General features: G+C 40.6%; 49 protein-coding genes (1 of these 49 running past the window's edge). 25 read left to right on the forward strand and 24 right to left on the reverse strand.

Annotated features, from left to right (window positions below; all coding sequences use genetic code 11):
• Positions 1 to 179: 179 nt before the first annotated feature.
• From ACOVQQ_RS04950 to mvaD, 3 genes are read right to left on the reverse strand one after another with little or no spacing between them, the layout of a single operon-like run.
• Positions 180 to 1,091 carry a geranylgeranylglycerol-phosphate geranylgeranyltransferase gene (locus ACOVQQ_RS04950; RefSeq protein WP_421817211.1) on the reverse strand — a complete coding sequence of 304 codons (912 nt, stop codon included), beginning with the start codon at positions 1,089 to 1,091 and terminating at the stop codon, positions 180 to 182.
• A gap of 6 nt (positions 1,092 to 1,097) precedes the next feature.
• A complete protein-coding gene (locus ACOVQQ_RS04955; RefSeq protein WP_421817212.1) occupies positions 1,098 to 2,036 on the reverse strand; it encodes a mevalonate kinase family protein in 939 nt (312 codons plus the stop codon).
• A 15-nt stretch (positions 2,037 to 2,051) separates the two neighbouring features.
• A complete protein-coding gene (gene mvaD, locus ACOVQQ_RS04960) occupies positions 2,052 to 3,128 on the reverse strand; it encodes a diphosphomevalonate decarboxylase (RefSeq protein ID WP_421817213.1) in 1,077 nt (358 codons plus the stop codon).
• 56 nt (positions 3,129 to 3,184) lie between these two features.
• Between mvaD and ACOVQQ_RS04965 the strand changes: the two genes are divergently transcribed.
• The 17 genes from ACOVQQ_RS04965 (at position 3,185) to ACOVQQ_RS05045 (ending at position 17,559) form a co-directional block, all read left to right on the forward strand.
• Positions 3,185 to 3,670 (forward strand): TspO/MBR family protein, encoded by a 486-nt coding sequence (locus ACOVQQ_RS04965; RefSeq protein WP_421817214.1) that lies wholly within the window; start codon positions 3,185 to 3,187, stop codon positions 3,668 to 3,670.
• 120 nt (positions 3,671 to 3,790) lie between these two features.
• Positions 3,791 to 4,156, forward strand: coding sequence for an NADH-quinone oxidoreductase subunit A (locus ACOVQQ_RS04970; RefSeq protein ID WP_298148375.1), 366 nt, complete (start codon positions 3,791 to 3,793; stop codon positions 4,154 to 4,156).
• 25 nt (positions 4,157 to 4,181) lie between these two features.
• On the forward strand, positions 4,182 to 4,733 hold the full coding sequence (locus ACOVQQ_RS04975) for an NADH-quinone oxidoreductase subunit B (RefSeq protein ID WP_094487063.1): 552 nt from the start codon (positions 4,182 to 4,184) through the stop codon (positions 4,731 to 4,733).
• A 1-nt stretch (position 4,734) separates the two neighbouring features.
• Entirely contained in the window at positions 4,735 to 5,256 is a 522-nt protein-coding gene (locus tag ACOVQQ_RS04980; protein ID WP_421817215.1) for an NADH-quinone oxidoreductase subunit C, read from the forward strand.
• Between the two features lie 15 nt (positions 5,257 to 5,271).
• Positions 5,272 to 6,507 (forward strand): NADH-quinone oxidoreductase subunit D, encoded by a 1,236-nt coding sequence (locus ACOVQQ_RS04985; RefSeq protein WP_421817216.1) that lies wholly within the window; start codon positions 5,272 to 5,274, stop codon positions 6,505 to 6,507.
• A 7-nt stretch (positions 6,508 to 6,514) separates the two neighbouring features.
• Entirely contained in the window at positions 6,515 to 7,045 is a 531-nt protein-coding gene (gene nuoE, locus ACOVQQ_RS04990) for a complex I 24 kDa subunit family protein (protein ID WP_298148362.1), read from the forward strand.
• On the forward strand, positions 7,045 to 7,338 hold the full coding sequence (locus tag ACOVQQ_RS04995; RefSeq protein ID WP_421817217.1) for a nucleotidyltransferase family protein: 294 nt from the start codon (positions 7,045 to 7,047) through the stop codon (positions 7,336 to 7,338). Before nuoE ends, ACOVQQ_RS04995 begins: the two co-directional genes overlap by 1 nt.
• On the forward strand, positions 7,328 to 7,690 hold the full coding sequence (locus tag ACOVQQ_RS05000; protein ID WP_421817218.1) for a DUF86 domain-containing protein: 363 nt from the start codon (positions 7,328 to 7,330) through the stop codon (positions 7,688 to 7,690). Before ACOVQQ_RS04995 ends, ACOVQQ_RS05000 begins: the two co-directional genes overlap by 11 nt.
• A 1-nt stretch (position 7,691) precedes the next feature.
• Positions 7,692 to 9,059 carry an NADH-quinone oxidoreductase subunit NuoF gene (nuoF, locus tag ACOVQQ_RS05005; protein WP_094487059.1) on the forward strand — a complete coding sequence of 456 codons (1,368 nt, stop codon included), beginning with the start codon at positions 7,692 to 7,694 and terminating at the stop codon, positions 9,057 to 9,059.
• A 31-nt stretch (positions 9,060 to 9,090) separates the two neighbouring features.
• Positions 9,091 to 10,134 (forward strand): 2Fe-2S iron-sulfur cluster-binding protein, encoded by a 1,044-nt coding sequence (locus ACOVQQ_RS05010; protein ID WP_421817219.1) that lies wholly within the window; start codon positions 9,091 to 9,093, stop codon positions 10,132 to 10,134.
• A 3-nt stretch (positions 10,135 to 10,137) separates the two neighbouring features.
• Positions 10,138 to 11,190 (forward strand): NADH-quinone oxidoreductase subunit NuoH, encoded by a 1,053-nt coding sequence (nuoH, locus tag ACOVQQ_RS05015; RefSeq protein WP_298148358.1) that lies wholly within the window; start codon positions 10,138 to 10,140, stop codon positions 11,188 to 11,190.
• A 260-nt stretch (positions 11,191 to 11,450) separates the two neighbouring features.
• Positions 11,451 to 11,996: a NuoI/complex I 23 kDa subunit family protein gene (locus ACOVQQ_RS05020; RefSeq protein WP_094487054.1), complete on the forward strand. Its 546-nt coding sequence runs from the start codon at positions 11,451 to 11,453 to the stop codon at positions 11,994 to 11,996.
• Positions 11,996 to 12,517, forward strand: a complete 522-nt coding sequence (locus ACOVQQ_RS05025) for an NADH-quinone oxidoreductase subunit J (RefSeq protein WP_298148357.1) — start codon at positions 11,996 to 11,998, stop codon at positions 12,515 to 12,517. Before ACOVQQ_RS05020 ends, ACOVQQ_RS05025 begins: the two co-directional genes overlap by 1 nt.
• Positions 12,517 to 12,837 (forward strand): NADH-quinone oxidoreductase subunit NuoK, encoded by a 321-nt coding sequence (gene nuoK / locus ACOVQQ_RS05030; protein ID WP_094487052.1) that lies wholly within the window; start codon positions 12,517 to 12,519, stop codon positions 12,835 to 12,837. The genes ACOVQQ_RS05025 and nuoK overlap by 1 nt, the downstream gene beginning before the upstream one ends.
• A 3-nt stretch (positions 12,838 to 12,840) precedes the next feature.
• Positions 12,841 to 14,727 carry an NADH-quinone oxidoreductase subunit L gene (nuoL, locus tag ACOVQQ_RS05035; protein WP_421817220.1) on the forward strand — a complete coding sequence of 629 codons (1,887 nt, stop codon included), beginning with the start codon at positions 12,841 to 12,843 and terminating at the stop codon, positions 14,725 to 14,727.
• Between the two features lie 9 nt (positions 14,728 to 14,736).
• Complete coding sequence (locus tag ACOVQQ_RS05040) at positions 14,737 to 16,179, forward strand: complex I subunit 4 family protein (protein WP_421817221.1); 1,443 nt, start codon at positions 14,737 to 14,739, stop codon at positions 16,177 to 16,179.
• A gap of 9 nt (positions 16,180 to 16,188) precedes the next feature.
• A complete protein-coding gene (locus ACOVQQ_RS05045) occupies positions 16,189 to 17,559 on the forward strand; it encodes an NADH-quinone oxidoreductase subunit N (RefSeq protein ID WP_421817222.1) in 1,371 nt (456 codons plus the stop codon).
• Here the strand turns inward: ACOVQQ_RS05045 and ACOVQQ_RS05050 are convergent.
• The 9 genes from ACOVQQ_RS05050 to ACOVQQ_RS05090 form a co-directional block, all read right to left on the reverse strand.
• Positions 17,548 to 18,759, reverse strand: a complete 1,212-nt coding sequence (locus ACOVQQ_RS05050) for an NAD(P)/FAD-dependent oxidoreductase (RefSeq protein ID WP_421817223.1) — start codon at positions 18,757 to 18,759, stop codon at positions 17,548 to 17,550. The genes ACOVQQ_RS05045 and ACOVQQ_RS05050 overlap by 12 nt on opposite strands.
• Positions 18,749 to 19,426 (reverse strand): glycerophosphodiester phosphodiesterase, encoded by a 678-nt coding sequence (locus ACOVQQ_RS05055; protein ID WP_421817224.1) that lies wholly within the window; start codon positions 19,424 to 19,426, stop codon positions 18,749 to 18,751. The genes ACOVQQ_RS05050 and ACOVQQ_RS05055 overlap by 11 nt, the downstream gene beginning before the upstream one ends.
• Before the next feature lie 9 nt (positions 19,427 to 19,435).
• A complete protein-coding gene (locus ACOVQQ_RS05060; RefSeq protein WP_421817225.1) occupies positions 19,436 to 21,094 on the reverse strand; it encodes an alpha-amylase family glycosyl hydrolase in 1,659 nt (552 codons plus the stop codon).
• Positions 21,091 to 23,448, reverse strand: a complete 2,358-nt coding sequence (locus tag ACOVQQ_RS05065) for a TIM-barrel domain-containing protein (protein ID WP_421817226.1) — start codon at positions 23,446 to 23,448, stop codon at positions 21,091 to 21,093. Before ACOVQQ_RS05065 ends, ACOVQQ_RS05060 begins: the two co-directional genes overlap by 4 nt.
• Before the next feature lie 2 nt (positions 23,449 to 23,450).
• Entirely contained in the window at positions 23,451 to 25,280 is a 1,830-nt protein-coding gene (locus ACOVQQ_RS05070) for a glycoside hydrolase family 13 protein (RefSeq protein ID WP_421817227.1), read from the reverse strand.
• A gap of 171 nt (positions 25,281 to 25,451) precedes the next feature.
• Positions 25,452 to 27,752, reverse strand: coding sequence for a glycoside hydrolase family 65 protein (locus tag ACOVQQ_RS05075; RefSeq protein ID WP_421817228.1), 2,301 nt, complete (start codon positions 27,750 to 27,752; stop codon positions 25,452 to 25,454).
• Positions 27,753 to 27,794: 42 nt separating this feature from the next.
• A complete protein-coding gene (gene pgmB / locus ACOVQQ_RS05080; protein ID WP_421817229.1) occupies positions 27,795 to 28,460 on the reverse strand; it encodes a beta-phosphoglucomutase in 666 nt (221 codons plus the stop codon).
• Entirely contained in the window at positions 28,453 to 30,006 is a 1,554-nt protein-coding gene (locus tag ACOVQQ_RS05085) for an MFS transporter (RefSeq protein ID WP_421817230.1), read from the reverse strand. Before ACOVQQ_RS05085 ends, pgmB begins: the two co-directional genes overlap by 8 nt.
• 152 nt (positions 30,007 to 30,158) lie before the next feature.
• Positions 30,159 to 31,187, reverse strand: coding sequence for a LacI family DNA-binding transcriptional regulator (locus ACOVQQ_RS05090; RefSeq protein ID WP_421817231.1), 1,029 nt, complete (start codon positions 31,185 to 31,187; stop codon positions 30,159 to 30,161).
• A gap of 226 nt (positions 31,188 to 31,413) precedes the next feature.
• Here ACOVQQ_RS05090 and ACOVQQ_RS05095 point away from each other — a divergent pair, with 226 nt between their 5' ends.
• From ACOVQQ_RS05095 to ACOVQQ_RS05115, 5 genes are all read left to right on the forward strand, one after another.
• Positions 31,414 to 34,467 (forward strand): SusC/RagA family TonB-linked outer membrane protein, encoded by a 3,054-nt coding sequence (locus ACOVQQ_RS05095; RefSeq protein WP_421817232.1) that lies wholly within the window; start codon positions 31,414 to 31,416, stop codon positions 34,465 to 34,467.
• Positions 34,468 to 34,481: 14 nt separating this feature from the next.
• Positions 34,482 to 36,071: a RagB/SusD family nutrient uptake outer membrane protein gene (locus tag ACOVQQ_RS05100; RefSeq protein ID WP_421817233.1), complete on the forward strand. Its 1,590-nt coding sequence runs from the start codon at positions 34,482 to 34,484 to the stop codon at positions 36,069 to 36,071.
• Between the two features lie 24 nt (positions 36,072 to 36,095).
• On the forward strand, positions 36,096 to 37,154 hold the full coding sequence (locus ACOVQQ_RS05105) for a SusE domain-containing protein (protein ID WP_421817234.1): 1,059 nt from the start codon (positions 36,096 to 36,098) through the stop codon (positions 37,152 to 37,154).
• Positions 37,155 to 37,230: 76 nt separating this feature from the next.
• A complete protein-coding gene (locus ACOVQQ_RS05110; protein ID WP_421817235.1) occupies positions 37,231 to 40,119 on the forward strand; it encodes an alpha-amylase family glycosyl hydrolase in 2,889 nt (962 codons plus the stop codon).
• A gap of 80 nt (positions 40,120 to 40,199) precedes the next feature.
• On the forward strand, positions 40,200 to 42,980 hold the full coding sequence (locus ACOVQQ_RS05115) for an AsmA family protein (RefSeq protein ID WP_421817236.1): 2,781 nt from the start codon (positions 40,200 to 40,202) through the stop codon (positions 42,978 to 42,980).
• 431 nt (positions 42,981 to 43,411) lie between these two features.
• Here ACOVQQ_RS05115 and ACOVQQ_RS05120 read toward each other — a convergent pair whose 3' ends face one another.
• Both ACOVQQ_RS05120 and ACOVQQ_RS05125 read right to left on the reverse strand, forming a co-directional pair.
• A complete protein-coding gene (locus ACOVQQ_RS05120; protein ID WP_094487033.1) occupies positions 43,412 to 43,804 on the reverse strand; it encodes an ExbD/TolR family protein in 393 nt (130 codons plus the stop codon).
• The gene (locus ACOVQQ_RS05125; RefSeq protein ID WP_421817237.1) at positions 43,794 to 44,516 is read right to left on the reverse strand and encodes a MotA/TolQ/ExbB proton channel family protein; all 723 of its coding nucleotides are present in this window, start codon (positions 44,514 to 44,516) and stop codon (positions 43,794 to 43,796) included. Before ACOVQQ_RS05125 ends, ACOVQQ_RS05120 begins: the two co-directional genes overlap by 11 nt.
• Before the next feature lie 313 nt (positions 44,517 to 44,829).
• On the opposite strand from ACOVQQ_RS05125, the gene ACOVQQ_RS05130 reads away from it, so the two are divergent.
• Positions 44,830 to 45,948 carry a Fic family protein gene (locus ACOVQQ_RS05130; RefSeq protein WP_421817238.1) on the forward strand — a complete coding sequence of 373 codons (1,119 nt, stop codon included), beginning with the start codon at positions 44,830 to 44,832 and terminating at the stop codon, positions 45,946 to 45,948.
• 31 nt (positions 45,949 to 45,979) lie between these two features.
• On the opposite strand, the gene ACOVQQ_RS05135 is transcribed toward ACOVQQ_RS05130, so the two are convergent.
• From ACOVQQ_RS05135 to ACOVQQ_RS05160, 6 genes are all read right to left on the reverse strand, one after another.
• On the reverse strand, positions 45,980 to 48,619 hold the full coding sequence (locus ACOVQQ_RS05135; RefSeq protein ID WP_421817239.1) for a hypothetical protein: 2,640 nt from the start codon (positions 48,617 to 48,619) through the stop codon (positions 45,980 to 45,982).
• A gap of 328 nt (positions 48,620 to 48,947) precedes the next feature.
• Complete coding sequence (locus ACOVQQ_RS05140) at positions 48,948 to 49,790, reverse strand: GLPGLI family protein (RefSeq protein ID WP_421817240.1); 843 nt, start codon at positions 49,788 to 49,790, stop codon at positions 48,948 to 48,950.
• Entirely contained in the window at positions 49,774 to 50,016 is a 243-nt protein-coding gene (locus tag ACOVQQ_RS05145) for a hypothetical protein (RefSeq protein WP_298148335.1), read from the reverse strand. The genes ACOVQQ_RS05140 and ACOVQQ_RS05145 overlap by 17 nt, the downstream gene beginning before the upstream one ends.
• 323 nt (positions 50,017 to 50,339) lie before the next feature.
• Complete coding sequence (locus tag ACOVQQ_RS05150) at positions 50,340 to 50,822, reverse strand: hypothetical protein (RefSeq protein WP_421817241.1); 483 nt, start codon at positions 50,820 to 50,822, stop codon at positions 50,340 to 50,342.
• Positions 50,819 to 51,532 (reverse strand): hypothetical protein, encoded by a 714-nt coding sequence (locus ACOVQQ_RS05155; protein WP_421817242.1) that lies wholly within the window; start codon positions 51,530 to 51,532, stop codon positions 50,819 to 50,821. Before ACOVQQ_RS05155 ends, ACOVQQ_RS05150 begins: the two co-directional genes overlap by 4 nt.
• Before the next feature lie 3 nt (positions 51,533 to 51,535).
• Positions 51,536 to 53,350, reverse strand: a complete 1,815-nt coding sequence (locus ACOVQQ_RS05160) for an AHH domain-containing protein (protein WP_421817243.1) — start codon at positions 53,348 to 53,350, stop codon at positions 51,536 to 51,538.
• A gap of 23 nt (positions 53,351 to 53,373) precedes the next feature.
• On the opposite strand from ACOVQQ_RS05160, the gene ACOVQQ_RS05165 reads away from it, so the two are divergent.
• Complete coding sequence (locus ACOVQQ_RS05165; RefSeq protein WP_421817244.1) at positions 53,374 to 53,664, forward strand: helix-turn-helix domain-containing protein; 291 nt, start codon at positions 53,374 to 53,376, stop codon at positions 53,662 to 53,664.
• A gap of 204 nt (positions 53,665 to 53,868) precedes the next feature.
• Here ACOVQQ_RS05165 and ACOVQQ_RS05170 read toward each other — a convergent pair whose 3' ends face one another.
• Positions 53,869 to 54,732 carry a sigma-70 family RNA polymerase sigma factor gene (locus ACOVQQ_RS05170; protein WP_026707723.1) on the reverse strand — a complete coding sequence of 288 codons (864 nt, stop codon included), beginning with the start codon at positions 54,730 to 54,732 and terminating at the stop codon, positions 53,869 to 53,871.
• Between the two features lie 347 nt (positions 54,733 to 55,079).
• Here ACOVQQ_RS05170 and ACOVQQ_RS05175 point away from each other — a divergent pair, with 347 nt between their 5' ends.
• The gene (locus ACOVQQ_RS05175; protein WP_421817245.1) at positions 55,080 to 55,367 is read left to right on the forward strand and encodes a hypothetical protein; all 288 of its coding nucleotides are present in this window, start codon (positions 55,080 to 55,082) and stop codon (positions 55,365 to 55,367) included.
• Here the strand turns inward: ACOVQQ_RS05175 and accD are convergent.
• From accD to ACOVQQ_RS05190, 3 genes are all read right to left on the reverse strand, one after another.
• The gene (gene accD / locus ACOVQQ_RS05180; RefSeq protein WP_094486187.1) at positions 55,341 to 56,195 is read right to left on the reverse strand and encodes an acetyl-CoA carboxylase, carboxyltransferase subunit beta; all 855 of its coding nucleotides are present in this window, start codon (positions 56,193 to 56,195) and stop codon (positions 55,341 to 55,343) included. The two genes, ACOVQQ_RS05175 and accD, sit on opposite strands and share 27 nt — an antisense overlap.
• Positions 56,196 to 56,213: 18 nt before the next feature.
• Positions 56,214 to 57,284 carry a class II fructose-bisphosphate aldolase gene (fbaA, locus tag ACOVQQ_RS05185; RefSeq protein WP_421817246.1) on the reverse strand — a complete coding sequence of 357 codons (1,071 nt, stop codon included), beginning with the start codon at positions 57,282 to 57,284 and terminating at the stop codon, positions 56,214 to 56,216.
• Positions 57,285 to 57,397: 113 nt separating this feature from the next.
• Positions 57,398 to 57,671, reverse strand: partial view of a carboxypeptidase-like regulatory domain-containing protein gene (locus ACOVQQ_RS05190; protein ID WP_421817247.1) — the end only. The gene runs 2,396 nt beyond the window's last position; the window shows 274 of its 2,670 coding nt (coding positions 2,397–2,670); its start codon lies off the right edge, out of view; it ends in the stop codon at positions 57,398 to 57,400.

A 57,671-nucleotide genomic window follows, 5' to 3' on the forward strand; every position in this document is an offset into this window, starting at 1 on the left:
GTTGTTTTGTGCACGAATGCCGCAGCCCCGATGGCAACGAAAAGCTTTTGCGTTTGGTACGCTGCGAGAAACGCTTTGTGGCGGCGACCAGCGGAAGCCGTGGCAAAGCGATTTTCGAGCGCGCAGCAAACGGAAAACTTGCAGTGAACAGCGGGAATTGCTGCCCAAATAATCGAAATCTACAACAATTTTTTGCCGTGGTACAGTACACCTGGATCGATGAGTACAATGCAGAAAACGCCTGCGACAATTAGTGCTTTAATGCCGTTGTGAACCAATAAATAGCGACTTTTTTCGCTTTTTTTCCAGAGTAATATGTTTAGAACCGTGAGTACGATTAAGGAAACGTATAAGTATAAATCCATGTAGCCAACATCGTAGCGTTCGATTAACAAATACACGGGAATGAGCGTGAGCAGCGAGGCTGTTGTAAATGCTTGTTTGCTTTTAGACTCGCCGTATTCAACTGCAATAGTGTGGTAGTTGTTGGCTAGATCGCCGGTTAGGTTTTCTAAATCTTTTACAATTTCGCGCATGAGGAGCAGCAACCACAAAAAAGTAGCGTGTCCGAAAATCACGGGTTCGAAATTTTTGTAGTAAAGCAAAATAGCGAAGAATGGGAAAATGGCGAGGAGTGTCGACATTAAATTCCCTACCAGTAAGTACTTTTTGACTTTATGCGAGTAAAACCAAATCAGGAAAATATAAACGCTAAAAAACGCTGCCGCGCGCCAGGATACGATAAAGGCAATGGCTACTGCGATGAAATTTAGCGTAAAATACACACGCAATTTGGTGCCTTGGGATACCAAACGATCGAGCAAGGATTTTCGCGGTCGGTTTATTAGATCTTTTTGCGAATCGTAGAAATTATTGATAATATAACCCGAAGCAATTGTGATAGCCGAGGCGAGTACAATGCACAGCAATAGCGGGTCGAGCAGTACATGTAGCGCACGCATATCGCCAGCAAGAATAAAAATAGCCGATAAATACTGCGCAAGGAAGATAATAGGAATATTGTAGCCGCGAACGACCGAAAACAAGCTGACGCATTTCATCAGCAAGCGTTTGTTTTTGCGGCTAAGCATTTGCTTTTAGAAGCGGTACACCACTTCGAGCTTGTAGTTTTTGAGTGCTTCGGCAGCTTTTTCGTAATCTTGGGTAAAGCCTAAGATGTAGCCACCGCCACCAGATCCGCACAACTTCAAGTAGTAATCGTTGGTTTCGATACCGCGTTCCCAGATTTCGTGAAATTGAGAAGGAATCATGGGTTTGAAGTGATTGAAGGCAACTTTAGAAAGTTGTTTGGTATTTTCGAAAAGCGATTTTAAGTCGCCCGCCAAGAAGTTCTCCACGCAGGCATCGGTATATTTGACAAACTGATTTTTCAGCATGTTTCGGAAACCTTTATCTTTTAGGTTTTCCATAAAAATCTGAACCATAGGCGCAGTTTCGCCCACAATTCCGCTATCGAGTAGGAAAACGGCGCCGCTGCCTTCTGGGCGTTGGGTCGGAATTCCGGTTGCTTCGATGTTATCTTTCGAATTGATGAGAATCGGAATGCTGAGGTATGAATTTACGGGATCGAGTCCGGAACTTTTCCCGTGGAAGAACGATTCCATATTTGCGAAAATCTCTTTCAATCGCAACAGTTTCTCACGGGTTAAGTTTTCAAGTACGCTGATTTTAGAAAGCGCGTATTTATCGTAAATGGCAGCTACGAGTGCACCGCTACTTCCAACGCCGTAACCTTGTGGAATCGACGAATCGAAGTGCATGCCCGCTTGTAAATCGCGATCGAGACTTTCGAAATCGAATTGCACCAATTCGGGTTGTTGCTGCGTGAGTTCTTTCAAGTAGTTAGTGAAGCGAATCAAACTTTGGTTAGATGCTTTTGCTTGTTCGGTTGAAGCGCCATCAATTTTCAGCGCACCGTTATAAAAGTTGTAAGGAATGGATAAACCTTTTGAATCTTTGATGATTCCGTATTCTCCGAACAGTAATATCTTAGAGTAAAAAAGTGGTCCTTTCATGTGGTTGATTTTCTGTTAGTTCAACTTTTGCGCTCCGTTGCCAACAGTATCACAAAGGTACTGCTGATTTTGGCAAAATTCAACAAGATTTTCCTTAATAAATTCTAAAATTTCACTTTTAATGCTTTCAGGATAAAGTAAGTGAACATTAGCACCGGCATCGAGTGTGAAACAAACGGGTAATTTACTGCTTTCGCGGAAGCGACGAACTCGCTCAATTATTTGTAACGTATTGGCATGCATCAGGATAAAAGAAGGCGTTGAGGTGAGCATCATGGCATGTAAGGTCAGTGCTTCGCTTTCGGTTATTTCGATGAATTTATCGAGATCGCCTTGTTCTAATGCTTTTGAAATTATTGCCAGATTGCGGTGCGCTTGTTCAAATCGACTTGCGGCAAACGGATGGTTGTTCATCAGTGCGTGTCCGGCTGTGCTAGAAACTACTTTCTGACCGACATCTACCAGCATGATGGTGTCTTGAAAGTTGTGAAAAACCGCGTGTAGATTTTTTGGAAAAGCGATGCCGTACAAATCGGATGCCGCTGGAAAAGTTTCATTTTTTCCCCAAATGACGGGGTTTCCAGATATACTTCGGCAGGCGCTTCCCGAGCCAATTCGAGCTAAAAACGAAGCTTTTTTCAACAAGTGTTCTTCGTTCGGATGGGAACTGAGTTGGCGTTCGATGTCGCAAATGTTCATCGCTAAAGCTGCCAAAGCCGAGGCCGATGAAGCAATGCCCGACGAATGTGGGAATGTATTTTGGGAATCGATTTTAAGTGTTAAACCGTTCAAGAACGCGCAGTAGGGAAAAATCTTGTCGAAAAACGTTTGTAATTTGGGTAAGAAACTCGGTTTACGTTCGCCTTCGAAATAAAAATCAAATGAAAACTGATTTGCGAAGCTTGCTTCTACAGAAGTGATGGTTTTGCAGTCGTTCAGTGTGAAACTAATTGACGGATTTGCTGGGGTTTGATCCGGATTTTTCCCCCAATATTTCACTAAAGCAATATTACTTGGCGCACTAAACGTAGATTTGTGCTGAAAATTTGCGGTAGGAATTAAGTTTGTGATAAAATCTTCGTGAAGCTGCATGAAGTTTTTGCGCAAAGATAATACAAAGCGCGTGTATCAACTTTCATTTTATACGTATGAAGATAGGAAGAGATTTGGCAGTAAAAAGTGCAACTTTGATTGCCACTACATTGGGAATCGGATTTTTAGTCGGGCAGGTAACGCGTCCGGGAATCGAAACTTGGTTTGTTTTTTTAGAAAAACCGTTTTTCAATCCGCCAAACTGGTTGTTTGCGCCAGTTTGGAGTGTTTTGTACGTTTTTATGGCCATAGCTGCTGCTCGAGTATGGAGTAACACAAAATCGGAAGTGGTTGTGATCAGAAAAGCACTTTTATTTTGGTGGATTCAATTGGCCTTGAATACGGCATGGTCGTTTTTGTTTTTCGGATTGAAAAATCCGCTTTTGGCATTAGTTGAGATTGTTTTATTAGAATTGCTGATTTACGAAACCTACCTGCAATTTCGGAAAATCGATGTCGTTTCAGCTAAGTTGTTGATTCCGTATATGATATGGGTTGCTTTTGCGGCAATTTTGAACGCCTCGATTTGGTGGCTGAACTAAAAAGCGGACATATTATTTATAATCATTAAAAATAAACAACTTTAATATTTGTCGAACCTAATAAGGTTGTTAATATCCGCGTTGCCGTTTATCTTTGTGGGCAAAAATTTAAACAAAATGATGCAATCTTCTCAGGTTGATTATGTTCCGATTTTGATGCAGATGTTGTTAGCGGTAGGATTCGTTGCGCTAACCATTGTGGGTTCGAGTTTTCTCGGTCCGCGTCGGATGTCGAAGAACAAAGACAAAAATTTTGAGTGTGGAATTGAGTCTATTGGAAATGCTCGGATTCCGTTTTCTGTCAAGTATTTTCTCGTAGCCATCTTGTTTGTTTTGTTTGATGTGGAAGTAATTTTCTTGTATCCGTGGGCGGTCAATTTCAAGGCTATGGGTATGGAAGGCTTTCTTAAAATGGGCATCTTTATGGCTTTGTTGTTGGTTGGTTTCTTTTATGTAATCAAGAAAAAAGGTTTGGAGTGGGAGTAATCCTTAACGTAACGATGATACAACTATGAGCGATTCAAAAATAATTACCAATGCACCTGCTCCAGAAGGCTTTGCCGGAGAGGGTTTTTTTGCAACTAAACTCGATTCAGTAGTAGGATTAGCGCGTGCTAATTCGCTTTGGCCTTTGCCTTTTGCAACTTCTTGTTGTGGTATAGAATTCATGGCTACCATGGCGTCTCATTACGATGTGGCGCGTTTTGGTTCGGAGCGTATGAGTTTTTCACCACGTCAGGCCGACATGCTTCTGGTAATGGGAACTATCGCAAAAAAAATGGCGCCCATTTTGCGTCAGGTTTACGAACAAATGGCAGAGCCTAAATGGGTTATATCTGTTGGAGCCTGCGCGTGTTCGGGCGGAATTTTCGACACCTACAGCGTACTTCAAGGAATTGATAAAGTAATTCCGGTCGATGTTTACGTGCCAGGTTGTCCGCCGCGTCCGGAACAAATTCTCGACGGTATTATGCGTTTGCAAGATTTAGTGAAAAGCGAGTCGGTACGTCGCCGCAGTTCACCTGAGTACACTGAATTATTAGCCTCATACAACATCCAATAAAATGGGTTTAGAAAACCAATTTATTCACGAAACGCTGCTTGCCAAGTTTGGGGACAGCGTTTCCGACTTTAATCAAATTCACGACATATTAACTTTTGAAGCTGAGCCAGCTGCAATCAAAGAGGTGATTCAGTTTTTGAAAAGTGAACCGTCATTGAACTTTAATTTTTTAACCGATTTGTGCGGCGTGCATTATCCGGAAGCTAGTGAAGACCGGCAGTTTGCAGTGGTATATCATTTGCACAATTGGTTTGAAAACGTTCGTATTCGCATCAAGTGCTTTTTGAGTGGTGCGCAGCCGGAAATTCCTACGGTATCTGATTTGTTTCGAAGTGCAAACTGGCAAGAACGCGAAACCTACGATTTTTACGGTATCCGTTTTATGGGACATCCGCAGCTTAAGCGCATCTTAAATATGGATGAAATGACGGTGTTTCCGCTTCGTAAAGAATATCCATTAGAAGATGGTGGTCGTACCGATAAAGACGACCGTTTCTTTGGAAGAACTACAGATAATTGTTAACCTAAAAGCAGTACCATGTCAGAGTTACTTTTACCACCAGAACAACGTTTTGCTACAATTATCGAAAAGCATAAAAACGACGACGGCAGTGAGCTTTCCATCCTCAATTTAGGACCTACCCACCCAGCAACCCACGGAATATTTCAAAATATTTTGTTAATGGATGGAGAGCGTATTATTGAGGGCGAAGGAACGGTTGGGTACATTCACCGCGCCTTCGAAAAGATTGCCGAAAACCGTCCGTTTTATCAAATTACGCCACTTACCGACCGTATGAACTACTGTTCGTCGCCAATCAACAACATGGGTTGGTGGATGACTTTAGAGAAGGCATTGGGAATTGAAGTTCCGAAGCGTGTTCAATACATGCGCGTAATCGTAATGGAACTCGCTCGTATTGCCGACCACATTATTTGTAATTCGGTTTTAGGAGTTGATACGGGTGCTCTAACGGGTTTCTTGTATGTGTTCCAGTATCGCGAGAAGATTTATGAGATATACGAGGAGATTTGCGGTGCACGTCTTACAACCAATATGGGCCGAATCGGTGGTTTTGAACGCGATTGGTCGCCGAAAGTTTTTGAAAAAATTGAGAAACTTTTGGAAGAGTTTCCACCAATCTGGACCGAGTTTGAAAGCTTACTCACGCGAAACAGAATCTTCATGGATCGTACCATCAACGTGGGTGCGATTTCAGCCGAAGACGCTATGAATTTCGGATTTACAGGTCCGAATTTACGTGCAACCGGAGTTGATTACGACATTCGTGTGATGCAGCCGTATTCTTCTTACGACGATTTTGATTTTGAAATCCCTGTTGGAAAATCAGGCGATACTTACGATCGTTTTTGTGTACGTAACGCCGAAGTTTGGGAAAGTTTGAAAATTATCCGTCAGGCTATCGACAAGATGCCAGAAGGTCCGTATCACGCCGACGTTCCAGATTATTACCTTCCTCCAAAAGATGAAGTATACAATACTATGGAAGGCTTAATCTACCACTTTAAAATTGTAATGGGCGAGGTGCCGGTTCCGGTTACCGAAGTATATCATCCAGTAGAAGGCGGAAACGGAGAACTCGGGTTTTATTTAATTACCGATGGAAGTCGCACACCTTACCGATTACACTTCCGACGTCCGTGTTTTATTTACTACCAAGCCTTTAATTATATGGTGAAAGGTGAAATGTTATCCGATGCGATTGCAACACTTTCAAGCTTAAATGTAATTGCTGGCGAATTAGATGCATAACGAAATTATGGAAAGAAAACAGTACCATCAAGAAATCAATATAACACCTGAACTTCAAGCACGCATCGACGAGTTGATTTCGCGTTATCCAGCGGATAAACGCAAGTCGGCTTTGTTGCCTGTTTTACACGAAGTGCAAGATGCGCACGACAATTGGTTGAGCGTACCGCTTCAAGATAAAGTTGCCGAAATTCTGGGTATTAAGCCTATCGAGGTATACGAAGTTGTGACCTTTTACACCATGTATAATCAGCGTCCGATTGGCAAGTATATGTTCGAGTTTTGTCAAACTTCGCCTTGCTGTTTGAACGGTGTGGAAAACTTAATGGATTATACCTGTAAGAAATTAGGTGTTAATGTGGCAGAGCCAACTGCCGATGGCTTATTTGAAGTACGCGGAGTAGAGTGTTTAGGAGCTTGCGGATACGCACCAATGATGCAGTTGGGCGATTTCTACGTGGAGCATCTCAATGAAGAAAAGATCGATCAGTTGATCGCAGATTGCAAAGAAAATAAGATAACCTTACACGATAAGTAATGCAATTGTCAGCCTCTCAAGTTGAACAAATACGAACTTTCTTCCGGGATAAACCGGTACATAAAGTATATTTGTTCGGATCTTACGCACGAGGCGAGGCAGATGAAAATAGTGATATTGATTTACTTATCGATTGGGATTATGCTAGAATGAAAGGTTTTGATTTTGTGACTTGGTGGGATGAGATCAAGGTAATTTTAAAAAAGGAAGTTGATTTTGTATCTGCGAAGTATGTTTCTCATTTAATTGAGGAGTATATAAATAAAGAAAAGATCTTGATTTATGAAGCCTAGATTATCAGATAGTATAAGGATAGAACACATCCTCGAGGCGATTTGTGATTTAGAGTTTTTTATGAAAGATGTGAGTTTTGAGTTTTTTGAATCAAATAAAGAAAAGCAAGCTGCGGTTGAGCGAAAACTAGAAATAATTGGTGAGGCTGCTAACAAGCTTTCTGAAAGGATTTTTTATCATCCACAGATTTCAACACCATGGCGAAAGATTGTCAATACAAGAAATATTATTATTCATGAATATTTTAAAGTTGACATCGAAATTGTTTATAAAATAGCAAAAGAGGAAATAATTCCACTGAAAAGTGAAATTGAAGAAATACTAAATAATTTAGAGCAATATTTATCATAATATGGCACAAAAAATTTTACTGGATAAGATCAACGTTCCTGGAATTAAGACTTTCGAGGTGTACCGTCGGGAGGGAGGTTATGCTTCCGTAGAAAAGGCACTGAAGAATATGACGCCGGACGAGGTTGTGGAAGAAGTGAAAACGTCTGGTTTACGCGGACGCGGAGGCGCAGGTTTCCCAGCTGGAATGAAGTGGAGCTTTATCGATAAAAAAAGTGGTAAGCCAAGACATTTGGTTTGCAACGCCGACGAGTCGGAGCCGGGAACTTTCAAAGATCGCTTTTTGATGGAGTACATTCCGCATTTGTTAATCGAGGGAATGATTACCTCTTCCTATGCACTTGGCGCGAATTTATCCTACATCTACATCCGTGGTGAGTATATGTGGGTGTACAAAATCTTGGAACGGGCTATTGCCGAAGCCAAAGCTGCAGGATTTCTTGGAAAGAACATCCTAGGTTCGGGATACGACTTAGAGTTACACGTGCACTGTGGTGCCGGCGCGTACATTTGTGGTGAAGAAACGGCATTAATCGAATCGTTAGAAGGCAAGCGTGGAAATCCGCGTATCAAGCCACCGTTTCCAGCGGTATCGGGTCTGTGGGCTAATCCAACCGTGGTAAATAACGTTGAAACGATTGCGGCAGTGCCGTGGATTGTGAACAACAGCGGTGCCGATTACGCTAAAATTGGCATCGGACGCTCTACAGGTACAAAATTAATATCAGCATCAGGAAACATTAAGAATCCAGGTGTTTATGAAATAGAATTAGGTTTGTCGGTTTATGAATTCATGAATTCCGACGAATATTTAGGTGGAATGAGTACCGATCGTCCGTTAAAGGCGTTTGTGCCCGGCGGAAGTTCTGTGCCGATTTTACCCGCGAATTTAATATACAAGACAGCAAACGGTGAAGATCGTTTAATGACTTACGAAAGCTTGAGCGATGGCGGATTTGCTACCGGTTCTATGTTGGGTTCGGGCGGATTTATCGTGTACGACGATCGCGCGTGTATTGTTCGCAATACGTGGAATTTTGCACGTTTTTACCACCATGAAAGCTGCGGACAATGTTCGCCTTGCCGCGAAGGAACAGGTTGGTTGGAGAAAGTACTGTACCGTATTGAAAACGGAATGGGTCGCGAAGAAGACATTGATTTGTTGTGGGATATTCAATCTAAAATCGAAGGAAATACGATTTGTCCGTTAGGTGACGCCGCTGCATGGCCAGTTGCTGCTGCAATTCGTCATTTTAGAGATGAATTTGAATACCATGTTCGTTTCCCTGAAAAAATAAAAAATCGCGACCATTTTGTAGCAGAGCCGTTTGAAAAGGTGAAGCATTTAGTGGCTGGAGTAGGAGTTTAAATACCAATTATTAGAAAGTAGATTTCATACAATGAAAGTAACAATAGACGGGCAACCGATTGAAGTAGAACCGGGAACAACCATCTTGCAAGCCGCAAGAATGTTGGGAGGCGAAAGCGTTCCACCGGCAATGTGCTACTATTCGAAACTAAAAGGAAGCGGCGGAAAATGTCGTTGTTGTTTGGTAGAAGTGAGCAAAGGTTCAGATGCTGACCCACGTCCGATGCCAAAACTTATGGCTTCGTGCGTTACCGGTTGTATGGACGGGATGGAAGTGAACAGCGCCAGTTCGCAACGCGTGCAAGACGCCCGTAAGTCGGTTACCGAATTTTTGTTAATCAACCACCCACTAGATTGTCCGATTTGCGACCAAGCCGGTGAGTGCGACTTGCAAAATCTAAGTTTCAAGCACGGTAAGAGCCAGACGCGCTTTATCGAAGAAAAACGCACGTTCGAACCCGAAGACATCGGACCGAATATCCAATTGCACATGAATCGCTGTATTTTGTGCTACCGTTGTGTGATGGTAGCCGATCAGCTTACTGATAATCGCGTACACGGCGTACTCGATCGCGGTGATCACTCTAATATTTCGACTTGCATCTCAAAAGCAATCGACAATGAGTTTTCTGGAAACATGATCGATGTTTGCCCAGTTGGTGCACTTACCGACAAAACCTTCCGTTTTAAATCGCGCGTTTGGTTTAACAAGCCGTTTAATGCTCACCGCGATTGCGATAAGTGTTGCGGAAAAGTTACCGTTTGGATGTTTGGAAACGAAATTCAGCGTGTAACGGGTCGTAAAGACGAATATCACGAAGTGGAAGAATTTATTTGCAACGAATGTCGTTTTGAGCACAAAAACGTTGCGGATTGGGTGATTGAAGGTCCACGTAAGTTTGAAAAAGATTCGGTTATCAACCAAAATAACTATATACGTCCGTTGGACAAAGTAGTAATTGCTACGGAAAAAAATATTTTGAAAGGTCGCGACCAAGATCGCAAGAAAATCTCGATGACGAGTGTACCTTTGAAGCCGGAAGAGCAAGAAACGTTTTTAAAAGGAAACCTATAGTCTATGGATAGTGCAATCATTATAGAAAAGAGCATTTTCATTGTAGTCATTTTCGCGATTACGATGCTTATGGCTATGTATTCGACTTTAGCGGAACGTAAAGTTGCGGCTTGGTTACAGGATCGTATTGGTCCGAACCGCGCGGGTAAAGGCGGTATTTTACAGCCACTTGCCGACGGTTTGAAATTATTTAGCAAAGAAGAATTTTTACCGGATACGCCAAACAAATTTTTATTTATCGTAGGCCCGGGAATTTCGATGAGCGTGGCATTAATGACCAGCGCCGTGATTCCGTGGGGCGATAAGTTGGAAATGTTTGGAAGAACAGTGATCTTACAAGCAACCGACATCGATGTGGCTTTATTGTACATCTTTGGCGTTTTGTCGGTTGGTGTTTATGGAATTATGATTGGCGGTTGGGCATCGAACAACAAATTCTCGTTGATGAGTGCTATGCGTGCTGCCAGCCAAATGATTTCTTATGAAATTGCAATGGGATTGGCCATTATTGCTTTGTTAATGATGAGTGGTTCGTTGAGCTTACGCGAAATCGTGGCGCAGCAGCCGGGCATGCAGTGGAACGTGTTTTACCAACCGATTGGTTTTGTAATCTTCTTGGTTTGTTCTTTCGCAGAAACCAATCGTACGCCTTTTGATTTAGCGGAATGTGAAGCCGAGTTAATTGGTGGTTATCACACCGAGTATTCGTCGATGCGTATGGGATTCTATCTCTTTGCTGAGTACGCGAGTATGTTTATTTCCTCGACAATTTTGGCGACCCTGTACTTTGGTGGATACAACTATCCAGGTATGGAATGGGTGGTTAACAACTGGGGTGTAAATCCGGCTAATATCTTAGGAATAGTTGTTTTATTTGCGAAAATATGTTTCTTCATCTTCTTCTTTATGTGGGTAAGATGGACGATTCCTCGTTTTCGTTACGATCAGCTGATGCGTTTGGGTTGGAAAATATTGATTCCGTTGGCAATTGTGAACATATTTTTGACGGGCGTATTTGTATTGAAGAGCGAGATTTTAGAGGCGTTAGGATTTTAATCGGAAACGATTGCCCTAGCCCCGATAGGAGCGGCATCCTTTTTTATGGAGCTTCGCGGAATAAAAAAGATACAGCGGATAGCGGGAATAGCTTCAAAAAAACGGAATATTCTTGAGAAGCGAGATGCGAGTCCCGATGGCTATCGGGAGAGAAACGAGAAGCGAGATTTGAAAAGGATTTAGTTCCGAAAGTAAACGGGACACCTTGTTTAAAATACTAAGACAGATAGAGTCTATAAAAACGAAAAAGTAAATTAGAGATGGCAATAGAAACGATTTCATTATCGGGACGCAAAAAAGAGGTGGTGAACAAAAAGATGAATTTTTGGGAAGGCCTTTATTTAGTTGCGATTATTAAGGGATTGTTTATCACAATCAGGCACTTATTTAAGCGAAAAGTTACCATCAAATATCCAGAGCAAGTGCGTGAGCGCAGCGATGTGTATCGGGGTCAGCATCAATTAAAGCGCGATGAATTGGGTCGTGAAAACTGCACGGCTTGTGGTTTATGCGCTTTGTCTTGTCCGGCTGAGGCGATTACGATGACTGCAGCCGAGCGCAAGCCTGAAGAAAAGCATTTGTATCGCGAGGAAAAGTATGCTTCGGTGTACGAAATTAATATGTTGCGTTGCATTTTTTGTGGATTGTGCGAAGAAGCCTGTCCGAAAGACGCAATTTATCTTACAGAATCTAAGCAGTTGGTTCCAGCGATGTACGGTCGTGAAGACTTTATCTTTGGAAAAGACCGTTTGGTAATGCCTTTAACTCAGGCAATGATTAATGCTCAATCTCAAATGACACGTTAATGTCGGCAGTACTACTCACTTTTTACATCTTATCGGCAATCACGCTTGCTACAGCGTTTTTAACGATTTACAGCAGAAATCCGATTCACTCGGCTATTTATTTGGTGATTTGTTTCTTTACGATTGCCGGACACTATCTGCTACTCAACGCACAATTTTTAGCTATCGTTCACATCATCGTGTATTCGGGTGCAATTATGATTCTGCTTTTGTTTACGATCATGTTAATGAACCTGAACAAAGAAGACGAAGTGCACAAACCGCGTATCACTCGCTTAGGCGCTGTGGTGGTTTTTTGCTGCATGTGCCTGATTATGCTTACGATTTTTGTGAATTCGCAACCGGTGGCCGACTTGGTTCCGGCTAGTGGAATTGATTATCAATCGATTAAAGTATTAGGTCAAGTTTTACTTGATGGTGAAGAAGGTTATATGGTGCCGTTTGAATTTGCATCGATATTGCTTCTAGTAGCGATGATTGGAACTGTTTTATTGTCTAAAAAAGAAAAAGTACAACTATAATGCAGGACGTTTTAAATCAAGTTGGAATTAACAATTACATCTTTTTGTCGGTGTTGTTGTTCTGCATCGGAGTTTTCGGTGTGCTCTATCGTCGAAACGCGATTATTGTATTGATGTCTATTGAAATCATGCTCAATGCAGTGAACCTTCTTTTTGTGGCGTTTTCGACGTACCATGAAGATGCACAAGGACAAGTATTTGTATTTTTCTCGATGGCTGTAGCTGCAGCTGAAGTGGCCGTTGGTTTGGCTATTTTGGTTTCTATTTTCAGAAATATCGGGTCGATTGATGTGTCAAATCTTAAAAAGCTTAGAGGATAACTAATGGATTTATCGATTATTTTACTGCTGTTATTAGCTCCGTTAGGTGGCTTTTTAATCAATACTTTTTTAGGGAAACAACTCGGAAAAGGTGCTTCAGGTGCTATCGGAACTTTAGCTATTGTTATTAGTTTCGTTTGTACGTTGTTGCTGTTTTTGGGTTTGGAGCCCGGCGCGAATACGAAAGCCGATTTATTTCACTGGTTGACATTCCAAAACTTTAGTGTTGATTTTTCTTTCCAATTCGATCAATTGAGTTTATTGTGGTTGCTTTTCGTGACGGGTATCGGTTCGCTGATTCACTTGTATTCGATCAGCTACATGCACCACGATAAAGATTTTCATAAGTTTTTCTCGTATTTGAACCTGTTTGTCTTCTTTATGATCGTTTTGGTCAGCGGAAGTAACTTACCTATTTTGTTTATCGGTTGGGAAGGCGTAGGATTGTGCTCGTATTTGCTAATCGGATTTTGGTATAGCAATCAGGCTTACAACGATGCTGCAAAGAAAGCGTTTATCATGAACCGTGTGGGCGATTTAGGCTTACTTATCGGTATCTTCATTTTAGCAACCGTAGCTGGAACGCTCGATTATCAAGGTTTGGAAACATTTTTTCAAACGAAAGGTAGTTTGGTTGATTCTACTTGGTTGGCAGTTGCAGCACTCTGTTTGTTTATTGGTGCCTGTGGAAAGTCGGCACAGTTGCCACTATACACTTGGTTACCCGACGCTATGGCTGGTCCGACGCCAGTTTCTGCATTAATTCACGCAGCAACGATGGTAACGGCGGGTATCTTTATGGTTACGCGACTACATTTCTTATTTGATCTAGTTCCGGCCATTCAGAATGTTATCGCCGTAGTTGGTGTAGCAACAGCACTTTTCGCGGCTACGATTGGCTTAGCGCAGAATGATATTAAGAAAGTACTGGCGTATTCAACAGTTTCGCAATTAGGACTTATGTTCTTAGCCTTGGGAGTTGGAGCGTATGAAGTTGCCGTTTTTCATGTAATCACACATGCGTTTTTTAAGGCGTGTTTGTTCTTGGGTGCAGGTTCGGTAATTCACGCGAATTCCGACGAACAAGACATGCGAAAAATGGGTGGTTTGCGTAAAGTAATGCCAATCACATTCATTACCATGCTTATCTCGAGTTTAGCTATTGCGGGTATTTTTCCACTCTCAGGCTTTTGGTCTAAGGACGAAATTTTATTAGAAGCTTTCCATTACAGCATTCCGTTTTGGGCAGTAGCTTCGTTAGCTTCAATTCTAACAGCTTTTTATATGTTCCGTTTAATGTTCTTGACCTTCTTTGGTGAATTTAGAGGAACAGAACACGCAAAGAATCATTTACATGAAAGTCCTGCTTTAATGACGATACCTCTTGTTATTTTGGCAACTTTAGCTGCCGTTGGCGGATTAATCAGTATTCCAGGATCAAGTTGGTTGATGCACTTTTTAGAGCCTTTGCTTCATGCAGATGGTGCGCCAGAACTTCACGCATTAGATCAAACAGCGTATATCTTGATGGCCGTTGCCTCGGTAGGTGCGCTTGTTGGAATCTTTATCGCGTACAGAAAATACATTTCAAACAAAGAAGTTCCGGGTGAAGACAGCGAAGTAACTGGATTTACGAAAGTACTGGCTGAAAAATACTACGTTGACGAATTATACGACAGCGTTTTTGTAAAACCGATTAATTTATTGGCTCGTTTCTTCAGAGATGTGGTGGAAACGGCTCTAGGTTCGTTGGTATATGGATTCGGAAAAGCTGCTGCAGAAATCAGCAATCAGGGAAGAAAAGTACACAACGGCAGTATCGGATTGTACTTGTTCGTTTTTGTAATCGGATTCTGTCTTATAGTATCGTATTTATTTTTAGCTCAATAATCAGCACGTATGGAAGTTATCTACTTACTTATTTTACTTTTAGTGGGCGCCGGTCTTACCTATTTTTCCGGTGATAAAGCGGCATCTCGTGTTGCATTGTTGATCTCAACAGTAGCGTTCGGATATTCGCTTTATCTGGTTTCGCTGCACAACGGCGGCCAGTTGCCAGAAAATATTCATTTCGATTGGATTTCAAAGCCAAGCATTGGTTTCGATTTACGACTTGATGGTTTAGCACTTCTCATGCTGGTGCTCGCCACAACATTGCTTCCGCTAATTGTAGCGAGCGGCATCGAAACAAAATTCGCAAACGCAAAATCACTTTATGCACTTGTTTTGTTAATGGCATTTGCCATGTGCGGAACCTTTGTGGCTTCAAACGGATTATTATACTACATCTTCTGGGAAGTTGCCTTAATTCCGATTTACTTCATTGCATTAATTTGGGGAAGCGGCGATGCTGAAGAGCGCAAAAAGCAAGTGGTGAAATTCTTTATTTACACATTTGCCGGTTCGCTGTTTATGCTTGTTGGTTTCGTTTACTTGTATGGAAAAGCGGGAAGTTTGTTGCTAACCGATTTATATAATTTAGAACTTTCTTACAACGAACAGCTACTTGTTTTTGGAGGTTTCTTTTTAGCGTATGCGATTAAGATTCCGCTGATTCCGTTTCACACCTGGCAAGCAAACGTTTATCAAAAAGCACCTGCCATGGGAACCATGTTACTCTCGGGTATCATGCTTAAAATGGGATTATATAGTGTGATTCGTTGGCAAATTCCTATTTCGCCCGATGCATCGAAAGAGTTAATGCCTTATTTGGTATGGATCGGAATTGCTGGTGTTATTTATGGTTCTATTGTAGCTTTACGTCAGCGCGACGTGAAAAAACTACTTGCGTACTCATCTCTGGCACACGTAGGTTTAATTGCTGCAGGTTTCTATGGCTTAACTGCCGATGGCATTACTAGCGGTATCATTCAAATGTTTGGCCATGGTTTAGTCGTAGTTGGCGTTTTCTTTGCTGTTGAAGTAATTGAACGTCGTTACCACACGCGCGCCATCAGTGAGCTCGGCGGAATTAGAGCACAAGCCGTTAAGTTTGCTTCTGCTTTCTTGATTGTTACGCTTGCATCGGTTGCGCTTCCTGGTACTGTGAATTTCGTGGGTGAATTCGGATTGTTGTTTTCACTATCTACACAAAACGTTTGGTTTGCCGTTATCGGCGGTTTAACCATTGTATTGGGAGCTTACTATATGTTGAAAATGTATCAGCAAGTTATGTTGGGTGAGGCAAACAAAAAGCCTTTTGCCGATTTAACCATAACGGAGTCGCTTATTTTTGGCGCTCTAGCCGCTGTTATCTTCTTCTTTGGAATTTATCCGCAACCAATAAACGATTTGATTGCACCAGCCGTAAATGAAATTATCGCTCAAATTAGCACAAACTAACCAACCGGAATGAACACTTTAATAGCAATTACAGCACTTGGCGTTATTTGTCTGATATTCGAATTACTGAATCTCAGAAAGATTTTAGTTCCGTTCTCAATCGTAGCATTGTGCGGAATTTTATACCTAAATAGTCTAGATTATAACCAAACAGCTTCGTACTACAATAACATGATTGTAGTAGATAACTTCTCGGTGACTTTTACGGCTTTGTTTATCGTGCTTACAACCTTTTTGGTGGCCTTAGGATATCATTTTTACGACGACGTACCGGAGAAATTAAGCGATTTCGTTGCCATTAAAATTTTCTTGCTTTCAGGAGCCGTCGCTATGGTTAGTTTCGGAAATCTAGCGATGTTTTTCTTAGGAATTGAAGTACTTTCTATTTCTCTGTACATCTTAGCTGCAAGTCGCCGTTTGAATATTAAGTCGAACGAATCGGGAATGAAATATTTCTTAATGGGTTCGTTTGCTTCGGGTATCATTCTTTTTGGAATTTGCTTGATTTACGGTGCCATCGGTTCGTTTGATATGCGTGTGATTATGGAAGCTGCCGTTTCAGCCGACGTTGAAGAATGGTTCTACATCGGTGGAATTTTGCTCGCTATCGGACTCTTGTTCAAAATTGCAGCAGTTCCTTTCCATTTCTGGGCTCCCGATGTTTATGAAGGTGCACCAGCATTAACTACTGCAACAATGAGTACTTTGGCGAAGGTAACCGCTATGGCAACCTTCTTTAAGCTTTTCTTCGCAATGAGTGGTAATTTACCCGAAACGTCGCAAACGGTACTTATTGTGCTTTCTGGCTTGTCGATGACCGTTGGAAACATCATGGCGTTGCGCCAAGCGAATGTAAAACGTATGTTGGCTTTTTCAGGGATATCGCATGCTGGTTTTATGCTAATGACATTAATAGGAACTCAGATTTCTGCAGGAACGCTTCTTTACTACGGTACGGCTTATGCTTTCGCAGGAATCGGTGCATTTAGTGTTATTCTATACGTGTGCAGGCATTTAGAAAACGAAGATATCGTGAACTTTCAAGGTTTAGGAAAATCAAATCCTTTCTTGGCGTTCGTGCTCACCACTTCTTTACTTTCGATGGCGGGTATACCGATCTTTGCAGGCTTCTTTGCTAAATTGATGTTGTTTTCGCAAGTTTTAGAAAGCGGGCATCTGGCTTTAGTAATCGTAGCAGTAGTGAATTCGATTATCGCTGTAGGTTATTATTTCAAGCTGATTTTAGCGATGTACACTAAAGAACCGCAACACGAGAGAACCGGTCGTCCGTTTTATATCTACGCAGTGGCAACAGTTGCTTTGCTATTGAATCTGACGATTGGATTATTTCCGTCTTTAGTAACCGATTTATTGCGTTAATGCCATAGCGGCAAGAAAGCCGCCTGTCCACGCATTTTGAAAGTTAAAACCTCCTGTCACGGCGTCGATATCTAAACATTCGCCCACGATATAGAGGTTTTCTGTTTTTTTGCTGGAAAAATCTTTGAAGTTGATGTCTTTTAAAGAAACGCCTCCTGCGGTTACGAATTCTTCTTTAAACGTACTTTTTCCGTTGATTTGGTACGCATCGGAACGCAGCACCGTTGCCAGTACACGGTAATCTTTTTTGCTTAACTCGGCGATTTTCTTTTGCTGCGGAATGGCAGTTTTTTCCAGCAGAAACAACCAATGCCGGTTCGAAAATCCGAATAAATTGGTATTGACAATCGTTTTTTTGTGGTGTTCTAAAAGTAGGGTTCGCAGCTCACTTTCATAATCGGATGCGCTCGATTCTTCGTTGAGCCAATCGATTTGAATTTGAAAGCGGTACTCCAATTTCGCTAATTCACGGGCAGCAACGGCGCTCAATCTCAAAACTGCCGGCCCGCTAAATCCCCAATGGGTAATTAGTAAATTCCCCGCTTGTTTTAATTTCAGTTGTGGAATCGATACGCTAACATGTTTAGAAATTCCTGCAAGGGCTGTAATTTCTTTTTCAACTACATTGAATGTGAACAACGACGGAATGGGAGCGATGATATTATGACCGAGATTTTGTAAAATATCCCAAACTTTCGTACTCGAGCCTGCGGCAACGACGACTTTCTGTGCATTTATGAGCTGCGTTGTTGTTGTGATTTCAAAGCTTTCGACCGTTTTTTGAATGTCTTTTGCAACAATTCCCGTTTCGATGATGATGCCGAGTTTTCTGCATTCGTTTAGAAAGCAATCGATTATCGTCTGACTTTTATTGCTAATCGGAAACATGCGGCCGTCGGATTCGGTTTTTAACGCAACGCCTCGTGATTCGAACCACTCAATGGTTTGTTTCGGGCCAAATTTTGAAAACGGACCTAACAGTTCTTTTTCGCCACGCGGGTAATTCTTTACCAATTCACGCGGATCCATACAATCGTGCGTTACGTTGCAACGTCCGCCGCCGCTGATACGCACTTTCGAAAGCACCTCTTTTCCGCGTTCTAAAATCACAATTTTTAGTTTTGGATTTTGAGTTGCCGCATTGATGGCCGTAAAGAAACCCGCTGCGCCGCCGCCAATTATTGCAATATCACATTTCATTTAAAAGCGTAAAGTCGTCACTAATAATTCCGTCGATCAATTCGGTTTTTTTCCAAAATCGAAGGGCAGCCCGATCGTTTACCGTGTAGAGCCAGACTGTCAGCTTAGAATCAACGCAGCTTCGAGCGGTTTTTTCTTCCGCGAAAACGTGGTTTAAGACGACAAATTCGGGCTGTAATTCTGCGATATGGGCAATGTCTTGTTCATTTATATGTTCGAACAAACATCCGAATCGATAGCTACTTTGGGCAAATATCGGCCAATTTTCGGGTAAAAAACTCGTAAGTACAATTTGTTCTTTGGGGAATCGTACTTCAGCAAGGGTTTCATCTAAAAATGAAATCAAGGCTGCGGCTGCCGTCGTTTTTAATTCAATATTGTGCAGCAGATATGGAAAACGCTCTAATACGGTTCGCAATTTTGGAATAGTACTGCCGTCGCACATCCGAATTTGTTCTAGTAAGACAGTAGCTGTGTCGGCCACAAGAACGGCTTCTGTACAAGTACGTTTGGTCGAACGGTCGTGCATAATCCAAAATACGCCGTCGCGGTCTGTTCGAACGTCGTATTCAATACCATTGGCGCCAAATTCCGAGCAGTATTCAAAACCTTTTAGGCTATTTTCCAAAAACTGCTTCGGAATTCCGCGATGACCAATTTTTAGCATTTCGATATTTTATAGTGCCTCGAGTAATACAATTTTGAAATTGGAATCAATAACTGCAACACCATTTTTGATAACAGTTGTTTGTCCAGAATACGTGTCGCGCACTTTTGTTCCTTCCGCGAAAGCGCTATCAATCGGAATTTCTTTACTTCCTTCATTCAAATCTAAGCCAACAACAACCACATCTTTGATATTGTTTTTTTGATACGTTCGTTTAAAGAAACAGCCGTTTTTACTGCTAATTTTCTGATGTACTCCCGCGCCAACCGCCGTGTGGTTTTTACGGAAGTTTGCCAGTTTTTTCCAATGTGCGTAAATATCTTGCGTGGCTTTATTTTCTTTCAAATCGTTCCAGTTCATAAACGAACGTAAGGTCGCATCGCCTTGAGTACCCGGAATATCGAGTGGGCGCGCCGTTTCATCTCCGTAATAAATTTGTGCAATTCCTGGACAGAGCAGCAATTTTGTGGCTGATTCGTATGGTTTTTTACGTTGCTTATCAAACGGACCTCCATCGTCGTGCGATGAAACGTAGTTCAATACACTTTTGCCTTTTAGCTGGTTTTGTAAGTAATTGTTGTACTGCGAAAACAGTTCTTCGTAGGGTTTATTGGCATCTCCTTTGAAAGAAAAATTGATGAGATTATCGAATCCGTTAGAGAAATAATCGACTGTTTTGTCGGAAAATTTGAACTGGCGTCCGTCGTGAATGCTGTAATTGTACACTTCGCCAATCATGTAAAACGGATTGTCATCTAAAACTTCTCTCGGATTTTGTTTTTTCCACTGCTCGAAGGCAGCAGAACAGCTGTTTTTTAGCGCCATCCATACATCTTCTTCGGTATGTTTAGCTGTATCTGCACGGTAACCATCGATTCCATATTTCAATACATAATCAGCCAACCATTTTATGATGTAGTATTTCGGTGCGCGTGGATAGCCCGTTTCTTTGAAAAATTTATCCAAAGATGCGATTTCGGATTCGTACCGACCTTCTTTTTTCCATTTCTCAACCAGGGCAGGAGGGAGGGAAACATTGGCTTCAGATTCGGTTTTTACATCCGGAAGATTCTTTACCAACGTACAGCTAATCGTGTTTTCGTATGTCTGATAGACGCATTGTGGACTCGTACGAACCCATTCGTCGGGCCATACCGGATCTTTCGGAGTTACCGGGCCGGTATGATTTACAACTCCGTCGAGAATGATTCGAATGCCTTTGCTGTGGGCAAGTTTAACGAGTTCGGCTAAATCGGCTTCGTTACCAAAATTAGGATCTAATCGCGTCCAATCTTTAGCCCAATATCCGTGAAAACCGTAGCTAAATCCTGTTCCTTCGTCGGTTCCTTCGTGAATTTGCTCTACCAAAGGTGTCATCCAAATGGCGTTGATACCCAAATCTTCGAAATAACCTTCTTTCATTTTCTTGATCACACCTTTTAAATTGCCACCTTCAAATCCGCGTAACTTGCCCGTTTCTTTAGTCCGATCTAAGTAAATGGTTTTACTTGCGTTTCCGTCGTAAAAACGATCGGTTAGTAAGAAATACACATTGGCCGCTTCCCAAACAAATGGTTTTTTACTGCTTGATTTTTGTGCAGTTTCGGTTGATTTACATGAGCTTGCAAAAATCAGTAGCGCTAATAATCCGATTTTAATCCCTTTCATTTTTTAAGATTGATTTTTATTTCCTGTCCTGAAGTTAATTCAAAAGAAAAGCTGGAAGCTTCATTTGCCGATTGCGAGTTTCTTTTTACTAATTTTCCGTTCACTTCAATTGCAGTAAGTGTTTGCGGTGCTTGAATGATTTTCAAAGTGATTTTTCGTTTAACCGCTTTAAAAGCAGTTCCCTTTTCCGATTTTATATCCACTGTGTCACTTCCAGCTTCTTTCGTAATGCGCAGCAATTCGTAATTTCCTTTTTCGAAAGCGTTTGTCGTAGTACCGTCGTCAAAGTAAACCGTCGCGACAGTCGGGTAATTTTCGTTGTAATAATAACCTAATGTAAGCTCTTTCATCGAAGCAGAACCCACATTTAAGTCGTTGCAAGTAGGAATAACTGCCCCTGAACGCACGAAAACCGGTATGTGGTCTTCCGCTGTTTTTACAGAAACGTATTTTCCACCTTCGTAGATTTTTGTTGCATCATAATAATCTACCCAACGCGCTGTTTTCGGAAAGTAAACGGTTTTTTCGGCCAACTTAGCATCGGTAATAGGAACAACTAAGAAATCATTTCCCCACAAGTAACCATCTGCATTTACAAAAAGAGATTTATTGGTTGGTTCTTCAAAAAATAATGGGCGCATCAGTGGCGTTCCGATTTGGTTGTTTTCAAACGCTAAACTGTAATTGTACGGCAGTAAGGCGTAGCGCTCCAAAATAGCTTTACGAGCTAGTTTTTTGGCGTTTTCACTTCTAAATACGGGCTCCGAAGCAACTTCTTCCTGTGCATGAGGTCGGAAAATAGGTTGAAAAACGCCGTATTGCAACCAACGTACGTACAGCTCGTCGTCGAGATTCGCTCCTGCAAAACCTCCTAAATCCGAATGCATATAGCCTAAACCTTGCAATCCCATTTGGAGTGCGATTTCAGGTTGTGCTTTTAAACCGCCCCAGGTTCGGTTGACATCGCCCGACCACGGAATCATTCCGAAACGTTGCGAACCCGAATAACCCGAACGCATTAGAATAAACGGACGTGTATTTGGATACTTTTCAGCATATTTCGTAGCTAAAAGTTCTGCCCATTTGTGTCCATAAATGTTATGAACTTTATTAGCCGGTCCCGATTCGTGACGCACCCATTTTGGATGTACTTCGGGTTCACCTAAATCGCCCCACCAACCAGCAACGCCTTTCTTTATGAATTTATCGTACACATTCCAAAACCATTCTTTCGCCTTAGGTTTGTCGAGGTCAATTAAACCAGTCGTTCCAAAGTAAAAGTCGTAAACCGCAGGTTGTGAAAGCGAATCTTTCGCTAAAATTCCTTGTGCAACGGCTTCATTCCACTTCGACGACGATTTAAGAATGAATGGTTCAGTAATTAAAATGGTTTTAATGCCCTGTTTTGAGAACTTCGAAATCATTTTTTCAAACTTCGGAAAGCTGTCGCGCCATACGTCTAAATTTCCCATAGTTTCTTTGATCGTTGTTCCAAACCAGTATAAATCAAAGATGATTGCGTCTACAGGAATTCTATCTTTCTTGAACGCAGCAATTGTTTTTTCAGCTTCCTTTTGCGAATGATAACCAAATCGGCTACTGAAATTGCCCAACACATAACGTGGCGGTAGCGGTTGACGTCCGGTTAAAGTCGTATACGTTTTAACCAAATCTTTCCAAGTTCTGCCAGCAAAAATCTGGTAGCGTACCGGCCCACCTTCCGCCGAGTAGGTAACTACATTTTGTTTTCCGCTGTCTAAATCCAAATCGCCTACCCACGTATTGTCGAAATGAACGCCGTATACTTCCGACGATAAATACATCGGAATACAATAGTTCATCAACTCCGAACGCGTTTCGTATCCGTAATGTGCCTTGTTATACAGTCGCAGTTTGTTGCCGCGTCGGTTCATTCCTAAAACCCGCGAACCGCCTCCCAGTAAGCTCTCATCAGCATTTACGCTGAGTTTCACCGAAGTTTCTTTGTTTGTTCGCGAAGCTGCCAACTCGGTGGCTAGTAATTGTCCGGATTTGTAATACGCTATGCTAAACGGTTTGTAAGTTACAACGACACGTATTAAGCCCGACGAAAGGTCAACTTTATCGCGAAGTTCCTGAGCTTTTACACTTTGAAAAACAGATTTATCTACTACCGCAAGCGAATTTTCACTCACACTGCCTGTGGCAATAAATTCTGTTTCCACAGCTTCGTTGCTAAAAAATCGGATTTTGTAAACACCGTCAGAAACTCGAATCGTGTGAATGCCATTGTCGTTAGAATACGATTGATATTCGCGTTGCGCATAACCAACAGTTACCGCAAGTAAAAGGAAAATACGAATTGTAAAACGCATAATTATTTTTGTAGCTCTATGATTAACACGTCTTGTGCCGGAACTGAGAGCGATTTATTGATTTCTAATTTCGAACCCGTCACGATTTCCTGTCCAGCGCTGTAACCCGCTAAACTTTCGTTGTAGGTTGCCAGATCAAGGACTTGTGCTTCTTTGTTGTTATTCACTACCACCATAACCGACTTCTCATTCAACGTACGGAAATACACATAAACGTTGTTAATCGGCAGATAGTGTTTCATCTTTCCAAAGTGCAAAACCGGATTGTTCTTGCGGTAATTGAACACTTTTTTCGTGAATTCATGAAACTTGTTTTGCTCGGCAGTTCTACCAGCTAACGTAAAGGCATTATTGGTATCTCCGTTCCAACCTCCTGGAAAATCTCTGCGAATATCGCCGTCTCCCTTGTCTTTGTTGCCTTGCATGCCAATTTCACTGCCGTAATAAATCTGCGGAATCCCACGAACCGTTGCAATAATAGCTAACGCCATCTTGTATTTCGCGAAATTTCCGTTGTAAATGTGGTTGAAACGTTGGGTATCGTGATTTTCAAAAAATACCAACAAATTATCGGTATTCGGATAGAGAAAGTCGTTTGTAAAATTGTTGTAAACCTTGATTAAACCATTGGTCCAATTCGATTCTTCTTCTTTCAAAGCCGAACCCAATTCGCCTTGAAGCGTAAAATCCATAACCGATGGCAAATACGAGTTGTACGATTGTATCGCGCCAATTTTACTATCCTTCTGCCAATACGCCATTTGCGCTTGGTCGTACATCCAAACTTCGCCAACAATATTGAAATTCGGGTACTCATCCATAATCGCTTTGGTCCATTTTGCAATAGCGTGCTTGTCGGCGTAACTGTACGTATCCACTCTAAATCCATCCAAATTGGCGTATTCGATCCACCATAATGCGTTTTGCGTCAGGTAGTTTAAAACCAATTCATTGGTCTGATCTAAATCGGGCATAGACCGCACAAACCAGCCGTCCATGCAGTATCTGCTGTCAATTTCCGAAGCATTTACGTCGAATTGCGTGGTCATACGATAATTGGTTTGGCCGTAACCCGGAAACTGATGCACCCATTTGTACGTAGGTAAATCTTTTAAAATCCAATGTTCAGTTCCCCAGTGGTTGGTCACGTAATCTTTAACCACTTTTATGCCTTTCTGATGTGCAGCTTCCACAAAATCAACATATTCCTCATTGCTGCCGTAACGCGGGTCAATGTGGTAAACATCCGATTGTGCGTAGCCGTGATACGAGGTTTTCGGGTCGTTGTCTTCGCATAAAGGCGTACTCCAAACTGCGGTAACGCCTAAGTCTTCCAGATAATCCAAATGTTTCTTCATACCGGCAATATCGCCACCGTGACGTCCGTCTTGCGAACTGCGGTTAAATTTATCGGCCGTGTCTGGCGTACTGTCGTTATTCGGATTTCCGTTGGCAAAGCGGTCCGGCATCAGTAAATACATAACATCGCTCGAGTCAAATCCTTTACGATTAGCACTGTCTTTTCTGCGGGCGCGAAGTTCGTACGTACGTTTTTCAACTTTTTTCCCTTGCGTGAGCGAAAGTTCAATAAATCCAGCCGGAACATTTTTCAAATCCAAATTCACAAATAAATAATTCGGATTTTCCGTGCGAATTACGCCAACAACAGTTGCTTTATCGCAAGTCACCACAGCATTTCCAATATTTTTTCCGTACAGCATCAGTTGCAATTCGGTTTTTTTCATGCCGCTGTACCAAAACGGCGGTTCTACTTTTTGAATCTGTGCAAATCCAATCTGAGCAAGTAGGAGTAAAGCAATAAGTTTTTTCATTTTTTTTATTTTTTGGGCGGCTCGGCAGCCAACGTTCGTACTTCAAAAAAAAGAGTTTTCGGCTGCCGCCAGGCTTTCCGCGGTGCACGGCACCTTGCTGCAATCCTTGCCGCGGCAATCGTTATCCAAACAGCAGTAACCAAAAACTGCCCGAAAAAACGGGCAGTTTTATTAAACAGCAATTAAACTGTTGGGTATCACTTCTACAGCTTTTCCGTTTACAATCACGTGCAGCGGTTTGTCGCCATCCACCATAAACTGCGTTTCGCCGTGTTTTACAGTAACTTTTAAAATCTGATGTCTGAAGTTAATCTTAAACGAGTATCCTTCCCATTCTTTCGGAATGCGTGGTGTAAAGTGCAACTGATTGTCTTTTACACGCATGCCGCCAAAACCTTCTACAATACTCATCCATGTTCCTGCCATCGAGGTAATGTGGCAGCCTTCTTCAACTTCCTTGTTGTAATCGTCTAAATCTAAGCGCGATGTACGCAAGTAAAAAGTATAAGCCATTTCCATTTTTCCAAGAACTGCCGCCTGTATCGAGTGAACGCAAGGCGAAAGCGAACTTTCATGAACGGTAAAAGGTTCATAGAAATCAAAATGCTTCTCTAATTCTTCTGTGGAAAAATGATCTTCAAAGAAATAAAATCCTTGAAGTACGTCGGCTTGCTTAATATAGGGCGAACGCAAAATGCGATCCCAAGACCATTTTTGGTTAATCGGACGCTGCGAACGATCGAGCTTGTCGACTTTCACCAACTCTTTATCCAAGAAACCGTCTTGTTGCAAGTAAACTCCGTACGTTTCCGAATACGGGAAATACATGTTGGTACCTACTTCGCGCCATTCGCTAATTTCTTGTGAACCCAATTTTACTTTTGCAACAATTCGACTGTAATCTGCGGGATATTCTTTGGCTACGCGTTCGGTTTGTTCGGCAGCGTATTCCATACACCATTTCGCGATGTAATTGGTGTACCAGTTGTTGTTTACGTTGTTTTCGTACTCGTTTGGTCCGGTCACACCTAAGATCACATACTTATTTTTATCTGTCGAGAAGTTGGCGCGTTGTTTCCAAAAACGAGCAATACCAATTAAAACTTCAAGACCTTTTTCCGGAATGTAGCTGTAATCGCCGGTGTAGCGGTAGTAATTGTAAATAGCAAAAGCAATAGCGCCGTTTCGGTGAATTTCTTCAAAAGTAATTTCCCACTCGTTGTGGCATTCTTCGCCATTCATGGTTACCATCGGATACAAGGCTGCTCCGTTTGTAAAGCCTAATTTGCCCGCATTTTCGATCGCGCGATCAAGTTGGTTGTAGCGGTACGTAAGTAAATTACGCGCCACTTCCTGATCTTTTGTAGCCATGTAAAACGGAATACAGTATGCTTCGGTATCCCAGTAGGTTGATCCGCCGTATTTTTCTCCGGTAAATCCTTTCGGTCCGATGTTTAAACGTGAATCCTTTCCTAGATACGTTTGGTTGAGTTGGAAAATGTTGAAACGGATACCTTGTTGCGCTTTTACATCGCCTTCTATAGTGATATCGCTCATTTCCCAAATTTTCGACCAAGCTTCGGCTTGCATTTGCAGTAATTTGTCGTAGCCTAAAGCACGTGCTTGTTCTACAGCTTTTTGCGCAGCAGCTACCGTGTTTTCATGGTTCATCGAAACCGTATAGCCACCAAATTTGGTGATACTTAGGGTTGTGTTTTTAGCAACAGTAGTTTCAAAAACAACACCTAATTTATCGGCCGATTCTTGTGAAATTTCTTTCGCAGCGATAGCTGTTCCGTTGTTGCTCACGTTTGTTGCGCCAAATGTGGTCGCTTCAAAGTGTGTCTTAAAAGTGCGTGCGGTAACGTAAACGGCGTCGGTTGCTGTGGTGCTGCTTAAGGTTTCCCAAAAACGTTCTTCCCAGTTGGCATCTTCGTTATGTACAGCAGCATCTACGTACGAGTTTATTTTCAGCGAAAGCGCGCCAGATAAAGCGGTAATGTTGTATTGTATAACGCCAACTTCGTCGAGTTCGAGCGATAAAAAGCGCGTTACTTCGACGGCAATTTGCGACTGGTTGGCGAGTGTTGCTGTGAAGCTTCTGCGGTACCAACCGGCTTTCATGTTAAGTTCGCGTTTAAAATCAGCGACTGCGGTGCATTTCGCCAAATCGAACGATTCTCCGTTTACGGAAAAATCGATTCCGATCCAGTTCGGTGCATTAAGTACTTTTGCGAAGTACTCGGGATAACCGTTTTTCCACCAACCCACTTTGGTTTTGTCGGGATAGTAAATCCCTGCGATATAGCTGCCTTGAAACGTTTCTCCGCTGTAACTTTCTTCAAAATTGGCACGTTGCCCCATGGCTCCGTTTCCAATACTGAACAAACTTTCAGACGATTTTACGCGTTCCTGATCAAATCCTTCTTCGATAATCGACCATCCATCGGGTTTGATATAATCCTGATTCATTTAAATAAATTTTGTTTTGCAGTTCTCCTGCATCATTCTACATTAAGCTTTTACTTTTTTTAATAAACCGTCAATAAATGCGGTGTCCATGTGCGTGAAATCTGGGAAATTGAAAGCGGCTTCGTGAAGTACTTTCGCATCGCCAATTCCAACGCTTATCATTCCAGCTATGTTCGCTGCCTGAATTCCAGCTTCCGAATCTTCAAAAACGATACAATCTTCAGGAGCCAGATTAAGTTTACGAGCTGCAACTAAAAAAACTTCCGGATCGGGTTTTGCCTGTGATACGTCGTTTCCATCTACAATGGCGTCGAACAAATCAATGATACCGGTTTTTTCTAAAATCGGCCGTGCGTTTTTGCTCGCCGAACCTAAAGCAATAGGTTGTTTTAGTGTTTCTAAATGCGACAAAATAGGCATCACGCCTGGTAAGATCTCAGAGCTATCAATATCGGTTAGATAGGATAAATAGTCGTCGTTCTTTTGTGTGAGCCAAAGTTGTTTTTCTTGTTCGGTTGCTGTAATTTTTCCGAGTTCCAGAATTATTTCCAGCGATCGAACGCGGCTAACGCCTTTTAGTTTTTCGTTGTGGTGTGGTGTAAATTCGATTCCGAGCTTTTCAGCAATTTTTTGCCACGCCAAGTAGTGATACTTCGCAGTGTCAACAATTACACCGTCTAAATCGAATATGAAACCTTTTTTACTCATTAATGTCAATTTTTTTATTGGTAGAAACACCAAGCGTTAAAATTCCCGCAAAAATCATCGAACATCCGCCAACAATCAATGCATAAACAGGTTGTTCGTTGAACCATTCTTTAACCATAAATCCGAGAACCGTTCCTGCAACGATTTGCGGAATAACTATAAAGAAGTTAAAAACTCCCATGTAGTAGCCCATTTTTGCAGCTGGTAAGGAACCCGATAACATGGCATAAGGAATAGAAAGAATACTTGCCCAAGCAATTCCAACGCCAGTCATAGCCAACAGTAATCCTACTTTGTCGGAAAGGAAATAGATTGAAATCAATCCGATACCTCCCGCGATGAGCGCCAGCATATGTGTAAACTTGTTACTGGTTCGACGAGCTAAAGCTGGAAGCAAAAATGCCACTGCAGCAGCTACTAAGTTGTAGATGGTAAACATCACCGCAACCCAATCGGCAGCATCGTTGTACTCTTTCGTGGTGGAGTCTGTTGTGCCAAAAACGTGGCCAGTTACCGCCTGTGTGGTGTAAATCCACATGGCAAAAAGCGCAAACCACGAAAAAAACTGCACATAGGCAAGTTGTTTCATGGTTTTTGGCATGTTTAATAAATCTGTAATGATAACGGTAAAGCCATTTCGCACCTCATTTTTTCTTAGTTGCGATACAATTAGGAAAAGTACACCAACAACTAACAGACCAATGGATAGTAGATACAATTCTTTATGTGCTCCAGTTTCCCCATTTGCATCGGCTTTAAGATTAAGTTGATGTACAAAATAGGTGAGTATTCCGCCTATGAGTGCGAGTACTCCACCGTAAGTCGCTTGCAGTTTTGTAGTTACGTTCTTTTGTGTGCTCACCTTTTCGTGGTGGTCTTTGGTAGATGTTGCTCTTTTGGCATCCTCAAACGCTTGTAGTTCCTCGGGAGAATATTCTTTCGATTTAAGGACCGTCCATAATACCGCTAGAAAAAAGACAATTGCTCCGACATAAAAAGACCATTTTACAGAGTCCGGAATTACGCCTTCTGCAGCCGTGTTTGAAAGTTCGAAAATGTTGGTAAATATCCATGGCAATGCCGAGCCTACAACCGCTCCAAGTCCGATAAAGAAACTTTGCATGGCAAAGCCTAGAGTTCTTTGGCTTTCGGGCAGGTTATCACCAACAAAGGCGCGAAAAGGTTCCATGGAAATGTTTATGGAAGAGTCCATAATCCACAACGTTCCAATTGCAATCCAAAGACTAGGCGAATTAGGCATGGCGAATAATGCCAGTGAAGCTAAAATTGCACCGACCAAGAAATACGGACGTCTTCTCCCTAATCGAGTCCATGTTCGATCAGAAAAATAGCCAACAATTGGTTGTACAATAAGACCTGTAAGTGGGGCTGCTAACCAGTAGAATCCAATCTTATCTGGGTCGGCACCAAGAGTGTCAAAGATTCTTGATGTATTTGCATTCTGCAGTGCAAAACCGAACTGAATTCCGAGAAATCCAAAACTCATGTTCCAGATTTGCCAAAAACTTAATTTACGCTTTTCCATTATCGTAATTAAAATGAGATACGATAAGCGCGTTGCTTATCAAAACTTTATTTGTTTTCGAAGTAAATTACAAGCTTTGATAATTGCTGCCAAATATATCGAAAAAATAGAATTTCAATAAGTTTTAAAAAATTAAAATTTGGAAACGACTGTTAATTTGTTGAATCTCGGATAATTAAGCTGGTTTCAATTACTTCTGTGGTGTATTGCTCGGCAGTACTGTATTCGGTTTCCTCTTCTTCCAAACGGTCGATGAGCATTTTGGCAGCGGTTTGCCCCATTTTGATGCCGTTTTGACTAACAGTAGTGATTGTTGGAGTTGCGTATTGCGAAATAATTCCGTCGGTAAACGCAATGACAGCCAGTTGTTCCGGTACGGTAATTTGCATTTCGTTGGCTGTTTTAATAATGGTAACGGCATACAATTCGTTTACAGCCAAAACACCATCAATCGCGCCTTGTTCAAGTAGTTTTTGAACCTCTTGTTTGCATTGAATTTCGTCGTCGGCTCGAATGATGAGCTTTTCATTGACAGCAATATCATGGTCGGTAAGTGCTTTCATGTAGCCGTCGGTACGGAGTTTCCCAACGGAAACGTAATCGGCTGTGGTAACTAAAGCAATTTGTTTTCGTCCTTTTTCGATTAGATACGATACGGCTTCGTAGGCAGCTTGTTTGTCGTCGATGATTACTTTATCGCAAAAAATTTCATTTGTAATTCGATCAAACATAACAACGGGCATGCCCTGGCTAATCACTTCGTTTATGTGGTGGAAATCTTTTTTGAATTGCGTTTCTTTTGAAAGCGACATGATAAAGCCGTCGATACTACCGTTAGCAAGCATTTCCATATTGATTACTTCTTTGTCGAACGATTCGTTGGAAAGGCATACTACTACGCTGTAACCGTATTCGTTGGCAACACTTTCTACACCGCTAATAACTGTACTAAAAAAGTGGTGAACAATTTCTGGAATGATAACGCCAATGGTTTTTGTTTTTCTGTTTTTGAGGCTCAGAGCAATATTGTTTGGTTTGTAGTTATACAATTTAGCAAATGCTTGCACCTTGAGTCGGGTTTCTTCAGATATTTCAGGTGAATCGCGAAGTGATTTTGAGACGGTTGAAATGGAAACATCTAACTCTTTTGCAATTTGCTTTAGTGTGACTTTGCGCTTCATTTTGACAATTTAAGAAATATTGATTTGTGAATAAAGGTAATTCGAATTTTCTATTCTGTGAATTACTTCCTTAAAAATATGCGTGATTATAAAAGTTTTCAACACGAAAACGTTTTCGGCGTATCTTTAACGAGGCTAAATTTTTTTTCGCGACAGATTTACATAAATTTAACACTCGAAGCAAAATTACAAGCAAAAAAACTCAATTTTAACCTAAACAAAATGTATGAAAACAATTTACAAAAAGTTGTTACTTTCCGTACTACTTCTGCCGTTTAGTGTTCTAGCACAGAGCACTTTAACGGGAACGGTAACTGATAAAGCATCAGGGCAGCCGTTACCGGGGGTCAGCGTAGTCGTTCAAGGTACCACAAACGGTACTTCCACAGATTTCGACGGGAAATTTAGTCTGTCTGGTTTAAAAAATGGACAGGTAGTCGTCTTCTCTTTTATTGGTTACAAGGAAGTATCGGAAACTTTTACCGGGCAAAAATCTGTAACCATTTCCTTAACTGAGGAAACAAATGAACTTACCGAGGTTGTAGTTCAGATTGGATACGGTAGTGTTCGTAAAAAGGATGCTACGGGTTCGGTAACGCAATTAAGTTCTAAAGAATTCAACAAAGGAGCAAACGTAACAGCAGAAAACCTACTTGCGGGTAGAGTTGCCGGTGTAACTGTAAACTTGGGCGGTGGTGCTCCTGGTTCGGGTGCTCAGATCAGAATTCGTGGAGGTTCTTCGCTGTCGGCTTCGAATGATCCATTAATCGTTATTGACGGATTGCCGATTACAAATAATAGAAATGAAGGATCAACCTCAATTCTAGCATCGTTAAATCCGAATGACATCGAGAGCTTTAATATCTTAAAGGATGCGTCGGCTACGGCAATCTACGGTTCCCGAGCAGCTAATGGTGTTATTATCATCAATACTAAGAGAGGTTCTAAAAAGCTATCCGTTGATTACAACTTCCAATACGGAAGCGGAAATCAGATAAATCAGATTGAAGTAATGAATGCAAGTCAATTTACTTCGTTTCTTCAGTCTGTGAGCCCGGCGTTTAATCCAGCAAATCCTTCGGCTTACATTACCAACAGACTTGGTGTTCCAGATCCAAACGCGGCGCCAGGTACTTTTGACGATCCAACTACACCACAAATTGAAGGCCGTATTATTTCCGATACCAATTGGCAGGATGAGATTTACAGAAGAACAGACTTTGTAGATAACAACTTGTCGATTCGTGGAAGTCTTTTCAATGTGGTTCCAGCAAAACTTACTTTGAATAATACCTTTCAGGAAGGTTTGCGATTAACTAATACCTTTCAGAGAACAAGTACATCTCTAGCACTTAATCCACGCCTATTTAAAGATCATTTAAAAATCAATTTTTCTGCAAATTATGTTGTAGAGAAAAATCGTTTTGCTGACGGAGTGGAAGGTACAGCAATTCGTTTCGATCCGACTAAACCAGTTCGTTACGAACCTAGTGCATTTAGTGGTTTTTTTGAATACCAAATAGCTGGTCCTTCAGGAGCATTGCCAGCACCGCAATCGCCACGAAATCCTGTAGCACAGTTGTTACAAACCGATGATCAAGGACGCCAAGATCGTGTTTTCGGAAATTTAGAGTTTGATTACAAGTTTCATTTCCTTCCTGAACTACGCGCTGTTGTTAATTTAGGATACGATCAAGCATATAGTGTTAGAACTTTATTCAGAAGCGCAAATGGTGTGGCCACTGCAGATCTCGACCCAACCGACGCAACTAGATTTATTGGTCGTTCAACCTATTTATCACAGAGAAGAACGAATAAATTGCTCGATGGATATTTGGCTTACAACAAAACCTTTGGTAAAGTAAACGTTGATGCAACAGCTGGTTATTCGTATCAAGTTTTTACTTACGACGGTTACAATTCTGGAAACAAGTTTGATGTAACTCCGAATAGAGTGCCAGTTAACTTTGCTGATCCAGATGTAGTTCTAATTGGATACTTTGGACGTGCTAATTTTACTTTTAACGATAAGTATATCCTTACTGCTTCATTCCGTCGTGATGGTACTTCGCGTTTTTCGGAAGATAATCGTTGGGGCTTCTTTCCGGCAGCAGCTTTTGCTTGGAAGATGAAAGAGGATTTCTTTAAAAATTCGAATGCGATTTCAGATTTAAAGTTAAGAGTAGGTTACGGTCAGTCTGGGCAGCAGGACATTAATGTAGGAGATTTTTATCTTCCGCGTTACAACCTCGGATTTACCAACTCACAATACAATTTTGGAGGAACAAATTTTCAAGTTGGCGTTCCACAGTCATACAATCCAAATTTAAAGTGGGAGACTACTACTACCTACAACGCAGGTGTTGATTACGGTTTGTTTGGAAATAGAATCAATGGAGCTGTTGATGTATTTTATAAGTTAACAGAAGACTTGTTTTTTAACGAAACCCCTTATGCTGATGGATCAAATTTTGGAAACCAAGGTCCAGCTAACATCGGTAGCTTTTCAACTAAAGGTATTGAATTTACCATAAATGCAGACATTGTTAGAGGAGAATCGTTTAACTGGAATATCAATTTTAATGCAACCCGTTTTGAGCGTAGAATTGAGGAATTAGTGGCAGATTCTGATATACCGACGGGATCTTTACCTGGCGGTATTGGTGGAAGAAGTGGTGTACATCGTGAAGGATTTACTCCTTTTTCGTTCTTGATGTACAAACAGTTGTATGATACGACAGGTCGCCCAATCGAAGGAGCATTTGCAGATTTAAATGCAGATGGTATCATTAACGCAAGCGATCGCTATATCTACAAAAACCCAGATCCTGACGCAACCTTTGGTTTTTCTTCGAATCTAAACTATAAGAATTTTGATTTCTCATTTTTCATGCGTGCAAGTATTGGAAATAGAGTGTTTAACCAAGTGAAAGCGGGCCGCGCTTATTCAACTTACGCGCTGAGTGCAGATGCGCAGCTGTCTAACATTCCTACTAGTTACTTCGATAATGAGTTTTCAATTGGAGCAGCAGAAACAATTTTGTCTGATTTATATATTGAAAATGGCTCATTCCTAAGAATGGATAACATTACTTTAGGATATACATTTCCAAAATTTCTTGATGGCAAAGCTTCTTTACGTCTATTTACAGGATGTCAGAACGCTTTCATCATCACGAAATACAGCGGTTTGGATCCTGAAATCAACAATGAAGGTATTGATAATACGATATATCCAAGACAGCGTCAGTTCTTGTTTGGTGCTAACGTGAAATTTTAAAAAGTAAAATGAAAATGAAAAGACAAATTTTAAAGTCGGTTTTTTTCGCGCTTACAGGGGCACTTCTGTTTTCCTGCGAAAGCGATCTGGAAATTACGCCGAATAATCCTGCCGTATTTTTATCCGATGAGTTTTTTGCTCGCCCTGATGCTTATGTGGCTGGTATAGCTGGTGTATATGGAAATCTAGCACTTACAGGTACTTCTGGCCCAGATAACTCGAATATAGGAGGTATTGACGCTGGTACAAGCCACTATGGAAGATGCTTATTATATTTACAATCATTAGCCACAGATGAAATGCTGTGGAGCTATGAGAATGATGCAGGTGTTCGTGAAATTCAGAGAAATATCTGGACAGCGGAAAACCCTATTGTTCGTGGAATGTTTAGCCGTGCTCAATTTCAAGTAGCTCTTTGCAACGAGTACTTAAGACAAAGTACTCCTGAGCTAGTTAGCGCCAGAAATCCTCAAAACGCATCGGAAATACCGGCATACAGAGATGAAGTACGCGTTTTACGAGCACTTGCTTACTATCATTTGATGGATTTATATGGAAAAGCCGCATTTAATACTGAACAGCAGCCTGTAGCGGTAGCTGGTGTTGAGTACAACAGACAGCAATTGTTCGAGTATATTGAATCTGAATTGCTTGATGTGCTACCTTCGTTAAAAGCGCCGCGAACAAATCAGTATGGTAGAGTGGATGCAGCAGTTGCAAGAATGATTTTAGCTAAGATGTATTTGAACTCAGAGGTTTATATCGGTCAGCCTAAATACAATGAGTGTGTTACGCAACTTGATGCAATTATTGCTGGAGGTTATACCTTAGCTACGAATTATTTGGCAAACTTTGCAGCAGACAATCATACGTCTCCTGAAATGATTTTTTCACTTCAGTCTGATGGTGTGGCAACACAAAATTATGGTCCAACAACTGTTATGATTAATGGTTCTGTCGGATCTTTAGAAGCAAATGGTGAATCTCTAGGAGTTGGTCCTGGTGGTTGGGGCGGTGCGATCCGTTTGAGAAAACAGTTTGTCGAGAAATTCGATAATCCTCAATTTGATAATGATGCTCGAAACACAATTATCTCTGGAAACCGACCAATAGATATCACGGATGTAATAAACAGAGATCAAGGATTTATTCTTGCAAAGTATTCAAATAAAACATCTGCAGGAGCAAACGGAAGTAACCAAACTTTCGTAGATACAGACTTTCCACTTTTCCGTCTTGCAGACGTGTATTTAATGTATGCAGAGTGTTTCTTAAGAGGTGCATCTAATGCCAATGCTAGCAATGCATTGAACTACGTAAATCTATTAAGAGAGCGTGCGAACGGAAACAATTCTCAGAATATTACCGCAAGTCAGTTAACACTTGACTTCATTCTAGACGAGCGAGTTCGGGAGTTACATTGGGAAGCACACAGACGTCAGGATTTAGTTCGCTTCGGCCGCTATGCAGGCGGTGCTTACAACTGGGCTTGGAAAGGAAATGCGCAAAATGGTATCGCAATTGGTGCATTTAGAAATTTATATCCTATACCGGCTTTAGCAATCGCAGCTAATCCAAATTTAACTCAGAATTCAGGTTATTAATCATAAAGTTTAAAAAGTTATAAAATGAAAAGAATATTAAAGTCAGTTTTTTTACTTTCTCTTTTAGCAGGCTTTACTGCTTGTGAGGACGAACAAGACCTTCGCTTTTTGGAGGCAAAAGGAGATTTCGCAATCTTAACACCAACAACAGGTGATGCTGTAGTTTTAGGTCCAGAAACGCCACTAAACCCAGGATTAACTTTAAGTTGGGCAGCCATGGACTATGGAACACCTACTTCTATCAATTATGCAATCCAAATTGATAAGGCAGGAGATAATTTTGATACGCCTGTAACATTAACGTCTACAACTAACACCTTTGCAACTATTCTTTCCGATGTACTTAACGGCGCGGTGGTTTCTGCAGGTTTAACGCCATTCACTCAGGGTGCAATCGAAGTTCGAATTAGAGCTTCTGTAGGAGAACCAGCTACTCAAGAGCGTTTCTCTGACGTAGTTACCTATTTAGTTACACCATATTCAACGGCATTACCAAAATTAGCTGTTCCTGGAGCTTATCAAGACTGGTCGCCGGGAACTGCGCCACGTTTGGCGGCTTCTGCTTTTGGGGAAACTGATTATGAGGGTTTTATCATGCTTACTGCGGGTGAATTTAAATTTGTAGCTCCAGATCCTGCAGGAAACTTCAACTGGGGTAATACTGATTACGGAGATGATGGGACTTTTTCTGGTATCCTAACAGATACCGATGAAGTTAATTGCGCAGTTTCTACAACTGGGTATTACAGAGTTAGAGCTAACACAACGTCTTTAACCTATTCACTAGAGCCTGCAGCATGGGGGATTGTTGGCGCAGCTACGCCAGGTGGATGGGATGCTAGTACTCCTTTGACTTATAATCCTACTACGAAGGCTTTTGAAGGAGATATCCAAATGACTGCTGGTGAGTTTAAGTTTAGAGCAAACAATGCTTGGACGATTAATTTGGGAGGAGATCCTGATGATGACGGATCAATGAACTATGATGGACCAAATTTGTCAGTAGATGCTTCTGGAAACTATCACGTGGTACTTGATCTTAGTAACCCAAGACAGTACACTTACACACTGACCCTAAACTAATTCGGTCTTAAAATTTATTTAAAGAGGGCTGCCTTTTCGATAGCCCTTTTTATCTTCCGCAATAAAATTCTCCAAAATGAAAAAAATTATACTGTTTCTATGTTTTTTGATCAGTGTTACTGCAGTGGGGCAACAACAAACTGTAACCCACAGTATAACACCCGCACTATTTGAGGAAACTACTTCAATTACTATTACCATTAACGGTAATAGCGTCAATGAATCTACTTGGGGCGTAACTAACAATGCATTGTATATCTGGGCTTGGAGCTTTGATATCAACGATGCAAACATCCAAGATTGTCCAACAAACGGTCAATGGATAAACTCTAACGAAGCAAACAAGTTCACTTACAACGCAGGTAATGATACCTATACCTTCACAATGACACCAACGACCTTCTACAATCGTGTAGGTATTGGTAGAATTGGCTTTTTGGTGAAAGCTAAAAACGGCACGGGAGATAAAAAGTCGCAAGATATCTTAACAGAAGTAGGTGCGTTTCAAGTAAATTTAATAGCACCACTTGAAAACAGCACAACTCTTCTAGCAGCTAATGGTTCGTTGAATATTACTGCAAACAACACTAATGGTGATGCAGCCTATGTTTTGAGAGCTAATGGCAATGTGTTGTCTACAAATCCCGCTACCTCGACGTTTTCTTTTAATCATACAAATATTAATGGAAATCAAGTTTACGAATTAGAAGTAACACAAGGGGCTTTTACCATTACAAAAAGATTTTCGGCATTAGTAAATCCAGGAACAATTTCGCAAGCGATGCCTGCTAATATGCTTGATGGCGTTAACTTAATGGCCGATCAAACTAAGGCTACTTTAGTTCTCGATGCGCCTGGAAAAGATTTCGTTTATGTTGCAGGTAGCTTTAACAACTGGCAGCCTACTGCAGCTCACGCGATGCGTAAAGATTCTGCACCAGGTTCCACAAAATTTTGGTTGACACTAGAAAACTTAACCCCAGGCGAAAACATCTTATATCAATATTGGGTAGTAGATACGACTCCAATTAACAATTCGCCTTCACTCGTTCGAACAGCAGATCCATACTCAACTTTAGTGATCTCTAACTTCGACGATCCTTGGATTCCTAGTTCTAAGTATCCTGATATTCCGGCATATCCAGCAGGTCAAAATAGAGAAATAACGGTTTTCAAAACCAACCCAACTCCGTACAACTGGCAGGTAACTAATTTCGTTAAACCTAAGAAAGAAGACTTAGTTATTTACCAACTTTTAGTACGCGACTTCGATTCAAATCGCAGCTACCAAGACTTAATCGATAAAATGGATTACTTCGTTAACCTGAAAATTAACGCTATTCACGTGAATCCCGTTATGGAATTCGAAGGCAACGAAAGCTGGGGCTACAATACCTCTTTCCACATGGCTTTAGATAAATTCTATGGAACGGCGGATAAATTCAAAGAGTTTGTAGATTTATGTCACCAAAACGGCATTGCTGTAATTCTTGATATCGCACTTAACCATGCTTTTGGTCGCAATCCTATGGTTCGTATGTGGATGAACGACCCAGACGGTGATGGTTGGGGCGATCCAAGTTCTGAGAACCCATATTTCAATACACAAGCAATGCATAGCTATAACGTAGGTTCTGACTTTAATCACCAACAATCACGTACCAGAAATTATGTAAAGCGTGTAGTTAAGCATTGGATTGAAGAATTTAAAGTAGATGGTTTCCGTTGGGATTTGACCAAAGGATTTACCCAAAACTGTCCTCCTGGAAATAACCAAGAATCTTGTACAAATGCCTATCAACAAGATCGCGTTGATGTACTTAAGGAATACGCCGACTTTACCTGGTCGCTTGATCCAACTCACTTAGCGATTTTTGAGCACTTAGGTAGCGATGGCGAAGAGCAGCAGTGGGCAAATTACCGTATTAACGAAAACCCAAGCAAGGGTGTGATGATGTGGGGGGAATTGACATTCGCCTATTCACAATTAGCTGGTGGTTATTCTACAGATGCAGATATCACTCGCGTTGGTCATAATTCAAGAGGTTTTTCTGCAAAGCGCCTTATAGGTTATCCAGAATCACACGATAAAGAACGCGTAATGTACAGCGCACGAGCTTACGGAAACGGTGGTGGTGCTTTCCCTCCATTAAACAACTTAACTAATACCCTTAGCAGAGCCGCTTCTATTGGAGCTACGTCTTTATTGGTACCAGGTCCAAAAATGATTTGGCACTTTGCTGAATTGGGTTGTGATGTTTCAATTTTCACTTGTAATAATGGAACTGTTAATACCGATTTTGACGTAACTTCTGGCGATTGTAAACTAGACACAAAACCACAGTATCAGTGGACAAACAACTGGTTAGGTAGCTCGAATAGAGGTCCGATTTATCAGGCGTTCAAGAGATTAATAGAATTGAAAATTAACGAGCCTGTTTTTGAAGGCGATTATGCTATTAGTCCCGACGGAAACAATATCCGCCAGCGTATCTACATTTTCAATAACGCTTTGCCAACAACACAATTGAGAAACGTAGTTGTTTTAGCGAACTTTTCTGTAGCACAGCAGAACATTAACCCAAGTTTCCCATTTACTGGAACTTGGTACAATTTAATGGACAATACACAATTGGTTGTAACCAATACTACCGCCCCAATTTCGATTCCGGCGGGTGGTTTCAGAGTTTATGGAAACCAACAAGCTTTATTAAATGTGGATTCATTTGAAGACATCCAAGCACTTGTGGCTAGTCCGAATCCAACAACGAATAGTTTTGCTTTAAATAAAGCCGTAGCCGATGTTCAGATCTATAACATCAGAGGCCAGCAAGTAAAATCGTTTTCAAATAGTTACGACGCTGAATTCAGTTTCGATATTTCAGATTTAACTCCTGGAGTATATATCGTAAAGGCAACCGACGCCTTTAGCCGAACTTCAAGTGTCAAACTTGTGAAAAACTAAGTTTTAAAGAGCCGCTCAAATCGAGCGGCTTTTTTTATTCTTTGTTTGCCGTTTAGAAACAGCCCGTTACCTTTGTAACGATGAAACTTCCCAAGATACTTTTAAAAATAATAAAGTACACTGCCGGCTCTTTTGTGTTGGTTTTGTTGCTCATGTTTTTGTTTCCGCTCCTTTTTCCCGAGTTTATCGAGAAAGAAGTAAAGGCGTATGCAAACCAACATATTGACGGTAAACTCGATTTTGAATCGAGCAGTTTGTCGTTCTTCAATCACTTCCCGTCGCTTACCTTATCCTTAGAGCGATTTAAGTTAAACGGTTCGGCGCCCTTTCAAGATCAGAATTTAGTTCGTGCTGAAGAAATCGCTTTTGGCGTCGATTTGTATAAGTTGGTATTTGAAAGTACAGTTGAAATCGATGAAATTTACGTCGAAAACCCTGAAATAAACATCAAAGTCGATACGCAAGGTCGCGCCAATTACAACGTCTATAAATCTGCTGAACCCACGTCGAAATCCGATTCTTCATCTACGGCCATTCGTTTGGAACACATCGAGATTAATAATGCAAAACTCGATTACGCCGACCAATCACTGAATTTCTTGTTTAATGCAGCAGGTTTTAATTATTTGGGAGTCGGAAACTTAAATCAAGCAGTTTTTGATTTGCAAACTACTGCTTCCATTCAAGCTTTGGATTTAGCATATGGTGGAAAACAGTATTTGAAAGACAAGAAAGTTCAGGCCGAGTTAATCACAAAAATTAATACCAACTCGTTGGCTTTTACTTTTGAAAAGAACGATTTGATCATCAATAAATTAGCCGTTCGATTTAATGGTTTGTTCGAGTTTTTGAACGACGGTTACTTTATGGATATTTCTGCTCGTGCCAGCGATTGCAATCTCGACGATTTGTTCTCGGCATTGCCGCCCGAATATACGCAATGGCAAAGCCAAACTACGCTCCAAGGCAAAGCCGACGTTGGTTTTTCTATAAAAGGAAAATATGCCGCCGCAACCAATACCAACCCGAATTTTAATTTTTTGTTTAACGTGAGAAACGGTTTGGTGAAAAGTAAATCGGCGCCCATGCCTATTGAAAACTTGAATTTTAAATTGTTAGTTTCGGCACCACAACTCAACTTTTCGCAAACCAATGTTTCTCTAAAGGATTTTAATTTCAAGCTTGGAAACGGTTTTGCAAAAGCCAATTATGTTTCTACAGGTATTGACCGGATTTTGATGAAATCGGATGTGCAAGCACGTTTTGATTTAAAAGATTTCTCCGACGCATTGAATTTAGATTTTGTGAAGTTGCGCGGTTTGCTCAAGGCAGAAGGAACCATAGCCGGTGTATACGAAGCAAGCAAATCGCTGATGCCGAAAACCGATTTTGATTTGAGTTTGAAAAACGGTGAGATACGAAGTAGTTACTACCCAAATCCGATTCAGAATATTAATATAGTTGCCGGAGTTTTTAACAAAACGCCCAAGTTAAGCAGCACCAAAGTTGATTTACGTAACATACAGTTTACGTTCGAAAAACAAGCTTTTACCGCTTCGGCTTTGTTTGTAAATCCGGAAGATATATCTTACAAAATTAAAGCTGCTGGCGCCTTAGACGTAGGTCGGATTGCGAAAGTTTTTAAAGTCTCGAATGTGGATGGATTTCTCGACATGAAGTTAAATGTATCGGGAGCAGCCTCGGCTATTGCAGCAAAGAAATTTGGCGCGTTGCAAAACGATGGTTATTTGAAAGTTCGGAACATCCGTTTGAAAGCGGGCATTCTGCCGTTGGATTTTAAGGTCGAGAAAGGCGATTTTTCTTTTGTGAAGAATCAGATGAAATTTGATGCGTTTACTGCTCGTTACGGTTCGTCGGAGTTGCGCATGAACGGACAGATTTTAGATGTAATTCCGTTTTTGTTTGAGAAAGATGCGGTGTTGAAAGGGAATTTCTTGTTTGAAGCCGATCAGTTGGTTGTGTCGGAATGGATGGTCGCAGCGCCGCAAACGCAAGAACGCGACACAGATACTGCAACCAAAGCCAAGACCGAAGCACCGAAAGCCAGTGGTGTAGTGGTAGTGCCCGCAAATCTGGATATTACCTTGCGTGCAAAAGCGCAAAAAATTGTTTATAACGATTTGAATCTGAACGACTTCTCTGGCGCCGTACATGCCGATCGCGGAACTTTGCGATTAGCCAAAACAGGTTTCGATTTAATTGGTTGTAAGGTGGCAGCTACTGGAACGTATAAAAACTTTGGAACGGAAAAAGCAGGCTACGACGTGCGACTTACCGCTTCGAATTTCGACATAAAGCGCGCATATAACGAGATAGAATTGTTTAGAACGGCTGCAAGTTCGGCAGAGAGTGCATCGGGTTTAGTATCGTTGGATTATCGATTGAACGGCGTATTAAACGAAAATATGGAGCCGATTTATCCGAGTATCGTTGGTGCAGGCTCGTTGACTTTAGAAGACATTAAAGTTAAAGGACTAAAGATGTTTTCGATTGTTGGAAAGAAAACGGGTTCGGATGCTGTGGCAAATCCGGATTTGAAAAAAGTTGTCGTAAAAAGCAGCATTCGAAACAACGTGATTACGATAGATCGGACGAAATTTGGTGCCGGATTGTTTCGTTTGCGATTTGAAGGAAAAACGAATTTTAACGGGCAGATGAATTTGAAACTGCGCGTTGGTTTGCCGCCTTTTGGTTTGATTGGAATTCCGTGCACAGTTCGCGGAACGAAAGACAATCCGAAGATTCGTTTTTTTAGTAAGAAAACCGACGAAACGGAAAGTGAAGCGCCCAAAGAATCGATGTTGATTAAGAACGATTCGTTGCCGGCAAAAGGAAACTAATTTTCGGTAACGATTGCCCTAGCCCGGATGGCAGCGAAAAACCCAAAGCCCAAAAAATACTAATTTACCAAGACGTGCGGGCGACCAGCGGAAGCCACGCTAAGCTTGTGTAAATTACGTTTTTTGGGCGCGGATTTGCAGCGAACAGCTGGTATAGCTTCTTTAAAATTTCAACTTAAGTAAAATCTTTTTGGAAATTGAAATATGATTAGATTTCGATTTTTGCGCGCTATTTTTTAAGCAGTTGTTTACTTTGTTGCATTTTTTTGAGAAACTTCGGTATCCCGAAGAAAATACGCCTTGTAATCAACTATTTAAATGTTTTCTAACTTTAATTTTTACATCAAACTCTCGTTAAATTACGTTTTTTTGGCGCGGATTTGCAGCGAACAGCCGGAATAGCTTCTGAAAATTCTAGAAATAAAAGAAATCTACTTCGCTGTAGCAATTACAAAATTGAGTTTGAGTTTTACACCGATTTGCATTACGTCGACCAAATCTTGCACTTTATTGTCGGCCGGGAGTCGCACTACCACTACTTTATCGCCTTTAAGCGTAGTTTGCTCTAAAAGTTTGTTTTCGAGTTCAGAGAAACTTACCTCAGTTTTATCGACAAAATAGCGTTGATCTTCGGTAACGGAAAGTGTGATATGATCTTTGTTCGTTGTTTCGTTTGATTTTGCTTTTGGCAAGGTAAGTTTAATCACGTTTGGATTCGCCAAGGTCGAGATAATCAAGAAAAACAGGAACAAAAAGAACATGATATCGCTGAGCGATGCCGTCGGAATTTCGGGATGAAATCGTCTATTTCGCTTAATTGCCATGTTGTGGTTCGTGAATAATGTTGATTAATTCAAGTGTTTGTTTTTCGACTTTAAGCGCAAAGCTGTCGATCCACATGTTGTACAAATGGTAAGCGGCGTAAGCCACAACCCCAACAACGAGTCCGGCTCCGGAGCTAATCATCTTTTCGTAGAGTCCGCCCGAAATGGTCTGAATATTCAAATTACCGGTGTTTGAAATGGTGTGGAAAATTTTGATTACACCGGAAATAGTTCCAATAAATCCGAGGATTGGCGCGATACCGGAGATGAGTCCGAGGTGACCAAGTCCTTTTTCCATTTGGGAAATTTCGACGTTTGCGGTTTTTTCCATGACCGACTCTATTTCGCTGATCGGACGTCCGATTATAGCAATTCCGCTGCGTAGAATATTTCCAGAGGCTGTATTTTGGCGGTTACAAACCATTAGCGCATTATCGATTTTACCGGCTTTTAATTGCGCTTTTATGTCGTGCAGCAGGAGCACGTCTTGTTTAGTGGCTTTTTTGATGGAAAGGTAGCGTTCTACGATTACGAAAATGCAATAAAATAGCAGGATAATGATTGGGATAATCATGATACCGCCCTTCATGAGGAACTCGAGGTAGGATACGTTTTCGGTTACACTAACATCGGTTGTGGCGGCAGCAGCGGCGGCATTTGCAAGCGTATCTGCAACAGTTTCGGTTTGCAATAAAATTGCGTTTAGGCTCATAAATTGTGTTTTTAGATCAAACGATTAAAACAAAAATACTCTAATTATTTTCCTTTCTACAAGTCATAACGATTGAAGTTTGCATTAATTGTGAACAGCTTTTTAAATGTATGCCGTTCGGTACACATTGGGTGCATTGTATGTATGCTCGTTTGAATGGGAAAATGTGCAACGAATACAGATAAAATTCAGGCATTTTATGCTTTGATTATGAGTTTTAATGGAATAATAATACACTTTGCGGCGAATAATTGCTTTAATAAATGCAAAAAATGCATCGAATAATTTTTTTACCGAGAAAAAATGAATATTTTTGGGGAAAGGAAGCGGTATGGGATTGTATATACATCAGTTGCGTGGTTGGCCAAAGTTTGCGTACGATGATTCGGAAATACTTCCGTTGCTAAGTCATGCTCGAAACTTGCAGGGCCGTTTGATGGGAAAGATGGAGGCAATTGGTTTTGATTTACAGTCGGCTGCCGTTTTGAATACGCTCACTTTGGATGTATTAAAAACTTCGGAGATTGAGGGTGAATATTTGGATCAGCATTTGGTACGTTCGTCGATTGCTCAAAAATTGGGAGTGGATATTGGCGGGAGTTTGAAGCTTGATAGAAACATTGACGGAGTTGTTGAAATGATGCTTGACGCTACGCAAAATTACCAAGAGCCGTTAACGCACGAGCGTTTGTTTATGTGGCATAAGTGGTTGTTTCCTTCGAAGCAAATAGGTTCTCATCGGATTACCGTTGGCGCTTACCGCACAGATGCCAGAGGTCCGATGCAAGTGGTTTCGGGTACTATAGGTAGAGAAACGGTTCATTTTGAGGCACCGGCGGCCGAATTCGTTCCGCGAGAGATGGAAGTTTTTTTGGAGTGGTTTAACAGCGATGAAACTCCCGATCAGGTTTTGAAAGCGGCCATGGCGCATTTGTGGTTTGTGACGATACATCCGTTTTCAGACGGCAATGGCCGGATCGGGCGTGCGCTTACCGACATGCTTTTGGCACGATCCGATTCGAGTTCGCAACGGTTTTACAGCTTGTCGGCCAGCATTCGAATTGATCGAAAAAACTATTATGAAATACTAGAGAAAACGCAAAAAGGCTCACTCGACATCACCGAATGGATGGTTTGGTTTTTGCTTTGTTTGGTAAATGCACTGAAGTTAACGGAGATTAATTTGAGTTTGGTTTTTGCGAAAGTAAACTTCTGGAAAAAACATGCCGAAACGATATTGAGCGAGCGACAAAAACTGATTATCAATAAAGTTTTAGACGGTTTTGAAGGAAAATTAACTTCGGAGAAGTACGCTAAAATTGGCAAATGTTCTAAAGACAGCGCGGTACGCGATTTGAATGATTTAATTGCCAAGAACGTCTTTGTAAAATCAGATAGCGGCGGCAGAAGTACTTCGTATTTGTTGGTGTGAGGAGGGTGGAATGATTTGAAAAGAATCTTAGTTAAAAACTGTAGTTCCACCCGACTGTAAATTGCCTCGGTCTTAGCGAAAATTGGTACACATTTACAATGTTGGCTAAGCTGTTTGTAGTAGTAAAAAAGTCGGTATCGAAGATATTTAGTAATCCGGCTGAAAAAAACATTTTGCTTGATGGTTTATAAAAAAATTGTGCATTGAAAAGTACGTTGGTGTCTGTATATTCTGTTTGCGAAGTGGTAGCGGTAGCCGCCTCAGTTCCGAAACTAATGCGAGTTACTTTACTGGTGTAAAAATCGAGTGTTGCCGTTTGAAACAAGGCTTTGTTATCTATCTGATTTATTTGCAGTAACGAGCTGCTGTAGAAAGCGTTTGCCTTGTAACCTGCTGCAAACCAAGTTCCTTTATCCCAACTGATTTCAAAATCAATGTTATGTGATTTGTTTCTGGAATTTAAGAATTCGTTGTTGAAGAATAGTTCGTTTTCGGTATATCTAAAATTGTAATTCAACGTTGCGCTGAATGAACCGAGAAAACTTTTACGAATTGTTGTACCTATGCGATAACTAAGAAAGGTATTTGGTCTTAGAATAACGTTATTAGTTATAAAACCGTTCGGATTTAGTTCACTGGCGAAGGTTACATCGGAGTTTGTTCGTTCCCAGCCCGCATTGATATTTATGTAAAAGCTTTGAAGGATATTATCGTAGTTTAAATAGGGATTTACAGATTGCGTTTTCGTTTTATTGATAAAGAATGGGTTTTGCGTTAGTGTATTGAAGCTGCTTAAAATTAATGACGGATATAAGTTTCTGAAGTCAGAAATAGCGTTATTAAGGACATAGTTGGCTCCTGCTGACCAAGTTGAATTGAATCTGTGCTTTACATTAAATCGAGGTTGAAAAAAGAAGTAGCTTTTATTTAATTGCAAATTGCTGTTGGCATTTTCGTTGGCTTGAACGTTTATAAAGTCGCTTGCAAACGTCCAAGAAATACGTGTTTTGCCGAAGGTTATATTCGACTTGAGTTCGGTAGTAGAAACGGTTCTATTGAATTTAAAGTCGCCTGTAAACGGAAATACATTGATTTCAGTTGTCGGCTGTTGTTGAAGTGCACTATTGAATTGAAAGTGTTGATAGTTTACGTTTTGTTTTACTTTCCATTCCATTTTTGCAAATGTAAATTGGTATTCTGCGAAAGCGCCCGCATTAAATCGGTTCAATTGAATTTCTTGTCTTGTTTGTGCGCTTGAAGAAGTTGAATTGAATAGCGCTTCAAAGACTGGAGGAGCAACTAACAAATTTTCATCTTTTTGCTCGTAATCCAATACTAGACCTGTTTCAATCATTTTGTTTTTACCAAGGGCTTTTTTGAAATTTAGGTTGTTACTTAAAAAGAAATCACGGCGATTGTAGTTTGAAAGAATTTCAACGTTATTTAAATTGCTATTTTCATTTCCAGAGTTGTCTATCAGTTTGATGTTAAAATTATTTTTGAGATAATAGTTTTTCTTGTTGATTTCCAGATTATTTCCGGTTTGAAATCGCTGTATTCTGAGTTGATTTTTACTCATATTTACATTGGTATTAGTAGCATCGTTTGCTAAAAACGACGTTGTAATTTTGCTTTCAATGCTACTTAACTCATTCACATAATTGGCGTTCCACTTTACCAAAGTTGAGTCGTTTACTTTATACAAGGCGTCGTTGGTGATTACTTTCGAATCGTTGTCGAGCCAAAACTTATCGGAAATAGCTACTCCATTGATGTTCGGTGGATTGATTATTTGAAGCTCTTCAAGTTTGAGTGCGTATAAATTCAAATTGTCGTATTGCAAATCGGCACCTACATTTTTTAGTGTTTTCCCGATGTTATTTACTTTCAGAGAACCGATGTTCTGAAATTTATTTTTAAGATAGATCGGTGTAGCGTCGGCGTTTGCGGTAAGAAACGGAACTCCAATTTCGGTTTTGAGTGTACCGAAGAACGCATCAACACCGTCTTTAATTTTCAGATTTAAGGAAACTTGATCACTTTCAGTTCTACCTATGTCGATACGTTTGTGATGGTGCTTTTTCATCACATCAATAGTCTTTACGGCATTAGCAGGGATACCTTGTGTAGCAATGCTGTATCGGCCTTCGAGTAAATCAACACCATTGATATACAAATGACTAATAGGCTTTTCGTTGTAAGTGATTTGGCCGTTTTCTTTAACAATTATACCCGGAATTCGTTTAATGACATCTTCAATCGTGTAATCTTTTTCCGACTTTATACCTTCCACATTATACGATAATGTATCGCCTTTTACTTCTAGCTTGCTTTCTTTTTTAATTATGACTTCGTTTAACTCGTTGATTTTCTCCGTAAGCTTGAAGTTTTGAATGCTACTTTTTGCAGAAATTTTGATTAAAACCGATTCATAGCTGAAGTGTTTCACAGCAAGATAAATAGAATCGATTTTGGAGGTATTTTCGAGGTTTATTTCAAAGGATCCGTTGATTGTAGAAGTATCATAGGCTAAGATTTTATCGAGCGTATTGTCTGTGCTTACAGTTAATATGCAACCTTGAATTGCCTCATTTTTCTCATCTGTGATTGCTCCTTTGATTGTAATTTGCTGACTATACATAGAAAATGGCACCCCAAATAGAGATGCCAAAACAATTAATTTGTAAAATACTTTTACTAGTAGCATTACAATTATTCTCTTTCAGAAGGTTTTTTCATGTTTTTTAGCGAATGAGTTAAAGAAACGACGATTTTCTTTCTCTTAGGCAATAACCTGCTCTATTTTTAGTATTTTAGAATGTTAAGAATCTTGCTTTAACTAAGATTCATAAAATTACCGAAAACCGCAGATTAAAATTATTTGTTTTCAAAAAACAAGAGATTTTATCTTAACACTCGCAGTTATCTATTGTTGTGGCAATTTTCTTATAAGTGTAAGAGTATAATTATTAAAAGCAATTTTAGCGCAGTCTTTAAAACTAAGGTTCATTTAACCGTTCAATAGAATTGATTACATTTCTTACTTCAGCAGCTCGTACTGGTTCACCAGTGGCACTTTCAAGCTGAATATTTCCGCCCGCGGAGTCATCTCGATTCATAAACTTTATTTTTTCGTCTAAGCTCATTTCGTTAAACTTTTTTCGCAGGCGATAAAATTCATTAGCTTCAATACTTACAGTTGGTCTATTGTCTTCGTTGAAGAAATAAATTTCAAACTTTTTATTAAAATCAAAATAACCTTTTTTGAACTCATTTAGAGTAAAGTCAAAAGTTTTTTCTGAGTCAAAAATTCTCAAAATTAAACCTGGAAGCCCTTTAAATTTATAAGGCCCCGCAGATATTGGTATATCTGGCGCGTACCATGCTGTCCAATTTCGTCCATAAAAATCTAAAGTTGCCTTTTTACACTTATAATTACCAATTAGCGTATCGTTTTCATGCAATTTCCAATTAAGTTGTATTTTATTTGAAAATTTATAAGTGTCACTGCCAATCGCTTCGTAGTGCATAACCTCATTGTTTTGCAAATAGATTAAATAATAAAACGGTAAAACGTTCATCATTATTTCGTCCACAGTGAGTTGTCGTTCCTCTTGTATCGTAGCGAAATTCACCATTTGATCAAACGTAAACAGAGACTCTTTGCCGTTACAAAGTAAAACAGTATTGGTTGTTTTGTAAAACTTAGAGGAAACAAATTTTTTGTAAGCGAAAGTGTAGGTTGCTTTAAATGAAGTACTTGGGCTTGATTTTTGCCCAAGTACATTCATCGAAATTAAGCAGAAAATTACACAGTAAAGCTGCCTATTCGCAAAGTGCATTCGAAACGGCTAATAGTTCACGAACATTTGGCTTTCTTCGCATAGTACCATTTGATTTTATCAAATTGGCAACATCAACTTCTAGATAGCCTGTGTAAGGAATTTCTACAGAAACGCACCAGCTTCCACATGCGTTAGTTAACAACGTGGACTGTTCATTACACTGTGCGTTAGAAGTAGTCGCAAAACCAATTACCGCAAAAAGGGTAAAAAATAGTTTTTTCATAAGTTAAAATTTTAAAGTTATACAGCGAATGTAATCAATATTAGTTGTATTTCAACGCGCACTGTATAATTTAACATTTATGAGTCCTTTTATGTCATTTTTTGGGGATTATAGTGAATCTAAGTTAACTTATGTATCAAAATAACCTATTAAACGAATGAATTTATTTTCTCGAAAAGCGATTGTGAAATATTTGTTTATAACCAATACTTTATTTGTATAAGCAGCTAACAAGCTTATTATCTCTTGTGAAATAAAATAGAACTTAAAAGTCGATTTTATGAAACCGCTGTGCGTTGCAAAATGAGCCAGAGTTTACTGGTTTATTTTGCTAACGAAATAAACATTTTACAGCCTAATTCGAACCAGTTTTCGCCTTTTTTGACAAAAATTAGTCGTACATCAAGAGCGTTTCCAATAAAGCCAATTCCTATACATTCTTCTTCACTCTCAGTTTTGTATTTTTTAAGAATGTCTTGTTGAGGAACAGAAGTACCGTGTTTAACTAGGTAAGCAGCTGTAAGCACGCGTCCACGCGGATCGGCATTTGGATTCATATAATTAACATAACCCAATTGCTGATACAAACTATCGTTACCAAATTCAGAAACTGATTCTTCAGGGTCATAATTCTCATTAAAATTGTCCTTCGTAATACCTATTAATTTCGGAATTTCATGATACGCTAATTCAGCTTGTTCTACGATGCTTAGTGGTTTTTCTTGAATTTCAACGAGTAAATTACTGAGTTTTTGATTTTTTGAAATCCATTTCTGCAGTTGTTCTGAGGAAACTTCGTTTTTCATGTACCGTAAATTTTTTCTCTTTCCTCACTGGCGTACCATTCATTGAGCGAATAATGTGTGGGTTGGAATTCTATACCAGTAATTCCTGCGTTGACAAGTGCCGTTTTTAAGCGGTCCGAGACAATGTATTTGATTGAGCCGTAAGTATATCTGATAAAAAAGAAATCTAGATTTTCGGAATTAGAGATTGCAAGATTAATTATAGAGATTTTGCCTTCTAAGTTTTTTTCTTTCAAATCTTTTAAAAAGGTATCTAAATCTGAATAACTAACTTCTTTGTAATCGCTTAGGCCTTCAGTATTTATAAAGCGTTGCTTTATCTTTGAATTTTTAAAGTCTATAAGTTCTAGTTTTGATTGTCTGATAGTTAACAAATTGTATTTGTATTGCAATTTGGAGTGCGTTTCTACTGATATTGGAAGTACATCAAAATGTTGACATCTAAAGTCTTTTAGTATTTCCATAAACTTATCAGATACAATTAATTTGTACATAAACTCACCCATGTAGCCGAAGATATGATCGGTTAGTTTTGTTTTCTTGAAAAGTAAGATCTTTGGAAGAATGAACTCCGATGAAACGTCGATTTCGTAATGGTTTTTTAATTTTTCTTGGAATTTAAAGGATTCAGTCGAATACACTAATTGGTCGATTTGAGGCTGATTTCCAATAATTTTCAAGTCGGTAGGATGTTGAATGTAGTAAAACATAAATTAGAATTGTAACTGATTAATTGTCACATTGGGGTTTGCATTTATTGCCGCTCGAATGTCATTAATTACAGACAGAACTCCTTGATAGGCTTCGGCAGGTGTAGCATTAGCTGGTATTTCTGCTGTTAATTTTTGGAAAACTCTGTTAGTATAATTTGTATGTGCGCCATTATTATGCCTAATTTGTGAAACGGGTATTCCATTCAAAGCGGTATCTAAATGAAAACCTTGATTCGTCGCTGCTTGCGCTGCTTTTTGTATTGCAGGATGGTAATAAAGAGCTCTTGGTATGATATGATGGGCAATTCTTGAGTCTCCAGCAACCATATTTAACTTTTTTCTAAAAGCAGCTTGGTTTCTACCTCCAAATGTAATTATATTATCGGTTTGTCTTACAATATACATTAGTCTATCTGCTCTTCTTGCAAATTTTACCCCTGCTGAAAACCAGCCAACAAATGGAATTGCACTTGCGTAACTAAGTGCTGCATTTACTCCATCACCTTCAATCGTATAAATTACCCCATTAGCTATATCACAAACTTCTCCAAATCCTGGTGCTAAACCACCTAAATCTAAAATGATGTGAGCGGTTTCAAGCATAGCGCGGGCATAAATTTGGCGGTCAGATAAGTTTGGATTTTCATGGCGAATTAGCGCACATTGCGTGCTAAATATCCTCATTCCATGCGTAAACCAAAATATCGGGTCAGTTACCAAATTTTGATTATTATTTACAAAATCGTTAATAATGTTGGAGTTCGATGGATCTAAAAAATAGCCTGCGTTTTCCGCATAAGCAATAGAATTCGCCACCAACTTCAACTCATTAGCATCTTCAGCTTCTAAAGTAACACAGGCAGCCAAAGCCTCGGCTGAGATATTCGTTATTTCGTTATTTGATAGTAATGATAGTAAGTTGGAGAAATTCCTTTTATTATAATCATTGAATCTTGCGAGTAGTTCGCTCATCATTTCATTATAAGTATGCGGATTACTATTCGCCCATTCCTTTTGTTGGTAGTCCAGTGAATTCCAAAATTCTTGACTTCTACTTATTTGTGTATAGGCAGGGTCTCCCGGAGCAAATAAGTTAGGTGCAAAAACAAATCCCCTTGGATCACTTACAGTGAGTAAAGGATTCATAGCAGGGCTACCGCCACCGCCTCCACTACTATTATTATTTGGTGTAGGAGCAATAATTTGCACTGCGATGTCTGGTAACACTACAAATTCATTTCCCCATGTAACACATAGTAGACATTCGTCGCATACTCCAGCTGCACAATATCCAGTATGAGTACAGTGAAAGGCAACAGGAACTCTAATCATTACTGAACGATTTAGTTCTACACTATTGTAAATTTCTCGAACAGTTCCTTCAATTACTTTAGACGACCCTGCAATTAAATCACTCCAGTTAGAGTCAGTTGGAGAGAATTCTATTAAGCTGTATTGCCAGTCACCTAAATCATAATATACAACCAAGTTATGTATGCTTCTGGATTTGATGATGCTGGGTAAGACACGAAAACTATAATTATAACGGTCGTTTACAGCCGTTTTCTTTACAACAGACCAGTCAATTTCAAAATCATCTGTGTCGATGCTGTCTCGACCACGCATCATCGCACCCGTTGCGTTTTTTGGGATTTTTAAAATTTTAGGAAAGTCAGTTATGCCTGTTTCCTCTTTAAACTGCTCGATACTGATTTCATTTTTGTTTTCAGAATGACTTTCATGCAATTCTGTGTCTTCACAACTCCATAAAAAAGCTGTAAAAATGAACAGTGTCCATAAAATTAGTTTTTTCATAAAAATGGTTTTGGTTGCCATATATGGCATTAATAATCACGAATATAAAAAAGAATTTTACTTGTCAGATATGGCAAGTGAAAAAAAGTGATTTTAATATAGCCCTCGGAAAAACAATTAAAGAAGTTCGCACAGCGCTACAGTTGAGCCAACTTGACGTGGCTAGTAAAATTGACGGTGAGTTTGATACAACAAATTTATCTCGAATTGAATCCGGAAGAATAGCAACGACAGTTTATACATTAGACCGTATATGCCGTGCTATGGGTATTTCACTTGAAGATTTTTTTAAGACCCACAGCCAACTTAAATGATTTATTTGGAGTAAAAAGTAGTTTTTAAGGTTTTTTAAAATCTCGCAATCCCACAATCTTGTAATCTTTTAATCTTGTAATCTCCCAATCTCGCAATCTCCCAAAAAACAAAACTCCGGTAATCAGCCGGAGTTTCAATCATCAATCAAAAAACGAACAGTTAATCAGACTGTTGTTCGCCGTAAAAATCGTAAAACTTACGAGTTATCCCAAATAAGTTTTTAAAATTTTGCTTCTTGAGGTGTGTTTTAAGCGTCTGATTGCTTTTTCTTTAATTTGGCGCACGCGTTCGCGAGTTAAATCAAAGGTTTCACCTATTTCTTCTAAAGTCATCGGATGTTGGTCGCCCAAACCAAAATACAAGCGCACTACATCGGCTTCTCTTGGTGTTAAGGTTTCTAACGAGCGCTCAATTTCGGTACGCAACGATTCGTGAATCAGTTCGCGATCTGGATTTGGCGACTCGCCCGAACGCAATACGTCGTACAAGTTCGAATCTTCACCTTCAACCAAAGGTGCATCCATCGAGAGGTGACGACCAGAGTTTTTCATCGACTCCTTTACGTCGTTTACCGTCATGTCGAGTTCTTTGGCAATTTCCTCGGCACTAGGCGGACGCTCGTTCGATTGCTCCAACAAGGCGTACATTTTATTAATTTTATTAATCGAACCAATTTTGTTTAGCGGCAAACGTACTATACGCGATTGCTCGGCCAAAGCTTGTAAAATCGATTGTCTGATCCACCAAACGGCATACGAAATGAATTTAAATCCACGTGTTTCGTCAAAACGTTGTGCGGCTTTTATCAATCCTAAGTTTCCTTCATTAATTAAGTCCGGAAGTGTAAGTCCTTGATTCTGATATTGTTTAGCAACCGAAACCACGAAACGCAAGTTGGCTTTGGTAAGCTTTTCTAACGCGCGCTGGTCGCCGGCTTTAATCTTCTGTGCCAATTCAACTTCCTCATCAGCGGTAATCAAATCAACCTTTCCGATTTCTTGTAAATACTTGTCTAACGATGCAGTTTCCCGATTGGTAACCTGCTTGGTAATTTTGAGTTGTCTCATTTTTTAACTCCTTGCTGTTATGGATACAATGCTTTTACGCACGGTCCTCGCAAAAAGTTACACACAGCCAAAAATTTCTGCCAAATTATTTCAGAATTAAACGTAAAGTTCTGATTATGTTATGTTTATTTTTTGGGCAATCCGCTGCGGCAATAGTGGAAATTCCGTACACCGCAGCGTCGCGCTTTTTGCTGCAAGGGTTCGCAAACAGCTGCGGCGCACCGGCGGTTTTGCGTGCTTCCGCTGGTCGCCCTTAAAACTCGCAGTGCGCACGCGCTGTTTTTTGTCCCCTTTCCGCGTCAATCGCTATTGCGGCGTATCGTTTCCAACGGAAGTTTATCCAAAAAATGTATTTCACCATGATTTTCAGTGAATTCGTTTTTTTTGCGCACTTCTTTCGCGTTAAGGACAGTAGCGGCATCCCCAAAAACGGGCTGGGAGTGGGGTTGAGGTTTTTGGGATATAGCGAATGGCCTGACCGGCGGTTTTTTGCGGCTGTGCCCTTAGGCCTGCCGGAAAAAAGTGCGGGGAACGCCCAAAAAATCAGAGAACGTTTTATGAATGGAAAGCTCGTGCAAAAAAAATCGACTCTAGAGAGTCGATCGTTTTTATCTAATTTCTTGATTTTGAATTAAATCAATGAAAAGGTTAATTTTGTTTTTGAGTTCTTTTCGCTGAACGATGAAATCGAGGAAACCGTGCTCGAGCAGGAATTCCGACGTTTGGAAACCTTCGGGTAAATCTTTTCCAGTGGTGTCTTTTACGACACGCGGACCTGCAAAACCGATTAAGGCTCCCGGCTCGGCGATATTCACGTCGCCCAACATGGCGTACGAAGCAGTAGTTCCGCCCGTAGTTGGATCGGTACACAACGAGATGTACGGCAATTGCGCTTCGGCCAACTGTGCCAATTTAGCCGATGTTTTGGCGAGCTGCATCAACGAATACGCAGCTTCCATCATGCGCGCGCCGCCCGATTTAGAGATCATCACAAAAGGCAAACGGTTTTTGATGGCGTAATCGATACCGCGGGCAATTTTTTCGCCAACAACCGCACCCATCGAACCTCCGATGAAGGCAAAATCCATACAGCAAACCACCAAGTCTTTACCTTTCGACTTACCAACGGCAGTGCGCACGGCGTCTTTCAATTTGGTTTTTTCCTGTGCGTCTTTGAGTCGATCGGAATATTTTTTCGTGTCGAAAAAGTGCAACGGATCTTTAGAAGTCATGTTCGCATCGAGCTCTTTAAACTCGTTGTTGTCGAACAAGATTTCGAAGTATTCTTTACTTCCGATACGCACGTGAAAGCCGTCTTCGGGGCTTACGTATAAGTTGCGAGCGAGTTCATCGGCGTCGATAATTTTTCCGGTAGGCGATTTGTACCAAAGTCCTTTCGGAACGTCTTTTTTATCTTCTGTAGGCGTTTGAATTCCCTTTTCTGTTCTTTTAAACCATGCCATAAGACGAGAATTTTAGAATTAAGCGAGGGTGTTTACGTTATTTAAGTCGGCAAATGCTTCTTCCAAACGTTTGATGAAAGTTACTTCGCCTTCGCGAACCCATTTACGCGGATCGTAGTGTTTTTTGTTTGGTGCGTCGTCGCCGGTTGGGTTTCCGATTTGCGTTTTCAAATAGTCGATGTTGTTGACCATATAATCGCGAATTCCTTCAGTGTAAGCAAATTGCAAATCGGTATCGATATTCATTTTCACCACACCGTAGCTAATTCCTTCGCGAATTTCTTCGAGTGTTGAGCCTGAACCGCCGTGAAATACGAAATCAACAGGATTGTGACCGGTATTGAATTTATTTTGTACGTAATCTTGCGAATTCTTTAAGATTTTCGGCGTTAGTTTTACGTTTCCTGGTTTGTACACGCCGTGCACGTTTCCGAAAGCGGCTGCGATGGTAAAACGCGGACTCACTTTCATCAATTCTTCGTAAGCGTACGCTACTTCTTCTGGTTGGGTGTACAGTTTAGAGCTGTCTACATCTGAATTATCAACGCCGTCTTCTTCGCCACCTGTAATTCCGAGTTCGATTTCGAGCGTCATATTCATTTTGCTCATGCGAGCGAGGTATTCTTTACAGATTTCGATGTTTTCGTGAAGTGGTTCTTCGGAAAGATCGATCATGTGTGAGCTGAAAAGCGGTTTTCCGGTAGCTGCGAAGTGTTTTTCGCTGGCGTCTAGGAGTCCGTCGATCCAAGGCAATAATTTTTTCGCACAGTGGTCGGTATGAAGAATTACGGTTGCTCCGTATGCTTCGGCGAGTGTGTGAATGTGAAGCGCTCCGGCGATTGCTCCGGCGATTGCCGACTTTTCGTTTTCGTTTTTGAGGCCTTTTCCGGCGTTAAACTGGGCGCCTCCGTTAGAAAATTGAATAATTACAGGTGCTTTTAACTTAGCAGCTGTTTCGAGTACGCCGTTTATGGTACTAGAACCTACTACGTTTACTGCAGGTAAGGCAAAGTTTTTTTCTTTTGCAAGCTTAAAAATTGCTTGAACTTCATCTCCGGTAGCTACGCCAGCTTTAATGTTGTGCGCCATTATTCAGGTCTTTTTAGGTTAAGGTTACAAAAGTAAGAAAACCGAATCGAATGGCAGATGCTGGGATGCCGAAAATGTGTCGAAGCTACAAACCAACAATAACTTCGAATAATTTATAACTTGTAGCTTATCGAAAGCATTACAATTCTTGGCAGCACAAACACTTCGTTTTCGCTGATCATAAAATCGGAGAAGTTGTAGGAGAATTTGGACTGGATGTTGAACAAGTTGTTGGCTTTGATTTCGTAGCTAAACGCCTTGTTTTTTCGTTGGTAGCGAAGGGAAGTATTTGCTAACTCGAAAGCGTTACGTTGCCCGGTGTTGTTGGTGTTTTGGAGGTATTGGTAATCGAAATTAAAGATAAAACTTTTGAAAAAGGTGTGTTCA

This window comes from Flavobacterium sp. (assembly GCF_049240005.1).
GTDB lineage: Bacteria > Bacteroidota > Bacteroidia > Flavobacteriales > Flavobacteriaceae > Flavobacterium.

Excerpts from the sequence above, each read along its gene's own strand:
- accD (WP_094486187.1), bottom strand. The coding sequence starts at position 56,195 with ATGGCATGGTTTAAAAGAACAGAAAAGGGAATTCAAACGCCTACAGAA.
- ACOVQQ_RS05055 (WP_421817224.1), bottom strand. The coding sequence starts at position 19,426 with ATGCTAAAAATTGGTCATCGCGGAATTCCGAAGCAGTTTTTGGAAAAT.
- ACOVQQ_RS05000 (WP_421817218.1), top strand. The coding sequence starts at position 7,328 with ATGAAGCCTAGATTATCAGATAGTATAAGGATAGAACACATCCTCGAG.
- ACOVQQ_RS04965 (WP_421817214.1), top strand. The coding sequence starts at position 3,185 with ATGAAGATAGGAAGAGATTTGGCAGTAAAAAGTGCAACTTTGATTGCC.
- ACOVQQ_RS05110 (WP_421817235.1), top strand. The coding sequence starts at position 37,231 with ATGAAAAAAATTATACTGTTTCTATGTTTTTTGATCAGTGTTACTGCA.
- ACOVQQ_RS05010 (WP_421817219.1), top strand. The coding sequence starts at position 9,091 with ATGAAAGTAACAATAGACGGGCAACCGATTGAAGTAGAACCGGGAACA.
- nuoE (WP_298148362.1), top strand. The coding sequence starts at position 6,515 with ATGGAAAGAAAACAGTACCATCAAGAAATCAATATAACACCTGAACTT.
- ACOVQQ_RS04950 (WP_421817211.1), bottom strand. The coding sequence starts at position 1,091 with ATGCTTAGCCGCAAAAACAAACGCTTGCTGATGAAATGCGTCAGCTTG.
- pgmB (WP_421817229.1), bottom strand. The coding sequence starts at position 28,460 with ATGAGTAAAAAAGGTTTCATATTCGATTTAGACGGTGTAATTGTTGAC.
- ACOVQQ_RS05115 (WP_421817236.1), top strand. The coding sequence starts at position 40,200 with ATGAAACTTCCCAAGATACTTTTAAAAATAATAAAGTACACTGCCGGC.
- ACOVQQ_RS05150 (WP_421817241.1), bottom strand. The coding sequence starts at position 50,822 with ATGAAAAACGAAGTTTCCTCAGAACAACTGCAGAAATGGATTTCAAAA.
- ACOVQQ_RS04970 (WP_298148375.1), top strand. The coding sequence starts at position 3,791 with ATGCAATCTTCTCAGGTTGATTATGTTCCGATTTTGATGCAGATGTTG.
- ACOVQQ_RS04985 (WP_421817216.1), top strand. The coding sequence starts at position 5,272 with ATGTCAGAGTTACTTTTACCACCAGAACAACGTTTTGCTACAATTATC.
- ACOVQQ_RS05095 (WP_421817232.1), top strand. The coding sequence starts at position 31,414 with ATGAAAACAATTTACAAAAAGTTGTTACTTTCCGTACTACTTCTGCCG.
- ACOVQQ_RS05025 (WP_298148357.1), top strand. The coding sequence starts at position 11,996 with ATGTCGGCAGTACTACTCACTTTTTACATCTTATCGGCAATCACGCTT.
- ACOVQQ_RS05140 (WP_421817240.1), bottom strand. The coding sequence starts at position 49,790 with ATGCACTTTGCGAATAGGCAGCTTTACTGTGTAATTTTCTGCTTAATT.
- ACOVQQ_RS05070 (WP_421817227.1), bottom strand. The coding sequence starts at position 25,280 with ATGAAAAAACTTATTGCTTTACTCCTACTTGCTCAGATTGGATTTGCA.
- ACOVQQ_RS05040 (WP_421817221.1), top strand. The coding sequence starts at position 14,737 with ATGGAAGTTATCTACTTACTTATTTTACTTTTAGTGGGCGCCGGTCTT.
- mvaD (WP_421817213.1), bottom strand. The coding sequence starts at position 3,128 with ATGCAGCTTCACGAAGATTTTATCACAAACTTAATTCCTACCGCAAAT.
- ACOVQQ_RS05020 (WP_094487054.1), top strand. The coding sequence starts at position 11,451 with ATGGCAATAGAAACGATTTCATTATCGGGACGCAAAAAAGAGGTGGTG.
- ACOVQQ_RS05175 (WP_421817245.1), top strand. The coding sequence starts at position 55,080 with ATGTATTTCACCATGATTTTCAGTGAATTCGTTTTTTTTGCGCACTTC.
- ACOVQQ_RS05060 (WP_421817225.1), bottom strand. The coding sequence starts at position 21,094 with ATGAAAGGGATTAAAATCGGATTATTAGCGCTACTGATTTTTGCAAGC.
- ACOVQQ_RS05105 (WP_421817234.1), top strand. The coding sequence starts at position 36,096 with ATGAAAAGAATATTAAAGTCAGTTTTTTTACTTTCTCTTTTAGCAGGC.
- nuoF (WP_094487059.1), top strand. The coding sequence starts at position 7,692 with ATGGCACAAAAAATTTTACTGGATAAGATCAACGTTCCTGGAATTAAG.
- ACOVQQ_RS05075 (WP_421817228.1), bottom strand. The coding sequence starts at position 27,752 with ATGAATCAGGATTATATCAAACCCGATGGATGGTCGATTATCGAAGAA.
- ACOVQQ_RS05160 (WP_421817243.1), bottom strand. The coding sequence starts at position 53,350 with ATGAAAAAACTAATTTTATGGACACTGTTCATTTTTACAGCTTTTTTA.
- ACOVQQ_RS05165 (WP_421817244.1), top strand. The coding sequence starts at position 53,374 with ATGGCATTAATAATCACGAATATAAAAAAGAATTTTACTTGTCAGATA.
- ACOVQQ_RS05155 (WP_421817242.1), bottom strand. The coding sequence starts at position 51,532 with ATGTTTTACTACATTCAACATCCTACCGACTTGAAAATTATTGGAAAT.
- ACOVQQ_RS05065 (WP_421817226.1), bottom strand. The coding sequence starts at position 23,448 with ATGCGTTTTACAATTCGTATTTTCCTTTTACTTGCGGTAACTGTTGGT.
- ACOVQQ_RS05120 (WP_094487033.1), bottom strand. The coding sequence starts at position 43,804 with ATGGCAATTAAGCGAAATAGACGATTTCATCCCGAAATTCCGACGGCA.
- ACOVQQ_RS04980 (WP_421817215.1), top strand. The coding sequence starts at position 4,735 with ATGGGTTTAGAAAACCAATTTATTCACGAAACGCTGCTTGCCAAGTTT.
- ACOVQQ_RS05125 (WP_421817237.1), bottom strand. The coding sequence starts at position 44,516 with ATGAGCCTAAACGCAATTTTATTGCAAACCGAAACTGTTGCAGATACG.
- nuoK (WP_094487052.1), top strand. The coding sequence starts at position 12,517 with ATGCAGGACGTTTTAAATCAAGTTGGAATTAACAATTACATCTTTTTG.
- fbaA (WP_421817246.1), bottom strand. The coding sequence starts at position 57,284 with ATGGCGCACAACATTAAAGCTGGCGTAGCTACCGGAGATGAAGTTCAA.
- ACOVQQ_RS05100 (WP_421817233.1), top strand. The coding sequence starts at position 34,482 with ATGAAAAGACAAATTTTAAAGTCGGTTTTTTTCGCGCTTACAGGGGCA.
- ACOVQQ_RS04975 (WP_094487063.1), top strand. The coding sequence starts at position 4,182 with ATGAGCGATTCAAAAATAATTACCAATGCACCTGCTCCAGAAGGCTTT.
- ACOVQQ_RS05090 (WP_421817231.1), bottom strand. The coding sequence starts at position 31,187 with ATGAAGCGCAAAGTCACACTAAAGCAAATTGCAAAAGAGTTAGATGTT.
- ACOVQQ_RS04955 (WP_421817212.1), bottom strand. The coding sequence starts at position 2,036 with ATGAAAGGACCACTTTTTTACTCTAAGATATTACTGTTCGGAGAATAC.
- ACOVQQ_RS05085 (WP_421817230.1), bottom strand. The coding sequence starts at position 30,006 with ATGGAAAAGCGTAAATTAAGTTTTTGGCAAATCTGGAACATGAGTTTT.
- ACOVQQ_RS05050 (WP_421817223.1), bottom strand. The coding sequence starts at position 18,759 with ATGAAATGTGATATTGCAATAATTGGCGGCGGCGCAGCGGGTTTCTTT.
- ACOVQQ_RS05045 (WP_421817222.1), top strand. The coding sequence starts at position 16,189 with ATGAACACTTTAATAGCAATTACAGCACTTGGCGTTATTTGTCTGATA.
- ACOVQQ_RS05170 (WP_026707723.1), bottom strand. The coding sequence starts at position 54,732 with ATGAGACAACTCAAAATTACCAAGCAGGTTACCAATCGGGAAACTGCA.
- ACOVQQ_RS04995 (WP_421817217.1), top strand. The coding sequence starts at position 7,045 with ATGCAATTGTCAGCCTCTCAAGTTGAACAAATACGAACTTTCTTCCGG.
- ACOVQQ_RS05145 (WP_298148335.1), bottom strand. The coding sequence starts at position 50,016 with ATGAAAAAACTATTTTTTACCCTTTTTGCGGTAATTGGTTTTGCGACT.
- nuoH (WP_298148358.1), top strand. The coding sequence starts at position 10,138 with ATGGATAGTGCAATCATTATAGAAAAGAGCATTTTCATTGTAGTCATT.
- nuoL (WP_421817220.1), top strand. The coding sequence starts at position 12,841 with ATGGATTTATCGATTATTTTACTGCTGTTATTAGCTCCGTTAGGTGGC.